The 46,570-nt window shown below is 36.8% G+C and carries 45 protein-coding genes and 1 pseudogene; 24 read left to right on the forward strand and 22 right to left on the reverse strand.

What is annotated here, in order from left to right; translation table 11 throughout:
• Nucleotides 1-13 precede the first annotated feature (13 nt).
• A complete protein-coding gene (locus ACT4_RS14535; protein WP_007483389.1) occupies nt 14-1,066 on the reverse strand; it encodes a 3-deoxy-7-phosphoheptulonate synthase in 1,053 nt (350 codons plus the stop codon).
• Between the two features lie 622 nt (nt 1,067-1,688).
• Between ACT4_RS14535 and ACT4_RS14540 the strand changes: the two are divergent.
• Nucleotides 1,689-3,262 (forward strand): annotated as a pseudogene (locus ACT4_RS14540) (ATP-binding cassette domain-containing protein).
• 56 nt (nt 3,263-3,318) lie between these two features.
• Here the strand turns inward: ACT4_RS14540 and ACT4_RS14545 are convergent.
• From ACT4_RS14545 to argC, 5 genes are all read right to left on the reverse strand, one after another.
• Complete coding sequence (locus ACT4_RS14545; protein WP_004879759.1) at nt 3,319-3,681, reverse strand: YnfA family protein; 363 nt, start codon at nt 3,679-3,681, stop codon at nt 3,319-3,321.
• On the reverse strand, nt 3,681-5,966 hold the full coding sequence (gene clpA, locus ACT4_RS14550) for an ATP-dependent Clp protease ATP-binding subunit ClpA (protein ID WP_007483394.1): 2,286 nt from the start codon (nt 5,964-5,966) through the stop codon (nt 3,681-3,683). The genes ACT4_RS14545 and clpA overlap by 1 nt, the downstream gene beginning before the upstream one ends.
• 454 nt (nt 5,967-6,420) lie before the next feature.
• Nucleotides 6,421-6,837 carry an ATP-dependent Clp protease adapter ClpS gene (clpS, locus tag ACT4_RS14555; RefSeq protein ID WP_017196608.1) on the reverse strand — a complete coding sequence of 139 codons (417 nt, stop codon included), beginning with the start codon at nt 6,835-6,837 and terminating at the stop codon, nt 6,421-6,423.
• Nucleotides 6,838-6,858: 21 nt separating this feature from the next.
• Nucleotides 6,859-7,608, reverse strand: coding sequence for a DUF6776 family protein (locus ACT4_RS14560; RefSeq protein ID WP_007483397.1), 750 nt, complete (start codon nt 7,606-7,608; stop codon nt 6,859-6,861).
• 81 nt (nt 7,609-7,689) lie between these two features.
• Entirely contained in the window at nt 7,690-8,739 is a 1,050-nt protein-coding gene (gene argC / locus ACT4_RS14565; protein WP_007483399.1) for an N-acetyl-gamma-glutamyl-phosphate reductase, read from the reverse strand.
• A gap of 333 nt (nt 8,740-9,072) precedes the next feature.
• Between argC and ACT4_RS14570 the strand changes: the two genes are divergently transcribed.
• The gene (locus ACT4_RS14570; protein WP_004879768.1) at nt 9,073-10,596 is read left to right on the forward strand and encodes a hypothetical protein; all 1,524 of its coding nucleotides are present in this window, start codon (nt 9,073-9,075) and stop codon (nt 10,594-10,596) included.
• Here the strand turns inward: ACT4_RS14570 and ACT4_RS14575 are convergent.
• Together ACT4_RS14575 and rpiA are read right to left on the reverse strand one after the other, a co-directional pair.
• On the reverse strand, nt 10,593-11,282 hold the full coding sequence (locus ACT4_RS14575) for a M48 family metallopeptidase (protein ID WP_007483402.1): 690 nt from the start codon (nt 11,280-11,282) through the stop codon (nt 10,593-10,595). The genes ACT4_RS14570 and ACT4_RS14575 overlap by 4 nt on opposite strands.
• A gap of 2 nt (nt 11,283-11,284) precedes the next feature.
• Nucleotides 11,285-11,953: a ribose-5-phosphate isomerase RpiA gene (gene rpiA / locus ACT4_RS14580; RefSeq protein ID WP_007483403.1), complete on the reverse strand. Its 669-nt coding sequence runs from the start codon at nt 11,951-11,953 to the stop codon at nt 11,285-11,287.
• A 98-nt stretch (nt 11,954-12,051) separates the two neighbouring features.
• Between rpiA and ilvA the strand changes: the two genes are divergently transcribed.
• From ilvA to ACT4_RS14595, 3 genes are all read left to right on the forward strand, one after another.
• Nucleotides 12,052-13,596: a threonine ammonia-lyase, biosynthetic gene (gene ilvA, locus ACT4_RS14585; protein ID WP_171054832.1), complete on the forward strand. Its 1,545-nt coding sequence runs from the start codon at nt 12,052-12,054 to the stop codon at nt 13,594-13,596.
• Between the two features lie 162 nt (nt 13,597-13,758).
• Nucleotides 13,759-14,409 carry a TrkA family potassium uptake protein gene (locus ACT4_RS14590; RefSeq protein WP_007483406.1) on the forward strand — a complete coding sequence of 217 codons (651 nt, stop codon included), beginning with the start codon at nt 13,759-13,761 and terminating at the stop codon, nt 14,407-14,409.
• Between the two features lies 1 nt (nt 14,410).
• Entirely contained in the window at nt 14,411-15,748 is a 1,338-nt protein-coding gene (locus ACT4_RS14595) for a TrkH family potassium uptake protein (RefSeq protein ID WP_007483408.1), read from the forward strand.
• Nucleotides 15,749-15,759: 11 nt separating this feature from the next.
• On the opposite strand, the gene ACT4_RS14600 is transcribed toward ACT4_RS14595, so the two are convergent.
• The 3 genes from ACT4_RS14600 to ACT4_RS14610 are packed head-to-tail and all read right to left on the reverse strand — an operon-like array spanning nt 15,760 to nt 20,393.
• Nucleotides 15,760-16,263 (reverse strand): cysteine peptidase family C39 domain-containing protein, encoded by a 504-nt coding sequence (locus ACT4_RS14600; protein ID WP_007483409.1) that lies wholly within the window; start codon nt 16,261-16,263, stop codon nt 15,760-15,762.
• Nucleotides 16,264-17,433, reverse strand: coding sequence for a phospholipase A (locus tag ACT4_RS14605; RefSeq protein WP_007483411.1), 1,170 nt, complete (start codon nt 17,431-17,433; stop codon nt 16,264-16,266).
• Nucleotides 17,434-17,453: 20 nt separating this feature from the next.
• The gene (locus ACT4_RS14610; RefSeq protein ID WP_007483413.1) at nt 17,454-20,393 is read right to left on the reverse strand and encodes an insulinase family protein; all 2,940 of its coding nucleotides are present in this window, start codon (nt 20,391-20,393) and stop codon (nt 17,454-17,456) included.
• A gap of 486 nt (nt 20,394-20,879) precedes the next feature.
• On the opposite strand from ACT4_RS14610, the gene ACT4_RS14615 reads away from it, so the two are divergent.
• The 8 genes from ACT4_RS14615 to ACT4_RS14650 all read left to right on the forward strand — a co-directional run bounded on the left by ACT4_RS14615 (nt 20,880) and on the right by ACT4_RS14650 (nt 26,740).
• Nucleotides 20,880-21,893: an adenosine kinase gene (locus ACT4_RS14615; protein WP_007483414.1), complete on the forward strand. Its 1,014-nt coding sequence runs from the start codon at nt 20,880-20,882 to the stop codon at nt 21,891-21,893.
• Nucleotides 21,894-21,909: 16 nt separating this feature from the next.
• Nucleotides 21,910-22,215 carry a Rieske (2Fe-2S) protein gene (locus ACT4_RS14620; RefSeq protein WP_139023488.1) on the forward strand — a complete coding sequence of 102 codons (306 nt, stop codon included), beginning with the start codon at nt 21,910-21,912 and terminating at the stop codon, nt 22,213-22,215.
• Nucleotides 22,216-22,237: 22 nt separating this feature from the next.
• Complete coding sequence (locus ACT4_RS14625; protein WP_019384515.1) at nt 22,238-22,849, forward strand: OB-fold-containig protein; 612 nt, start codon at nt 22,238-22,240, stop codon at nt 22,847-22,849.
• A 563-nt stretch (nt 22,850-23,412) separates the two neighbouring features.
• Nucleotides 23,413-23,604, forward strand: a complete 192-nt coding sequence (gene cydP, locus ACT4_RS14630; protein ID WP_007483420.1) for a cytochrome oxidase putative small subunit CydP — start codon at nt 23,413-23,415, stop codon at nt 23,602-23,604.
• Entirely contained in the window at nt 23,604-25,181 is a 1,578-nt protein-coding gene (locus ACT4_RS14635) for a cytochrome ubiquinol oxidase subunit I (protein ID WP_004879794.1), read from the forward strand. Before cydP ends, ACT4_RS14635 begins: the two co-directional genes overlap by 1 nt.
• Nucleotides 25,178-26,323 carry a cytochrome d ubiquinol oxidase subunit II gene (gene cydB, locus ACT4_RS14640; RefSeq protein ID WP_007483421.1) on the forward strand — a complete coding sequence of 382 codons (1,146 nt, stop codon included), beginning with the start codon at nt 25,178-25,180 and terminating at the stop codon, nt 26,321-26,323. Before ACT4_RS14635 ends, cydB begins: the two co-directional genes overlap by 4 nt.
• Before the next feature lie 14 nt (nt 26,324-26,337).
• The gene (gene cydX, locus ACT4_RS16995) at nt 26,338-26,439 is read left to right on the forward strand and encodes a cytochrome bd-I oxidase subunit CydX (RefSeq protein WP_000270276.1); all 102 of its coding nucleotides are present in this window, start codon (nt 26,338-26,340) and stop codon (nt 26,437-26,439) included.
• 4 nt (nt 26,440-26,443) lie between these two features.
• Nucleotides 26,444-26,740: a cyd operon YbgE family protein gene (locus ACT4_RS14650; RefSeq protein WP_007483423.1), complete on the forward strand. Its 297-nt coding sequence runs from the start codon at nt 26,444-26,446 to the stop codon at nt 26,738-26,740.
• Nucleotides 26,741-26,789: 49 nt separating this feature from the next.
• On the opposite strand, the gene ACT4_RS14655 is transcribed toward ACT4_RS14650, so the two are convergent.
• Nucleotides 26,790-29,003 carry a TonB-dependent siderophore receptor gene (locus tag ACT4_RS14655; RefSeq protein WP_007483425.1) on the reverse strand — a complete coding sequence of 738 codons (2,214 nt, stop codon included), beginning with the start codon at nt 29,001-29,003 and terminating at the stop codon, nt 26,790-26,792.
• Nucleotides 29,004-29,433: 430 nt separating this feature from the next.
• Between ACT4_RS14655 and ACT4_RS14660 the strand changes: the two genes are divergently transcribed.
• Both ACT4_RS14660 and ACT4_RS14665 read left to right on the forward strand, forming a co-directional pair.
• Nucleotides 29,434-29,721: a hypothetical protein gene (locus tag ACT4_RS14660; RefSeq protein ID WP_007483427.1), complete on the forward strand. Its 288-nt coding sequence runs from the start codon at nt 29,434-29,436 to the stop codon at nt 29,719-29,721.
• A gap of 1 nt (nt 29,722) precedes the next feature.
• Nucleotides 29,723-31,375, forward strand: coding sequence for a PepSY domain-containing protein (locus ACT4_RS14665; RefSeq protein WP_007483429.1), 1,653 nt, complete (start codon nt 29,723-29,725; stop codon nt 31,373-31,375).
• Nucleotides 31,376-31,426: 51 nt separating this feature from the next.
• Here the strand turns inward: ACT4_RS14665 and ACT4_RS14670 are convergent, their stop codons facing one another.
• The 6 genes from ACT4_RS14670 to ACT4_RS14695 all read right to left on the reverse strand — a co-directional run bounded on the left by ACT4_RS14670 (nt 31,427) and on the right by ACT4_RS14695 (nt 35,735).
• A complete protein-coding gene (locus tag ACT4_RS14670; protein ID WP_007483431.1) occupies nt 31,427-31,945 on the reverse strand; it encodes a GNAT family N-acetyltransferase in 519 nt (172 codons plus the stop codon).
• Nucleotides 31,946-32,026: 81 nt separating this feature from the next.
• A complete protein-coding gene (locus tag ACT4_RS14675) occupies nt 32,027-32,701 on the reverse strand; it encodes a DUF2057 family protein (RefSeq protein ID WP_004879808.1) in 675 nt (224 codons plus the stop codon).
• A 225-nt stretch (nt 32,702-32,926) separates the two neighbouring features.
• Nucleotides 32,927-33,523: a nitroreductase family protein gene (locus tag ACT4_RS14680; RefSeq protein WP_004879809.1), complete on the reverse strand. Its 597-nt coding sequence runs from the start codon at nt 33,521-33,523 to the stop codon at nt 32,927-32,929.
• A 177-nt stretch (nt 33,524-33,700) separates the two neighbouring features.
• A complete protein-coding gene (gene ftsY, locus ACT4_RS14685; protein WP_007483433.1) occupies nt 33,701-34,816 on the reverse strand; it encodes a signal recognition particle-docking protein FtsY in 1,116 nt (371 codons plus the stop codon).
• Between the two features lie 118 nt (nt 34,817-34,934).
• Nucleotides 34,935-35,264 (reverse strand): hypothetical protein, encoded by a 330-nt coding sequence (locus tag ACT4_RS14690; protein ID WP_007483435.1) that lies wholly within the window; start codon nt 35,262-35,264, stop codon nt 34,935-34,937.
• A 111-nt stretch (nt 35,265-35,375) separates the two neighbouring features.
• The gene (locus ACT4_RS14695; protein WP_004879816.1) at nt 35,376-35,735 is read right to left on the reverse strand and encodes a hypothetical protein; all 360 of its coding nucleotides are present in this window, start codon (nt 35,733-35,735) and stop codon (nt 35,376-35,378) included.
• 226 nt (nt 35,736-35,961) lie between these two features.
• On the opposite strand from ACT4_RS14695, the gene ACT4_RS14700 reads away from it, so the two are divergent.
• From ACT4_RS14700 to ACT4_RS14710, 3 genes are all read left to right on the forward strand, one after another.
• Complete coding sequence (locus tag ACT4_RS14700) at nt 35,962-36,195, forward strand: hypothetical protein (RefSeq protein WP_004879818.1); 234 nt, start codon at nt 35,962-35,964, stop codon at nt 36,193-36,195.
• Nucleotides 36,196-36,668: 473 nt separating this feature from the next.
• Complete coding sequence (locus ACT4_RS14705) at nt 36,669-37,046, forward strand: DUF2750 domain-containing protein (RefSeq protein WP_004879819.1); 378 nt, start codon at nt 36,669-36,671, stop codon at nt 37,044-37,046.
• 136 nt (nt 37,047-37,182) lie between these two features.
• Nucleotides 37,183-37,614 (forward strand): CBS domain-containing protein, encoded by a 432-nt coding sequence (locus ACT4_RS14710; protein ID WP_004879821.1) that lies wholly within the window; start codon nt 37,183-37,185, stop codon nt 37,612-37,614.
• 45 nt (nt 37,615-37,659) lie between these two features.
• Here ACT4_RS14710 and ACT4_RS14715 read toward each other — a convergent pair whose 3' ends face one another.
• Nucleotides 37,660-38,874 carry an aspartate aminotransferase family protein gene (locus tag ACT4_RS14715; RefSeq protein ID WP_007483439.1) on the reverse strand — a complete coding sequence of 405 codons (1,215 nt, stop codon included), beginning with the start codon at nt 38,872-38,874 and terminating at the stop codon, nt 37,660-37,662.
• 163 nt (nt 38,875-39,037) lie between these two features.
• On the opposite strand from ACT4_RS14715, the gene grxD reads away from it, so the two are divergent.
• The gene (gene grxD, locus ACT4_RS14720; protein WP_004772459.1) at nt 39,038-39,379 is read left to right on the forward strand and encodes a Grx4 family monothiol glutaredoxin; all 342 of its coding nucleotides are present in this window, start codon (nt 39,038-39,040) and stop codon (nt 39,377-39,379) included.
• A 53-nt stretch (nt 39,380-39,432) separates the two neighbouring features.
• Here the strand turns inward: grxD and ACT4_RS14725 are convergent, their stop codons facing one another.
• Entirely contained in the window at nt 39,433-39,756 is a 324-nt protein-coding gene (locus ACT4_RS14725; RefSeq protein WP_004879826.1) for a hypothetical protein, read from the reverse strand.
• Between the two features lie 128 nt (nt 39,757-39,884).
• Here ACT4_RS14725 and ACT4_RS14730 point away from each other — a divergent pair, with 128 nt between their 5' ends.
• Entirely contained in the window at nt 39,885-40,805 is a 921-nt protein-coding gene (locus ACT4_RS14730; protein ID WP_007483447.1) for a LysR family transcriptional regulator, read from the forward strand.
• A gap of 22 nt (nt 40,806-40,827) precedes the next feature.
• Here ACT4_RS14730 and map read toward each other — a convergent pair whose 3' ends face one another.
• Nucleotides 40,828-41,625, reverse strand: coding sequence for a type I methionyl aminopeptidase (gene map / locus ACT4_RS14735; RefSeq protein ID WP_007483448.1), 798 nt, complete (start codon nt 41,623-41,625; stop codon nt 40,828-40,830).
• Between the two features lie 359 nt (nt 41,626-41,984).
• Between map and brnQ the strand changes: the two genes are divergently transcribed.
• Nucleotides 41,985-43,301, forward strand: coding sequence for a branched-chain amino acid transport system II carrier protein (gene brnQ / locus ACT4_RS14740; RefSeq protein ID WP_007483451.1), 1,317 nt, complete (start codon nt 41,985-41,987; stop codon nt 43,299-43,301).
• 378 nt (nt 43,302-43,679) lie between these two features.
• Nucleotides 43,680-43,940 (forward strand): hypothetical protein, encoded by a 261-nt coding sequence (locus tag ACT4_RS14745; RefSeq protein ID WP_004879833.1) that lies wholly within the window; start codon nt 43,680-43,682, stop codon nt 43,938-43,940.
• An 11-nt stretch (nt 43,941-43,951) separates the two neighbouring features.
• On the opposite strand, the gene ACT4_RS14750 is transcribed toward ACT4_RS14745, so the two are convergent.
• A complete protein-coding gene (locus ACT4_RS14750) occupies nt 43,952-44,407 on the reverse strand; it encodes a hypothetical protein (RefSeq protein WP_007483453.1) in 456 nt (151 codons plus the stop codon).
• 131 nt (nt 44,408-44,538) lie between these two features.
• Between ACT4_RS14750 and ACT4_RS14755 the strand changes: the two genes are divergently transcribed.
• Together ACT4_RS14755 and ACT4_RS14760 are read left to right on the forward strand one after the other, a co-directional pair.
• On the forward strand, nt 44,539-45,396 hold the full coding sequence (locus ACT4_RS14755; RefSeq protein WP_007483455.1) for an alpha/beta fold hydrolase: 858 nt from the start codon (nt 44,539-44,541) through the stop codon (nt 45,394-45,396).
• A gap of 685 nt (nt 45,397-46,081) precedes the next feature.
• Nucleotides 46,082-46,546: a MarR family winged helix-turn-helix transcriptional regulator gene (locus ACT4_RS14760; RefSeq protein WP_004879839.1), complete on the forward strand. Its 465-nt coding sequence runs from the start codon at nt 46,082-46,084 to the stop codon at nt 46,544-46,546.
• The last annotated feature ends 24 nt before the right edge of the window (nt 46,547-46,570 follow it).

The following is a 46,570-nucleotide window of genomic DNA, read 5'->3' on the forward strand; positions in this document are numbered from 1 at the left end:
TGTATGCTTTTTTTTATACTTTTATACTTTTTGATCTCATCTGCTCAGCAATATCCAATAAAGCTTGTGCTGTTTTATCCCAGCCTAAGCAGCCATCAGTTACAGATTGACCATAGGTCATATCACATGAAATCTTTTGATTTCCATCTACTAAATGACTTTCTATCATTACACCACGAACTTTTGACTCCGCACGCTCGTCGATGATTTGTTGCAAAACTTGTGGTTGTAATAACGGATCTTTACCGCTATTTCCATGACTACAGTCAATCACCAAAGCAGGTAAATGTTTATGTTTGAAATGCATCGCCTGAATTGAGGCTAAATCATAATTTGTTCCGTGATTTGAGCCACGTAAAATTAAATGTGGTAATGGATTACCATTGCTATGAAGGATCGCAGGTAAACCTTGTTGTGTCATACCTAAAAATTGATGTCCATTTAATGCGGACTGAATCGCATCTAAAGCAATCTGAATAGAACCATCTGTACCATTTTTGAAGCCGATACTGTACGGCATATGGCTTGCAATCTCACGATGAATCTGAGACTCACTGGTTCTCGCTCCAATAGCGCCCCAAGCTAATAGATCATCGAAGTAGCCTGTTGCCATCGGACTAAGAATTTCACTCGCAATCGGCAAGCCTTTCTCAATAAGCTGTAAATAAAGCTGACGTGATTTTTCTAAACCAAGTTGTAAATCTGATGATCCATCTAAATTCGGATCGTATAAAAAACCTTTCCAACCTACCGTGGTACGTGGTTTTTCAATATATGCACGCATCACGAGGAAAATTTGATCTTTGACTTGTTCTTGTAATTTTTGTAGCCGATCTGCGTATTCAAGTACTGCAACTGGATCATGTATTGAACATGGTCCTGTTATCACCATTAAACGATGATCATGTCCAGATAAAATATTATGAATCGTCTGACGATGTTTTGAAATTTGCTGCGCTAAAGTGGCAGACAAGGGATACTGCGCTTTGAGTTGTGATGGCAAGCTAAGCATTGATTCTTTTGAATGAGTTTCTGGTTGTGTCAAAGCAGTATTTAAAGCGTTCATTATTCATTTCCTTTGGACTGACCTTTTTCGCAGTCCAGATCATTTATTTGAGCAATAGGGATCTAAGCAATAATTGATGTTGGCTAAAGTAGAACCAATAAAAGCTGCTAAAATATGACTTATTAAATTTATACATGGTATTTCTCCTAAAGTAATGATTGTTAGAGCATAAAAAAACCTGATCGGTGTTGCCGATCAGGTATTAACTGGTTGGGCAACCTTTCCGATGCCCGAAACGCGTCAGGCAACTAAATATATTGCCAAAAATAAAAATATGCGTTTGTGTTTACAGTATGCTTTAACATGTTTATTTCGAATATCTAAAAAACTGTTCCTAAGTATTAAATTACGCACTATTTCCTCGTTTGACAAGCACTTTTTATATTTTTTTAAACATAGCTTCAAAATAAGAAGAATTGACCTCAGAACATTAAGCTCATAAAATAGGGGAAAAATACACCAATTTGAGATTATACCAATGAAGTAAGTTCTATTTTTTAACATCAAATACCCTTTCTTTTTTGATGTGCAAAATAGGCTTATCTATCTTTTAGTAATTTCTATTCTAAAAACTAATTCTTATTATTCTATTTTGCATATCCTGTTTTTATGAGGTTTTCTTATGACCCAACAGGCATGTATTATTTCCAACTTAACGCTTGATTTTCCACAACAAAAAATTTTTGACAACATTTCTTTCCAATTACCTTTAAATTCATTTTCAAGCCTAGTTGGAAAAAATGGACAAGGTAAATCTTTACTCATGTCTATATTACATTTGCAGAAGAAAAATGGAGTTGCTTATTCTGGTCAAATCTTGTGGCAATGCCCTCATCAACATCTCACTCAACTACAGCAAATTAAAGAAAGCACAATTGCTCAAGCTTTAAATATTCATGAATTATATTTTTGTTTTGAACGTATAAAGCAAGGCATTGCTTCATTTGCAGATTATGATCAAGTTGAAAATCTCTGGCATTTACCTGCTCATTGGCAACAACTGCTAGAAAGCGCAAATTTACCTATTGACCTTGATACTCGTATTCAAGATTTGAGCGAAGGACAAAAAACCAAACTGGCACTATGCCGTTTATTTCTTCTTAAAGATCATTATTTACTTTTAGATGAACCAAGCAATCATTTAGATACTCAAGGGCGTAAATGGTTAATTGATCAAATGAGTCAGCACCCAACTGGCGGGCTAATTATTAGTCATGATCGACAACTTTTAGATCAGGTACAGGGTATTTTTGTTCTGAATCAGCTAGGGTTACATTACTACGGTGGGAACTATTCACATTATCAGCAACAACATCTAATACAAGTTGAAGCACTCTCAAAGGCTGTACATCAAGAAAAAAGAGAAATTAGAGCGCTTAAAGAACAGCAACATCAAAACCAAATGAAAGCACAAAAACGGAAAAAACAGGTGAAAAATTAAGGGCCTCAGGCTCTCAAGCGCCTATCTTATTAGATGCAAAAAAAGAACAAGCTGAGCAATCGCTTTCTCATTTACGCAACCAGCAAATCAAGCGACTAGCAGATGCAAAAGATAACTTAATGCAAAAACAATCTCAACTTGAACATTTAAAATCACAGTCTTTTGAGTTTAACCATATCACCGAAAAAACAGGAGAAATCTTACGTTGCCAAGATTTAACACTTGATTTTAATCTTTCTATATCAATCAATTTTGCAGTGAATGCTTCAGAAAAAATTCATATACAAGGTGAAAATGGAATCGGTAAATCTACCTTATTGAAGACAATTCAAGGTCTTATTAAGTCTCATGATGGCAAAATGTACTGTAATGTACAAACAGCTTATCTCGATCAAAACTTATCTTTTTTAGCTAGTGAAATTTCTGCAACAGAATATTTAAAGACTATCAATGCAAATCTAACAGAACAGCAAATACGAACATCGCTTGGCAACATGAAAATTCGTAGAGACAAAGCACTTATACCATTAAAAAATTTAAGTGGTGGAGAACGCTTAAAAGTCGCTTTACTGGCTTTAAAATTTCAGCATGTGGAGCTTCTGCTTTTAGATGAACCTGAAAATCATCTGGATATTGAATCTAGAGAGTTATTAGCACACGCAATTAAGCACTTTAATGGTTCTGTACTACTGGTATCACACGATGATTCATTTATTGACGCATGTGAAATCACGAATTCATATCATTTAAAATAGTTTTTAATTGAATAATGAAGTATTACGCTTAGCATTAAGTAGTCATGCTTCATAAACTAACGAACTAAGCCCTGAGGTTGCAGAATAATAAGACTTGCACCGACCAATACAATTAAACCACCTAAAATATCCCAACGTGTCAGAATCACCTGATCGACATAACGTAACCATAGCAGTGCAGTAAAAATATATATTCCACCATAAGCAGCATATATCCTTCCAGATGCCGCTGGATGCAATGTCAGCAACCAAACAAATACCGTTAAGCTAAGTGCTGTTGGTATCCACAACCAATGAGATTTTCCTTGATTCAAGATTAAGTAAGGAAAATAGCATCCCAAGATTTCTGCAATAGCCGTTAAAATAAATAACCCGAATACACTCAGTACTCGGGTTATAGAAAATGTAAACTCTAACATTAAGCTGGTTCAGCACTTGGATTTATATGATCCTCAAATACTTCAAGTTTCAATCCAACGTCTTTTCCATCTTCTTTCTTCACAGAAACAGCAACATTACCACCATGCTCTGCCAGTTCACCAAATAAGATCATTTCAGCAAGCGGTTTTTTCAAATGCTCTTGAATTAAACGCTGCATTGGACGAGCACCCATTAGGCGATCATATCCATTTGCAGACAACCAATCACGCGCACTTTGATCCACATCAAGCACAACTTGTTTTTCATCTAATTGTGCTTGTAACTCTGTTAAGAATTTATCAACTACTGATTCAATCACAGTAGTAGGAAGTGATTTAAATTGAATCACGCCATCCAAACGGTTACGGAACTCTGGAGCAAATGCTCGCTTCATCGCATCTTGATTATCAGCACTATGATCTTGTTCAGTAAAACCAATACTTGCACGAGAAATACTTTCTGCACCAATATTAGTTGTTAAAACAATAATCACATTTCTAAAATCAGACTTACGACCATTATTGTCTGTTAACGCACCATGATCCATGACTTGCAATAGAAGATTGAATACATCTGGATGCGCCTTTTCAATCTCATCAAGTAATAAAACACAATGTGGATTCTTATGAATTGCATCAGTGAGCAATCCACCTTGATCATATCCAACATAACCAGGAGGCGCACCGATCAAGCGAGAAACCGCGTGGCGCTCCATATATTCAGACATATCAAAACGGACAAACTCAACACCAAGTAACTTAGCAAGCTGTTTCGTCACCTCTGTTTTACCAACACCAGTTGGGCCTGCAAATACAAAACTACCCACAGGTTTATCAGGCGCTTTAAGCCCTGCACGAGATAATTTAATTGCTGACGCAAGTGCTGTAATTGCCTCATCTTGCCCAAAGACAACACGTTTCAAATCACGCTCTAAATTCTCAAGCACAGTCTTGTCATCTTTAGACACTGTTTTTGGAGGAATACGAGCAATCTTAGAAACAATATCTTCGATGTTTTCAACAGAAATGGTTGAGCCATCTACTTCTGCTTTTAAACGGCGTTGTGCACCAGCTTCATCAATAACATCGATTGCTTTGTCTGGTAAAAAGCGATCATGAATAAATTTAGCCGATAACTCTACAGCTGCAACTAAAGCTTTATCGTCGTATTCCACATGATGAAAATCTTCAAACTTACTTTTCAAGCCACGTAAAATTTCAATCGTTTCACCAATGCTTGGTTCATTTACATCAATTTTTTGAAAACGACGTGATAAAGCATGGTCTTTCTCAAATACCTGACGATATTCTTGGAAAGTAGTTGAACCAATACAACGTAAAGTACCATTTGCTAAGGCTGGTTTAATTAGATTCGATGCATCCATAGTACTACCCATGCTCGAACCAGCACCGATAATCATATGAATTTCATCAATGAATAAAATAGCATTCGGATTCTTTTTCAAAGCATTTAATAACTGTTTTAAACGCTTCTCAAAGTCACCACGATATTTTGTTCCAGCAACTAATGCACCGATATCCAAACTATATACTTCAGCATTTGCTAGAGGTTTTGGTGCTTTACCATTAACAATTAACCAAGCTAAACCTTCAGCGATAGATGTTTTACCTACACCAGGATCACCAACTAACAATGGGTTATTTTTACGGCGGCGACATAGGATCTGTGCTGCTCGCTCGATTTCTTTTTCACGACCAATTAAAGGATCTGTTTTACCCTTTTGCGCTTCGATATTTAAGTTCAGTGTATATTGCTCAAGTGGTCCAGCATTTGCTGAAGCTGCACTTTCACCTTCAATATCTTCTACTTCTTCTTCAACTTGAATCTCATCTTTACGTGTGCCGTGAGATAAATATTGAGTCAAAGTTAAGCGATTAATTTGATGACGTTTAAGTAAGTAAACCGCGAAAGAATCTCTTTCAGAATACATCGCAACAAGTACATCTGCACCTTCAACTGTACGATCACCACCACTCGATTGAACATGAAAAATTGCACGTTGCAAAATGCGATCAAAGCTCTCTGTTGGATGTGGAGCTTGTTCACTATTATCACCAAGTTTTGGGGTATGTTGCTCTACATATTCCTCTAATTCTTTACGCAAAGTAACGATATCAGCACCACACGCTTTTAGTGCATTTACGGCTGAATCATTATCAAGTAAGGCAAGCAACAAATGTTCAACTGTCAGAAACTCATGTCTCTTTTGACGAGCCATGCTAACAGCCAAACGTAACGATACTTCTAATTGACGACTGAGCATGTAACCCCCTTATATCTTGGGCTTTCTCAAAAAAGATGAATCTTTCTATCAAAAGCTAATTATTGACTTGATCCGCTTGAGCTTTTGTAATCGTTATAAATTACCCGTCTACAAGTCTCTTTGCTTCATATTCTACAGTTAGCATTAGTTGAGTATCTTGGTCAAGTTTCAAAACAAAGTATTGTTGTAAAAATTCAATTACAAAGGAAATAAAACTAGCAAATTGATTAAAAATAAAACAAATCTCTTATTTTTTGAATAAATGACTACTACCCATCCAAATGCTTTAAATATTGAATAATTATAGGCTCACCTATTATTCAATTTAATTACTTTTGCCTGACTCATCAAAACTAGATAAAAGGCTTGCCTTGCATGACTAAAAGTGTTTTTTTCTTGCGCTCGGACAAAGCGTTGCTTTCTTACGTTTCATATTCAAATTTCATTTGAATATTCACTCACCTCGTTCAGGTTCGATTTGACACAATAAAGGATGACCTTGTGCACGTGCATAATTATTTACTTGATTAGCTTTTGTCTCTGCAATATCTCTTGGATATATACCAGCTGTTCCTTTGCCTTCATAATGAACCGTTAACATCACTTGACTTGCTTGATCCAAATCCATTGAAAAATAACTTTGTAATACTTCAATAACGAAATCCATTGGTGTGTAGTCGTCATTTAATAGAACAACTGCATATAAAGGAGGTCGTTTTAATTCAGGAGGGGCTGTTTGGACAACCACCTCGCCCTCATGATCATCTTGCGAATCACTTAATCGTGGATTCAAGTGCCAATCTACATAACCTGATTGATGAAAAGAATTTTTCACTTCACTTAAATTCATTTGACGTTTGTATCTTCGCATATTCAATTCTTAATCTATATATTATTGAGCGTTAGCTTCGGCTTGTGGGATTTCAGACACGAATGCTGAACTTACATCAACAGGTTTACCACGCTGCCAACTGAAACGTTTAATCACTGGTGTTCCGTAACCAGTTAAACGAACTTCAATAAACTGAGGGGTAAAACCTTTAGGCATAGTCCAACGACCTGTTAAACGTTCAAAATCGTCAAAATTAAAATTCTTATCTTCCAATGGTACAACCAAAACTTCAGAATCTTTAATTAAACGTAATTCAACTGAACCTACAGCTCGACGTTTACTTGGGTTCACTTGAATCAGGTCAATTTGATATTCAAAAGCATTTTCAGGCAGTGATTTGATACCTAAATTCTGTACAGTTAGGCTGACACCACCACGCTGTCTTAACGTCTCACGATAAATGGCATTCATCGTCTCGAACTGAGCTTTATCAGCATTTGCTTGATTAATACCTTTGAATAATTCGTCAGCATTATCAACAGCCATATCACGTTCTTGCACAGCAGAATTCAGACTTTTAGTCATCGAATCTAATGCAGTTTTTTGTTTCTGAACGACATCAACCAATTGTTCAGCATCAGCATCATAACCAACAACAGTTAAACCTTGACGATGACCAACAGTATAACCTAATACAAAGCTACTACCGATTAGCAAAGTTGCAGCTATAACCAAAGGTAAATTCGCTTTTATGAATTTATTTTTTTTAACGGAACTGTCTGGTGAAACAGTCGGTTCATCGTTTTCCATCATCATCTCTATCGTTATGATCTACATCAAAGCACACATTTAAATCCAAATTTAAATGTGTGTGAAGTAAAAAAGCGTTTTTTATGGTAATAAACCAATACCATTTAACCCAGCAGCTTCATCAAAACCAAACATTAAGTTCATGTTTTGTACAGCTTGACCTGCAGCACCTTTAACTAAATTATCTTGAGCGACAAGTATGATGAGTTTATTTGGTTGTGGGCGATAAAGAGCTATCCGCAATTCATTTGCTCCACGTACACTCCGTGTTTCAGGAGAGCTATTAGCAGGCATAACATCAACAAAACGCTCAGATTTATAGAAATCTTCATAGAGTGCTTGTAGATCTTCTTGGCTGCCCTGTTCAGTTAAATCAATGTAAATTGTACTTAACATACCGCGAATCATCGGTACTAAGTGTGGAACAAAAATCAAATGATCAAATTGTCCCTTCAAGCCTGAAATATTTTCTAAAGCTTCAACAATTTCAGGGTGATGGCGATGACCTGCGACACCATACGCTTTGAAATTATCAGCATTTTCACTGTATATCATACCTAAACTTGCTTTTCGTCCAGCACCTGAAACACCAGATTTAGCATCAATAATAATGCTTTGAGTATTCACAAGCTTGCTAGAAGATTTTAATAAAGGTGCTAAACCCAATTGAACTGTTGTTGGATAACAACCAGGATTTCCAATCACTTGCGCTTGTTTTATTTTTTCACGATTTAACTCTGTTAAACCATAGACAGATTCTTTTAAAACAGTAGGACAATGATGTTGCATTCCATACCATTTTTCGAATTGGCTTAAATTCTGTAAACGAAAGTCCGCAGCAAGATCAATTACTTTAGTGCCAGCTGTAATTAACTCTTCAGCATGCTGCATCGCAACCCCATGCGGTGTTGCAAAAAATACAATATCACATTGCTTTAAATTTTCTAAGTTTAAATCAGAAAACTCAAGATCCGTATGTCCACGTAAGCTAGGAAACATATCAGCAACAGGTTTCCCTGCTTCTGTTCGAGATGTTAAAACACGTACTTGGGCTTGTGGATGTCTTAATAATAGACGCAATAACTCGACACCTGTATATCCAGTTCCGCCAACAATTCCAACAGAAATCACGTGTTCCACCTCAAACTTTGAATCGTGTAAATAGTATGGCAGTTTGATTGACTTTTAACAATGTATAAACCTATAAGTTATATCGCGTTTTTAACTATAAATTTCAAAGCTTATTGTTTGAATAAAATTTTAAAATTAAATTTTTTATCTCTTAAAATGGCTTATTTGATCATAAAAATAGCTATTCGAGCTAAAACAGTGTAAAAAGGCTTTGACTGTAAAGATTTTACCGCTGGTCAAGAAATACTATTGAATCAGCAATCTATTCGCATAAAATAAAAAGCGATGTGGTTATAATAAATTTCATGGATGTAGAATTTTTGGAGAGCTGGGATGCCTTCTTTGAAATCAAAACAAAGATTAAATCAATTTATCTGTTTAAGTGTCAGCACGCTTTTAGTTAGCACGGCTTTAGTTGGCTGTGGAAGTGGTGAAAGTAAGGCTAAAAATGATAGCACTCCAATTGTGACTGTTCCAAAACCAAAAAACTTTGATATTAAAACCTCACTTGAAATGCGAGATGTTGTAGTTAAAGTGTATGATAATTTCGACAATTCATTAGTTCTTGAACAACAAGTCAGCACAACTTCAAATCTTACTATGACACTTCCAAAGGTTTTAGATACAAGTCATCTATATAGAATCGAAATATCTACAAAACCAAGTTCACTTATTTATAATTTCCTTAAAGGGCAATATCAAAGTGTATCAATTAACTTACATAGTATTGTTAGTGTAGATGTCAGTAATCTTACACAGACAATTTATATCAACCCAAATTCTGAAGCAATTTATCAACGCGCATTAATTCGTTCAGGGCAACTTCCAAATGAGGTTGAAGATCCAACAGGAATTAATGATTTACATGTAAAACTCGCTACACAAGATGTAAATACAGCATTGCTAAATGCTTTCAACAGAATCAATATTCCTAACTTAAACCCTTCATATCAATTAAATATTTTCAGCCCTCAAGATGTAAGCACTGTTGCTGGTACAAACGTTTTTACCAGTGCCTTTTTCAGCTTTGGTTATATACAGCAATGGGCTAATAATTATCCTGACAATCCTTTCACTGAATTTACTAAGAATCTTGCAATTGACCTTAAAGACGGGCAATTAGATGCTAAAAAGGTACGTGGTGACGCTACATCATTTGAATCACTTATCCCTCCTACACCAGATAATGTAGATCCTGAAAAAAATAATTTAGTTGATATTGTTAAACTCCAAGAAAATACTCGCAATCTTTTTGCGAGTGCTCTTAAGGAAGCTACTCTTCAATTAGCGACAAACTTTCAACAAAAAGCCACCAATCCAGATGGTTATATGTTATTAGAACAGAAAGCGTATTCAGGTAATACTCCAACAATCACATCAACCCTAACTTTTAGAGTTCCTGGTGCAGGTGACTACAGAAGAGCAGTCGGCTTTGTAGACACCACGGCAACGTGTAATGGCTCTATATATCCATGTAAACAAGGCATTACTGGAATCAATATTGTCAATCCAAATTTACCTTCTATCGAATATCTGATTGGTCACTATGAAGATTCAGCAAATAATTGTCAGCTAAATATTCGTGCAAATGGTGTACTTGAATTGATCAAGGGGTCTCAAATTTATCGTTCTGTACTTGATGCTGATAGTACTGACAACCTATTACAAGTAGACAAAGCAAACCGTGAGTATTTACTTAATAGTAGCTCTACAGAACCAAATAATACTTCATTAGATTATTCTTTCGTACAGGTTAAAATCAAAGAAAATCAAGTGCAAAGTGCGAGTGCTGGTCTCGATAGCAGAAAAGCACCAGACCAATTACAAACGACTCAGCTTCAATGTAATTTTAGCTAGATATACCACCACGCAGGCAATTGAATATTTTTTAATTGCTTGCGGTTTTCTAAATAGTTCTCATCATATTGAGCAACCGTATTCCAAAAAGCAGCGCTATGATCAAAATGTTTCGTATGTGCTAGTTCGTGAATACATACAGACCGAACAATATGCTCAGGCATTAAAACCAAAGCGGCATTGAGCATGATGTCATGTTTAGCACTACAACTCCCCCAACGTGTCTTCGGTTTACGTATAGAGCATTTTTGAAAAGGTAGCCCAATACTTAAACTTATTTGTTTTAAATATTCAGGCAAAAAGTGTTTCGCATAAGCAATCACTGCTGCTTGTAAAGCTTTCTCAAATTGTTCATTTCTTACAAAAAGACAATGCTGCTCAAAATCAAATTTAAATATTTGTCTTTGTTTTTGTTGAATAAGCTTAAATGTTTCTACGTGATGAAATAATTTTAAATCTTCAGGTATAGCAACTGATTGGCTAAACTTATTTTGCTGATTATTCCATGTCTCAATTAACCATTGTTCAGATTGATTAAGAAATTGCTGAATTTGTCTAGTTGAAGCAAATAGCGGTACAGTTAACCGTATGCCCGATGGCTCAACACGCAAACGCAGATTTCTCGCCCTTGCATGTCGAACAATTTTAATCTCAGGTAACAATGCTTCAGATAAGACTGCTCGCATTACTACGCAGTACGCTCTTCAATACCATTATCTGTCGCAACAATCGCAATACTTGCCGCATTTAAAGCAAAAATTCCGTTTGTTACAACACCAGGAATGTTGTTAATCGTTTTCTCTAATTCAATTGCATTCAAAATGTTTAAATTAAAAACATCTAAAATAACGTTACCGTTATCTGTTACGACACCTTCACGGTAGACAGGATCACCACCTAAGGCAACAATCTTACGTGCAACCGCAGAGCGTGCCATTGGAATAACTTCTACAGGAAGTGGAAAGTCGCGACCCAATTGATCCACCCATTTTGAATCATCAACGATACAAACAAATTTCTTTGCGATTGAAGCAACAATTTTCTCACGGGTCAAAGCTGCGCCGCCACCTTTAATCATATGCATATGACGATCAATCTCATCAGCGCCATCAACATAAGCATCTAATCCACCAACAGAGTTCATGTCTACAACTTCAATACCCAGCTTTTTCAAACGATCAGCTGTTGCATTTGAACTTGCTACGGCAGCTTCTAATTGCAATTCAGGTAATAAATCGATTAGAAAGTTAACGGTACTTCCTGTTCCTACGCCCAAAATGCCGCCTTTCGGCAAATGTTTCAATGCTGCTTTTGCTGCAGCTTGTTTTTTTTCATCTTGGGTTGCATATAGACTCATGACTTCACTCAACTATTTTGACATTTGCTGTAAGAAAACAGCGCAAATGCACAGGGGTTTGCTACAATGTTCACCTATTTTAAACTGTTATAGGGAAGATGAACATGCTGTCTCGTGTGGTACGACAAATTTTACAAGCAACGGTTTATGATGTTGCGATTGAAACACCGCTTGAAGCAGCTCCACGAATTAGTCAAAAAATTAATAATAACATTCGATTTAAACGTGAAGATTTACAACCCGTGTTCTCTTTCAAACTACGTGGTGCCTATAACCGTATTAGTCAATTACCAAAAGACCAACTAGATCGTGGTGTTATTTGCGCCTCAGCAGGTAACCATGCTCAAGGTGTCGCATTATCTGGAAAAAAATTAGGTATTCCAGCCATTATCGTTATGCCAAGCACAACGCCTGACATTAAAGTTCAAGCAGTTAAAAGCCTTGGTGGTCAAGTTGTTCTTCATGGCGATAGCTTTGATGTTGCGAATAAATATGCTAAACAACGTGCCGAAACAGAAGGCTTAGTTTTCATTCCACCTTATGACGATGAACTTGTGATTGCTGGCCAAGGTACAATAGCCAATGAGTTATTGCGTCAATGGCGTGATGTAGAATACGTTTTCGTTGCTGTTGGTGGCGGTGGATTGATTGCTGGTGTCGCTGCTTACTTAGGTGAAGTTGCACCGCATGTAAAAGTTATTGGTGTTGAATATGAAGAGTCAGCATGTCTTAAAGCTGCTCTGGAAACAAATGAACGTGTGATTTTACCTCATGTTGGTTTATTTGCTGATGGCACTGCTGTTGCTCAAATCGGTGAATTACCTTTTGAAATGGTTCGCTTGCGCAAATCTGATAATTCTGGACCTATCGTTGAACCTGATATCATCACCGTAAATACCGATGAAATCTGTGCTGCGATCAAAGATACATTTGATGAAAACCGCAGTATTGTTGAACCGTCTGGTGCAATGGCTTTAGCTGGTATTAAAAAATATGTTGCTGAACATCAATTGACTGGCAAAAACATGGTGTCAATTGTTTGTGGTGCCAACATGAATTTTGATCGTCTCCGTTATATTGCTGAACGTACAGAGTTAGGAGAACGCAAAGAAGCGATCTATGCCGTCACTATCCCAGAGCAAAAAGGAGCATTCCTTCATTTTTGTCGCGCCTTACAAGGTCGAAACATTACTGAGTTTAACTACCGTGCAAGCGATAGTAATCAAGCACAAGTATTTGTTGGCATTAGCTTAAAAGGTGGCGAAACTGAACGCCATGAAATTCATGAAATGCTCAAACAGCAGTATGAAGTGGATGATCTATCTGATGATGAAGTTGCTAAACTTCACATCCGCTACTTAATTGGCGGACATGCAAATATTGAAAATGAACGTTTGTTCCGTGTGGAATTTCCTGAGCGACCTGGCGCACTCTTAACTTTCCTTGAGCGTTTAGGCCCGACACATAACATCACATTATTCCACTATCGCAATCACGGTGCTGCTGAAGGTCGTGTTCTTGTGGGATTACAAGCAACTGATGCAAAACAGAATCCAGATGGTCTTGTAGAGACTTTAGAGCAAATCACATATCCTTATGCTGAGATTAGCGATAACATTGGCTATAAGCGCTTCCTCAAATAAGCAAAAAAAGATAGTGATAAAGCCGACTTTATGTCGGCTTTATATATATTAAATGAGTGTAGAATCTCTTGAAGATTTGACACACAAAATCATTACAAATCGACAAGTTATTCCATTTAAAATAGATAAAAGTATATTTTTATCATTTAGTTAAGGATAGATATGGCACAGTTCGCAGTCATTGGTTTAGGTAGTTTTGGAGCAACTGTCGCATTAGAACTCACCAAACTTCATCATGATGTTATTGGTATTGATACACTAAAAAGAAATGTTGAGAATCTGGCAGATCAAATTACACACGCAGTTATTGCAGATGCGACTGACGAACATGTTTTGGAAGAACTAAATATTCAAAATTGTGATGCGGTCATTGTTGCAATTGGTGAGGATATTGAAGCGAGTATTTTATGTGTATTGAACCTAAAAAGTTTGGGTGTAGAAAAGATATTAGTAAAAGCAAAAACCAAAGCACATCATACAATTTTGTCTCACTTAGATATCACTAAGATTATTCATCCAGAAGAAGATATGGGGGTACGTGTTGCCCAAGCTTTAAATTACCCAATGGTCAGTCGCTATATGTCACTTGATCATGATCACTATATTATTAAAGTCCCTGTGAATGAAAAACTCAATAATGTAAATCTCTCAGGCATCCTTGCCCAAGAACCAAATATTAAATTACTGCTATTGAAACGGAATCAACAAATTCTTTATGAAACAGATACCAACTTTACCTTAAAAACAGGTGACGTCCTGATCTTAGAAGGCTTGCTCAACCATCTTAAAAAACTTTCAGGATGTTTCAGCTAGAATGTCGATGCAAATGAATTCCCAGAAAATTTTTAATCTAAGTCCCCCATCCTTACTTGCGATTGGTTTTTTGAGTTTTATTGTTATTGGAACAGTCTTGCTTAAACTCCCATTTATGCAAAAAGAAGAATTAAGCTGGATGGATGCATTGTTTACCGCTACGTCTGCGGTAACAATTACTGGACTTTCTGTCGTAAACATTAATGATTCGTTTAACCACCTTGGCCAATTTGTGATTTTGCTCCTGATTCAATCTGGTGGCTTGGGATTCATGACATTTGCGATTTTAGCTGCATTAAGTCTTTCACCTAAGGTCGGCTTAAAACAGCAAATGATGGCTCAAGATAGTTTAGGGCAAACCAGCTTATCGAAAGTTACCTTTGTTGCAAAAGGCGTTGTGGCGTATACACTGCTTTTTGAGTTAATTGGGGTCATCATTTTAACAACCGCTTTTACGCCTATTTATGGCTTTGCACGCGGTCTATACTATGCTGTATTTTATAGTGTTTCAGCTTTTAATAATGCTGGATTTTCATTATTTGACAATAGTTTAATGAATTTTCAACACAACTATTTAATCAGTATTACTATTAGCTCACTTTATATATTAGGGGGTATCGGCTTCCTTGTACTGATGGATATAAAACAGCATAAGCGCTGGAGCAAATTAAGTCCGAACAGCAAGTTAATTTTAAGTGCGATCGCAATTCTAAATTTGGTTGCCTTTATATTGGTTTGGATTTTAGAGTCAAATAATCCTTTAACGCTCGGCCCTATGAGCTTTAGTGAGCAAGCTGCAAATGCTTGGTTTCAAGCAACAGTCCCACGCTCATCAGGGTTTAATACAATTGATACTGGAGCGATGAATCACAGCACTGGGCTTCTCACCATGTTATTGATGTTTATTGGTGGTGGATCACTCAGTACAGCTGGGGGTATTAAAGTCGGCACATTCGTTGTTCTATTTTTATGCGTGATTTCTTTCTTGAGACGCAATGAAGAAATACGCATTTTCAACCACTCAATTTCACATGAAACGACATACAAAGCACTTGCCGTCACGGCGATCACAGGAATGTTGGTGTTCTTTGGTTATTTTATTTTATTAGTCTTAGAACCAGAACTCGATGTTTTTGATCTGATGTTTGAGGTCGTTTCAGCGGCATGTACCGTTGGTCTTTCACGTGGTCTTACAGGAGAGCTACATGATGGTAGTTTATTCGTGCTCAGCATATTAATGTTTACTGGACGATTAGGCCCTCTTACGCTTGCCTACTTAATTGCAACACCGAAGAAGAGCCGTTTAAAACATGCAAATGCCAATATTCAGATTGGATAATGCTCTACAGGCTACTCAATGACAATGACCTGCTGACATATACCGTCAGCTTGTCGTTGTCTTTCAAATACTGCTTTATTCATCACATCAAAATGATCACAGAAACTAATTTCATGCTCATCTATTGAGTAGATTAAAGATTGATTTCCTGTACCTTCCAATGTGTCATAAAACACAATAATAAACTTACCCTCTTCAAATGCTTGCTGAATTTCAGCATAAGTTAAGGCAGCTCCAATTGGAATCTGAAGTCGTTTCGCTTCAACAAAAATTTGCTTTTCTTTTTCATCAACATTAGGGTCTGGTGCAGTATAAAAAGAAACCTTAAACCCTAGTTTTTTCAATGCAACAGCCAAAGCAATCGTAAATGTTCCATCAATTTGATCATGACCAGATAATTTAATCAGGTCAGCAATATCAATATGGGTTTGATATTGCTTTAAAATCAACCAAATTGCGAACACGCCACAATTTGCTTCAAGCTGTAATAATGGCTCTGGAATATTTAAACTCATTTAATACCAATTCATTAAGGATACACCCAAGCCAACATAAGTTGCTCGATGATTATAATCAATTAGGCTCTCACCATATCCATCAAATAATTGCAGATGTCCACGTAATTTACCTTTGATTGGAAATGCCCAATCAAACTGTACAGCACCATGAGAACGATCACCGCCTTTAAGGGAATGGCGTAACATCAATGAAAAATCATTATCACCTTTACGATAAAAAGCAGTTAAATCACCACGACCAATATAATCTTTAATATCTGGATTATTATCATCTTTCGCATTTTCCTCAACGCGATACCATGGACGTAACATCAAAGCAAAATTGTCTTTTTCAAAACCTAAGTTGAAAATCACACGGTTCCAGCTACGTGATAACGGGTCAGAACGCCCATTTGATTGATGGTTGAGTGTCACGCCAAGCAAACGAGCATTTAGACCCAAAATTTCGTAATTTGTTCTAAACATCAAGCTTGCTTCAGGCTCGTAATTTGTCTCACGAAATGGGCGTGATTCTTCCGAGTTAAACACCTGCCATCGAGATGACTGAGTATAACCTAACCATAAGTCACCATTGTTTCCAAAAATATTTTCCCATGCTTTTGTCTTCAAGGAAATTTGGAACTTTGCTTCTGTTGACGTTAAATTCTGTTTGTCAGTAACTGTATTATTGGGATTTGGACTGCTAGGAAACTCATTTTTATCACTTGTCCAGAATGCAGGAAGCAAATAAACAGGCTGATAAGCACGAATATTCCATACACCAAGTTTACTTTCTTCTGATAACTCCCAACGGCGATCAAGTAAAGAAACATTAGGATCAAATTTAGGCGCTGCGCCTAATACATGTAAGTCGCTAACCTTTTGAACCACCTTATCTTTCAAAGAAACAGGCTTATTTGTCTCATTCGGCTCAACTACAGGTACAGCTACTGCGACCTCTGGTGCCGCATCTGTTTGCGCTTGTGTTGGAATAATGGTTGGTGCTTTAAAAAGACTGTCATAACACGCTAAACGCTCTGCATTAGAAGCTAAGGCAACACAGGCATCAACAGTTGCTGGACTAGAAGGCGTGGTTGCCTGAGCATTTGCACCAGCCGTAGCAAAAGAACTAAGTATAGTGACTATACTTAGTTCTAAATGACTACGTTCAAATGATTTGAACGCCATATATTTCTCCAGTTTTTCTTTTAATTTACTTGTTGAATATTAAAGCCAAGTTTCTGTAACTCTTCACGCTTCGCAAATGGTGCAACTACTGCCTTCACAGGTGTCTGCTCTAACAAATATTGTGTTGCTACACGTTTTACATCATCTAGGTTAACGTTTAACAAACGTTCACGTAACAATCTACGGAATTTAGGTGTACGTGCATGAAGCAAGGCATAGCAAGCTGTAATTGCCTCACCCGCTGGTGAACCTGGTTTATCCATACTTGCAACTAAACCAAGAATTGCTTCTTCTAGTTGATGAGGTTGCTGCTCAGTATTCAATAACCATTGAATACTTGCTTCAAAATCATTAAATGTTTCGACTAAACGTGGGTCGCGGTAACTATAGAAACGGAATGAACATGCATTTCCATCATAGCTTGCACCGCCGCCATATGCTCCACCTTTTTCACGAATTGCGCTATGTAAGAAGCCATTACGTAAATATGCTGCAAGTACCATTAAAGGTGCGGCGTCTGCATGCGCCACATCAACTGCTTGATATGCTGATGAGCAGAATTGAACATTAGCTTGAATCAACCAAGCTTCATCCTCTGAACTTTCTACACGTTCAACTTGAGTTAAGCTTACAGGTTCTTTGTTAACTTCTAATTTATCCCAAACATTTTGGATTTCTTCAACCAGACGATCAGATTGATGTTCTTCACACACCAGCAAGAACTGTTTAGGCGCTTGTAAAAGCTTTCGATGAATAGCCTGTAATTCGTTAATCAAGGATTGATATGCTGTTTCATCTTGATCAATTTTATTAACTAAATCGCTCAACCAGTTTAATGCACCAAGTCCTGTGTTGTGATAATCACGACGAGCTAAAGTACTCATTTGACGAGAAGCGGCTTGCATTGCATAGCTATGCCCAGAACCTGACAATCGAGACTGCCAACGAGTTTTACGTTGTTGCAATAATTCGATAATACGATCTTTCTCATCAAAGCGTAGTTTTTCAAATGCCAGTTTCAACAATTGAATCGCATCAAATTTTTGAGTAAGCGATTTCGTAGTCAAAGTTAACCAAGCACTGATGCGCTCTTTGTCATCAACTTTACTACGCAAAGATGCGCCCATACCGAGACCACCACTAACCGCAGTTTGGATTTGTTGGAATTCAAGATAATCATATTCGCCAGCACCCACTTCACCCATGAGGATTGAGAGTAAATTGAAATATGGTGATTGAACAATTTCATCAGGAATCTGAATCAAGACCTGTTGGTAATAAATCCCATTAGTACCTGCATGATAAAGATTGAGCGGTGTATCCAAACCGTTACAAATGATTTCTCGTAATTGCCCCTGTACGATCTGTAGATCAGCAGGCACGTCCTCAAGTCCAACTTTTGGCAACAGTTCCAAGTTATCTGGCGTATCTTGACGCTTTTTAAGCGCTTCAGTTTTTTCTTGGATTTCAACTTTTTGTGCATCAGTCAAATGAGCCGTAATTTCAGCCAAACGCGCTTGTTCCTCTTGCTGTTCTTTCACGGACTTGCTTGCATCTGGAACAAGCGTCATTTGTACACGATGTGGATTATCTAACAAATGCGTTTGAATCAAATTAGACAACCACATTGGGTCTTTGAGTTCTTCTTTGACTTGTTCAATTGCAGAATCAACATCCCATACGTGAATCGGGTCATTATGGTGAATTGCACTGCCCAAGCCGTTTAGAATTAGGCTTAGACCATAAGGTGTGCCATCACCATTGATTTCACGTTGATGCAACTCAATTTGGTGAAGAATTGCATCGACAAGATCTGTATCCACAGGTGCAGAAGCAACATCATTTAAAACTTGTAATACACCATTTTTGAAACTTTCAGCGTGTTCAGCATTTGAACCTTGAACACCACAATAGAAAGTCATTTCAAAGTTACTGTCATCAACACCCATGAGTGGGCCCGTTGATTGAGCATAACCACAGGTTTCTAAATAATGACGTAATGGAGAAGCCGAGTTTTCTAACAGAATCCCCTCAACTAAACGCATTCCTAAACGCAGCTTAATATCGCTAGTTTCAGGTAACAACCAAGACATTACATGATAAGTCTTGTCTGTTAAATCTTCGCTATCAACCGCATAGCTTTCAGTCACTTCAACTGGTGCAGTTAAACGTTTTTCAGGCGTTGAATATAAAGTCGTCCCTTTTGAGAATTTATGTAAAGCTAATTTTTCAAATTGCTCTTGAAGGTCATATGCACTTTCATTACCAAAGGTCATGAAAACTGCATTACTCGGGTGGTAATGTGTCTTATAGAACTCAACAAGCTGCTCATAGCTCAAGTCTGGAATATCCTTTGGATCACCACCAGAATTATAATGATAAGTTGTCTCTGGGAATAAATGATGTGCTAGCTGATGGTAAAGTTGATCTGTAGGAGAACTCATTGCTCCTTTCATTTCATTAAAGACCACACCTTTATAAACCGCTTGATCATTTTCCAACTCAATACGAATACCCTCTTGTGCAAAATCCAGCGGATTTAAATTAGCTGCAAATGCTGCATCTAAATACACAGAAAGTAAGTTTTGAAAATCTTTTTTGTTTTGTGTAGCAAATGGATATGCTGTCCAGTCCGCCGCTGTAAATGCATTCATAAATGTATTCAAAGAACGGCGAATCATCAAAAAGAATGGATCACGTACAGGAAATTTTTCAGAACCACAGAGTGCAGTATGCTCTAAAATATGTGCTGTGCCTTTAGAGTCCATAGGTTGTGTTCTGAATGCTACTAAAAATACATTTTCATCATGACTAGTAGCTAAATGATAGTGAACTGCACCAGTAACTTTGTGCTTATATTCTGAAACTTGGATATCAAGTGCTTCTACATGATGTTGACGTAATAGCTGAAACGCAGGATGAATAGTTTGAGTAATGCTTTCAGTAACATCTACAGTCATGTTATCTCCAATTTATCTACATTAAATGATTACAATTTACTTTAGAGAGTCTACCGAAGAATAGATAGAGATATCCATGTAAATTACTATGTTTTTGTAGAAAAATTCATCGACTAAGCAATATGCCAATGCAGAACAACTTCTTAAAATTTACATCACTAAAATTCAAGGTCTAATAATTAATTTTAAATAAAATTGTTGGCTCAACTTAATATCGATTGCCTTTCCGCCTACTTGCTTAAAGCGATTTTTTGACTTTAAACAGTTTCTTTTAAATTTATCAATAAAACCCAAGCCTTCATTTTGCAATAGATGGATAGCGAATCTAAATGAATTAGAACATCAACAATTTGTAATGGTTAATCAAAATCATCTATGTCTTTATCCTAAACTATGCACTTATTGGCTGAATTCTTTTCAACAAACTACTGTAATCTTAAGCATTAGTGTAAACTTTGCATTTTGAATTTTAATGTGATGACAAACATGGCAACTGTTGATCTTTTTGCAATTGGGAATGCACTCATTGACCAAGAATTTAAAGTCTCAAATGAGTTTTTAACACAGGAAGCTTTGCAAAAAGGCACAATGCAGTTGACTGATGGCGAAACTCAAGCGGCGTTATATCAACAGCTTCAAGATAGCCAAACCTATAAAGGTCAAGCAAGCGGTGGTTCAGCAGCAAATACAACGGTTGCGTTTAGTGCTCTAGGTGGTACTGCTTTTTATGGTTGCCGTGTTGGTAATGATGAACTAGGTTCAATTTATCTGAATGGTCTTAATGATGCAGGTATCAAGACAGCGAAACAATCAATCAGCGAAGGTGTTACAGGCACCTGCATGGTTCTAATCAGCCCTGACTCTGAACGTACCATGCATACCTTTCTTGGAATTACAGCTGAGTTATCTGCTGAACAAATTGATTTCGAACCACTAAAAACTGCGAAATGGATTTATATCGAAGGCTACCTGTCTACAAGTGATACTGCACGAGTTGCAGTTAAACAAGCTCGTGAATTAGCAAAGCAACACGGAGTGAAAATTGCACTCTCACTTTCAGATCCAGCAATGGTTCAATACGCTCGCTCAGGCTTAGAAGAATTATTAGATGACGGCGTTGATCTACTTTTCTGTAATGAACAAGAAGCATTGATGTTCACCAATACAGACAATCTTGATGCGGCTATCGAAGCATTAAAAGTGAATAACCAACACATTGTGATTACGCAAGGTGCAAATGGTGCGATGATTATCGATCCATCAAAACAATTCCATGTAGCTGGTCGTCAAGTAGAAGCTGTTGATACTAATGGTGCTGGTGATGCCTTTGCAGGTGCATTCCTTTATGCGATCAATGCAGGTCTCAGCTTGGAGGCTGCTGCGCAACTTGCTATTCTTATTTCAAGTGAAGTCGTAGCACAATTCGGCCCTCGTTTAAGCGTTGAAAACTACGCTAAACTCTTTGAACAATTTAAAGCGACTCAACAGGAATGTGCATAACATGGAAAAGATTTGCATGACTGAGGAAGTGCCTGAACGTGAATCACGCGCATTCGACACGATGAAAGGCTCAACAATCTTTATTACCCAAAAAGATGGTAGCTTTTATGCTTACCAAAATGTTTGTCCGCACTTACAAACGGAACTTGAATACTTAGAAAATCAGTTTCTAGATCAAGATCGTGAGTATATTCAATGTTCTACTCATGGTGCATTGTTCTCTGTTGAAACAGGTGAATGTATCTCAGGGCCTTGTTTGGGTGACTTCCTTGAAAAGGTAAATTTGGAAGTCCACTCTGATGGTGGTATTTATATTGACTAATACCTGAATTATGAATTCTGCTATGACTGAGTTTTTTCTAAATTACTACCTTATGCCATTTCACATGAGCGTAGTTGCTTTGATTTTTCTCAGCATCGCAGAAACAATCGGGATATTCATCGGTTTACGTCCAAGTCATTTAGTCAAAAAACTCACACCTGAATGGCTGCTGAACTCTCCTTTACTAGACGTAAAGTTTTCAAAGTATTTAATTTTTGTTTTCTTACTCATCAATTTTAGTTTTGCTGGATATTTTTTAGAGCTATCTTTCTTCGCATTACAGCACTACTTTATTTCACCTTATTATCTTTTTATTCCAGCATTAATCATTGATATCTTCTTTACCGTATTTATGATCCATTGTCTCGATCAGGTCATTAAGCCAAAGGTAACGCATACACACACTAGCTTAGTAGGTCGTTTAGCTACAATCTCTACAGGCAATGCTCGTCCTGGTTTTTCTGCACAGGCGCGTGTAAGAGATGAGTTTGGTCAACTTTATTATGTACAAGTTGAACCAGAGTTCGGTGAATTAGAGCTACAGTCACAAGTCTTATTGATTAGTCAAAAATCCAACTCTCATTATTTAGCAAAAAAGATTTCACTCTCAAATAAGCTTTTTACAGCAGATTAATTAAATAAGATTAGGCCTTATTAAAGTTCGACATATCCATAACAAGAAAAATTACAAAATGTTACAAATTTACCAGTGTTTTTATTCATTATTTTCCGTAATGCCCTACTTGCTTTCTTTTCAGAAGTTTGAAGCAATTTTCGATAGAGAAATGCATCACATTTTCAACAATAAACTCTAGTAATACACTTGGTTTTATAGTGTTTTCATTACAATTAGTGCTTATTTATGTAACCAAATAGCTAAGCTCATGTAAATATTAATTATTTTATATTCATACTATTTTACTAGGTTTTAATTATATTTAAATAATAATAAATCATAGCTTTTTAATCAGGTTTAAAATTATAAATACAATTGTTTTAATCGGATTTAAAATCTATACCCTATTGTTTTAGTTGGTTAATTATACTTATTTTATAAAAACCAATAAAAACAACATAACATATTGTTTTATATAAACTTAACATATATGAATTATTTTAAATATTCTAAAGGTTTATTTTTAATGAATTTTATTTAATAATGTTTTACATCTTTTTAAAATATGAGGCTAGGTTCCAATGAACACGAGTTCTCAAGATCCAAATCGGCGCTTAATCCGTGAAATAGCAATAATTCTTATTATTAAAGTTGCGATCCTTATGATGATTAAAAACGTCTGGTTTGATGCCCCAACGATTCCAAAAGATTTTAACAATGAAGTTGCCGAGCGTATTGCTGGTGACATGTCCAACAATCAGGAGACACGTTGATGATTTCTGAAAGCGTGGTCGATCTTTCGCGGTTCCAATTTGCAATGACCGCAATGTATCACTTTCTTTTCGTCCCTCTAACATTAGGTCTAGCTTTCATTCTTGCCATCATGGAAACCACATATGTGATTTCAGGCAAAGAAATCTATAAAGACATGACTAAGTTCTGGGGGAAACTCTTTGGGATTAACTTTGCTCTAGGTGTAACCACTGGTTTAACCATGGAATTCCAGTTCGGTACTAACTGGGCATATTATTCTCACTATGTCGGCGATATCTTTGGCGCACCACTTGCCATCGAAGGCCTGATGGCATTCTTCCTAGAATCAACATTTATTGGTTTATTCTTCTTTGGTTGGGATCGCCTTTCTAAAGTTCAACATTTAGGTGTAACGTGGCTCGTTGCAATTGGCTCGAACATGTCCGCTTTATGGATTTTGATCGCCAATGGTTGGATGCAAAACCCTGTCGGTGCAGCATTCAACTTTGAAACCATGCGTATGGAGCTAGTAGACTTTGGTGCGTTGATCTTTAACCCAGTTGCTCAAGTAAAATTCGTACACACGGTTTCAGCAGGTTATGTCACTGGTGCGATTTTCGTACTCGCGATTTCTAGCTACTACTTATTGAAAAAACGCGACTTACCTTTTGCTCGTCGCTCATTCGCAATTGCCGCGATTTTCGGTTTGGCATCTACTCTTTCAGTAATCTTACTGGGCGATGAATCTGGTTATGAATTAGGTGACGTTCAGAAAACTAAACTTGCTGCGATTGAAGCAGAATGGCATACAGAACCAGCCCCTGCTGCATTCACTCTATTTGGTGTTCCGAATCAAGCAGAAATGCGAACTGACTACGCAATTAAGATTCCTTATGTTATGGGTATTATTGCGACACGCTCTACTGACAAACAAGTAACAGGTCTAAAAGACCTTATGAAAGAGCATGAAGTGCGTATTCGCAACGGTATGGTGGCTTATAGCGAGTTAGAAAAGCTTCGTGCTGGCGACCGCTCTCCTGACTTACTTGCTTCATTTGAACAGAACCAAAAAGACTTAGGTTATGGTCTGTTATTGAAAAAATATACCCCGAATGTTGTTGATGCGACTGAAGAACACATCCAAGCTGCAACTAAAGATACTATTCCAAACGTTGCTGCACTATTCTTCTCTTTCCGTGCGATGGTTGCTTCAGGTTTCTTAATGCTATTACTGTTTGTTCTCGCTACATGGTCTGTCGCTAAACGTAATGCAGAAAACAAACCTTGGTTATTAAAGTTCGCTTTATTTGCTTTACCACTTCCATGGATTGCTGCACAAACAGGCTGGTACGTTGCTGAAGGTGGTCGTCAACCTTGGTCAATTGGTGAAATTTTACCAACACACTTATCTGCTTCAAGTGTAAGTACAGGTGATGTGTGGGGTTCGATTATTGCACTCGCTGCGTTCTATACCGTACTTCTCATTATCGAAATGTACTTAATGATCAAGTTCGCTCGTTTAGGACCAAGTTCATTGCATACAGGTAAATACCACTTTGAGAAATTAGAAGCTAAAGCTGGGGAGGCTCAGTCATGATCGAATATGAACTCCTAAAAATTATTTGGTGGGTTTTAGTAGGTGTACTACTGATTGGCTTCGCGCTCACCGATGGTTTCGATATGGGCTCTATGGCACTCATGCCATTTGTCGGTAAAACTGACTCAGAACGTCGTGCTGCAATCAATACGATTGCACCACACTGGGATGGTAACCAAGTTTGGTTCATTACTGCGGGTGGTGCTTTATTTGCCGCATGGCCAATGGTTTATGCCGTTGCCTTCTCTGGAATGTACTGGGCGCTGCTCTTAGTCTTGTTTGCCCTATTCTTACGGCCCGTCGGTTTCGACTACCGTTCCAAGTTAGAAAATACACAATGGCGTAATTCTTGGGACTGGGGGCTTTGCGTTGGTGGTGCTGTACCTGCATTAGTATTCGGCGTTGCTTTCGGTAATTTATTCTTAGGCGTGCCATTTACTTTAGATGAAACACTACGTTCACAATATACAGGTAGCTTTTTTGCCCTACTAAATCCATTTGCATTGATTTGCGGTATTGTGAGCTTATCGATGCTATGTGCTCATGGTGGCGCTTGGTTAATGCTCCGTACAGATGGTGATTTACATAATCGTTCTGCTAAAGCGACACAGATTATGGCAATTGTATTCCTCGTATGTTTCTTAGCTGCAGGTGCTTGGTTATTCTTCGGCAATATCAATGGTTATAGCTATGCAACTGCTGTAAATACCAATGCTGCGTTAAACCCACTTGCTAAAGATGTTGTGACAAATGCAAATCATGGTTGGATGAATAACTACTCAACTTATCCAATCACAATGGCTGCCCCAATCATTGCTATCTTCGGTGCATTATTAGTGATTATCAGTGCAGCTAAACACAAAGCTGCTATGAGCTTCACAGGTACGAGTTTAATGGTGGTTGGTGCAATCTTAACTGCTGGTTTTGCATTGTTCCCATTCCTATTACCTTCAAGCATTGATCCTACATCAAGCTTGACTATGTGGGATGCTGTTTCAAGTCACAAAACACTTGGTGTAATGGCTGTTGCTGCATGTATTTTCGTTCCTCTCATTTTGATCTATACCTCTTGGTCTTATTACAAAATGTGGGGTGTTATTACAAACAAACATATTCAAGAAAATTCACATAGTTTGTACTAATGAGGAGATGTGAAATGTGGTATTTTGCATGGATTCTAGGCATTTTGATGGCATGTTTTGCTGGTGTACTTAGTGCACTCTATATCGAACATCATCAAAATTTAGATGAGGAATAATAAAATGGCTGAAGCAATGACAACACCGAAGAATAGTAAAGCTCAAGTGCTTGCAATGACCGTTTCGTTTTTGTTGGCATTGCCACTTGCTGCTATTTTATTGGTACATCCTTCGTTAATGCTTGATGCTAATGGACACTATAATCACAGCCTGTTAATGCTTGTGATGATCGGTATCTCTGGTGGCTTCATTCACGGCGTTGGATTTATACCAAGATTCTGGTTATGGAAATGGTTATTTAGCCCTTATGTTGCATGGCCTTTAATGTTTTTAGGTTACTACATTTGGTTGGGTAATTAATTTTCAACTCCAAACAAAAGAGGAAGCAAATTGCTTCCTCTTTTTTATTTTAGTATTTAAAGGTAATAGAACCCATATAAGTTCTTGGATCACCATAGGTATTTGCCCAAGTATTGGTGCGATATTTTTTGTCCGTTAAATTATCAACATTGAACCCTAAAGCTACGTTCTCGTTTAAATTATATCGAGCCATTAGATCAACCAAAGCAAATGATTTCTGACGATAAGCCTCATAATTCAAACCTGTCTTCGATTTATCATAGAATTCACTTTGCCAGTTCACACCACCACCCACAGTCAACTTATTGTCCAAGATTGGAAGATTGTATGTCGTAAACAGCTTAAACTGTTGCTTTGGAATATCAGTGTTGATTCTTTCGCCTTTATTTTTAGTTTCAGCTAGCGTATACCCAGCTTGAATGCTCCAGTTTGGCAAAATTTGGCCAGCAATTTCGATTTCATAACCTTTTGTTGTCGCACCCTTATTACTTCTGTAATAGGTATCACCTACTTTTGCCCAGTTATTTTTAACAGCATTATCTTCAGCAACATATTTTCCTGCTGATTCAGCGACATTATCCATTTTGGCTTGGAAATAAGCTGCACTAATATTTAAGCGATTGTCATAAAAAGAGGATTTTAGACCCGCCTCATAATTATCTCCTTCTTGTGGATCTAAGAAGTTATATGAGTAGTCGCGGTTATCCTGAGGTAGAAAAATATTTGTATAACTTGCATAAGCAGTCAGATTTGGCGTTAAGTCAAAGGTTATACCTGCATATGGAGTAACCTTATTAGATTCATCAATTTTTGAATCCTGAACAGTGTTACGAACAGAATTGGTTGAATGTGTTTTTAAATCATAATTTGAAAGACGTGTACCCAAGATTACATGTAATGGATCAAGTGGATTTAATCGTGTAGCAAAATAAAAACCTGATTGCTCATAATCTTTATTGCTTACGCCTACGACTGTGCGTGCAGTCGCAGGTAATGCAACATTTCCATTCCATTGATTTAAATCTATTACTTTTTGTGCATTATATCCTTGGTAAGCATCATTATAACTTTTTATCTTTTGATAACTTGCGCCCATCATGAGCTCATGCTCACGACCGAAAAGTCGATATGGACCATCTATAGAAATATCTAAGCTATGTTCTTCAGGTGCAAAGTCATTTTGTGATGCTGCTAAAGAAGCGGTCATATTAGTATAATCAGCTTGGGCAACACCAATCACACCATACAGTGACTCAATATCTTGTTTGGTATAGTTATAATTTGCTTGTAGATTCCAACGATTTAAGAATTGATGCTTCAATTGCGTAAAGAAATTCAATGTATCTACTTGGCTATATGCCCATTTTGCACTCGCGTTAAATTCACGATCAAATGGCATAATTGTACCGTCTTGACCATACATATCTAGGCCATGTACACCTTGTCCATTTAATCTTGCACGACTGAGCATCGTACCAACAGCAATGGATGTATTCTCCGCTAAATCAGCATCTATGACACCATATAGAGTCGCATCACGCTGATCCCCCCAATCTCGCCATGAATCGCTCTGACCATAAGCAGCGATCAATCGCCCACGTACGTCGCCAGATTCATTCAGCGCCCCTTGTACATCAAAACTTGACCGAATGGTTTGATTTGAACCACCTGCAATGGACAGAGTTGCTTTTGGTTCAACACTCGTAGCATGTTTTCTATTGAGTGAAACACTCGCACTTGGATAACCAGCGCCATTTGTTAATCCTGTTGCACCTTTAACAACCGTAATATTGTCATAAATAATTGGATTTAAATTGCTTAAAGATGAGCCATTTTTCCCACTGGTAGCTGGTGATGTCATAACACCATCAATTTGATAATTAAGAATTTGGTTACCGCGAGAATAATAAAACGTATATTCCCCGCCATTGCCTACAGCACCCTGAGCCCCGAAACGTCGAACATACACCCCAGGCGTTTGATCCAATACTTCTTCGACTGTATTTAAATTTTGATCTTGGATTCGTTGTTCGGTGATCACACTAATCGTCTGTGGTGTTTCTTTGAGTGATAAATCTAATTTAGTTGCTGATTTTGATTTTGCTACCGTATATGAAGGTGACGCATGTTCAGCAGTTAAATGGATTGTTGGAAGTTCATTTGTATCAGGCTTATCCTCTATTTGTTCAACTGCATTCGCTACATTAGCTGCACTTCCTATGAGAACCATAATAATTGATATATACAAATTGCTATGTTTCATGAATACCCCTTCAGTATAAGCAACATTTGTTTACATTCTACACAAATGATAACGATTATCAATATTAATAGCATTTAAAAATACAGAATTTACTACTTATGTCTGATTAGGGCTTTAATTTATATTAATTTTAAATAATAATTATTATCATTATATTTTACAAATTTATTGCTATGCTATTAAAAAATATAGGTATCATTATTTCCGTTCTTTCTTGCTTGGGACTTTATCTCACCCATAGCAATCAAAAAATTTTGCAAAAACCACTATCGCGGACAACTCAGTTCTCCGCATTAGCAGGTATGATTTTTAGCTTAATTATTTTGGTTTATTCACTACCGTTGTTGGTAGCCATATTAATTTGGCTGTCTGTGGCAACTCTAGTTTGGTCATTTACCCCATTTATTCCCCTCATCATGAGGTTGAACAAATGAATATAGTTAAACAAAAAATTCAGCCAGATTGGTGGTTAAAAACATTTGCAGGTGCTGTGCTAGGTTTCATTTTCTCATTAGCCGCTGGTTCTCTTATTCTGATTTTGTCAAAAGCTTATATTGATTCCGCACTAGCTCCACAATTAGGAATGTGGTCAATTCCATGGATCTGGCTGTTTGTATTCTTCCTTGCGTATTTCATTCCTAAAGGCTGGCAAAGCCTGTTTATTTTTAGCATTGCGAACGTGGTCGCTTACACGTTGTTATTTAGTTTAAGGGGCTAAAATGAAAATCCGCGCAGATATTATTAAAACAGGCAAAAATCTACATACTTGGGTCGGCATCACAGCTGGGATTCTTTTGTTCATTTGCTTCTTCGCTGGTGGATTGACGATGTTTCAACATCAACTCAGTCAATGGGCGACACCACCTCAGCAAAAATTAGCTGCCATTGAGCCAAAGAATTACAACCTACTGATTGAACAAGTTCAAACCAAATACCCTGAAACATTAAAAGCATTTACCTTAAGTTTTAACTCACCTGAAGGCCATAATGCACCAATCCAATGGGAAGCAAAACATGATGAAGATGATCATCATGGAATCAATATTGCACAAACTAGAATGATGGCGACACTTGATTCACAAGGAAATCTGATTGCTAAAGAAGAAAATATTTCAAAATTAGGCTGGTTAATCGAACAATTGCATGAAACTGCTGGTATTCCCGGCATGATCGGACATCACACCGCAGGTGTCATGGTAATGGGTATTGTTGCCGTTTTATATTTTCTCGCAATTATGTCAGGATTAATTGTGCTCTTACCAACTCTGGTCAAAGATTATTTCGCCGTAAGAGAAGGTAAAAATAAAAAGCGCTTTTGGTTAGATACACACAATGTCGTAGGTATCACTAGCTTACCCTTTCATATCATAATTAGTGTCACAGTGGTTGTTTTTGCTTTCCATGATATTTTTTATGGTGCACTTACACAGCTTGTATCAAAGGACAAACCGTTATTTGAGCGACCTCCACTAGTCAAAATAGTTGAACCAATTGCACCACTAGACATAAATAAGATTTATCTAAATATTCAAAAAGCAGCACCTGATTATCGCATTGATGGCATTCGATTTAATCAGCTTGATCATCCTCAAAGAGCCTCAGCATTTGTCTCTTTGTACCATCCTGATCGTATGCTACGGGGCGATAACTTTGATTATATGTCTTTTAACCCATATCAAAATGCACCTTATCCAACTAAAACATTATCCACTGAAGAAAATGCTGCTACCTCTCTGATTCGTTCAATGTTTGCCTTACATTTTGGTAATTATGGTGGTGAGCCAATCCGTTGGATTTATCTAATTTTTGGTTTAGGTGGCGCTTATCTGTTCTATTCAGGCAATATTTTGTGGATTGAAACACGGTTACGTAAGCAGAAGAATCCAAACCTACCTGTACCTAGCCAGCGCAAGGATGTGATGTTTATTGCAAACCTTAGCATTGGCGCCTGTCTGGGATGTATGCTGGGTATCTTTGCCAGTATGCTTATAGGACGTTGGGGTTACATCATTCCAGTGCAATTACAAAGTCATAACCATGTGTTTATGTATAGCTACTACTCTGTCTTTATAGCTTGTATTTTATACAGTTTTATCATAGGTACAGCGAAGGTCCTACCAAGATTATTGTTATCAATTGCAATAATTTTGTTGTTACTTCCTACTACCTCATTGCTTGCTTATATCTTTCCTATTCAGAGTCTTTGGCATTCGACAGGCAATTTAATATGGATTGATGTGGTGGCAATTTTATTTGGACTAGTATTCCTACGTTTCTATCAACAAGCAAATCATCGAGCAAAAACAGCACCGATAGGTTCTATTTGGTCTACGCAAGTTTTGAAGAATGATTCGAAAATAGTTGAAAACTAATTTTTAGTTAACACCATGATCTATGTTGGAAGATCATGGTGTTTCTTATCATTAAATTGCTTTTCTCATTTCAATAAGCTGAATTGGCACTAATGGCTGCCCTACTTCTGCCTCTATCGGATAAGCTTCTATACGATCTGTTCTGCAATATCCACGGCGCTCATAAAATGAAATCAATTCAACTCTCACATCTAATACATACATAATGAATTGAGACGCATCAGGATGATGATTAGGAACATAATTTTCTACAAATCCAAGCATTTCACGCCCATAACCTGAATTTTGAACCTTTGGATCAATGGCAAAAGTTCCTATTTCAACCGTATCTTGATTAAAAGTTAAACCAATACACCCCACCATCAAACCTTGTTCATTCTCACCAATTAACAACTGAAAATTCTCTTGTTCCAAATCTCTTTCTAATTGCTGAATAGTAATTCTATTTCCTTGAACAAAAGATTTCTCAGTAGTCCAACTTCGACTCAATTGATCTCTATAGGCTGAATTGATCAGTTTGGTTAATTGCTCAATGTCGTCTGTAAGCGCTTTTCTAATATTTAAAGGCATTTTTAGAATTTTAAACACAATAAAAAACCGATGATAACATCGGTTCTTGTATAACTTTAAAAGAATTAGTTCTTAAATAAACTAGTTCGTTTGACCTGCCAACCAAGCCATAAACTTTTGACGCTCAGCTTTAGAAGCCTTCTGCCATAAATCTACCAGTTGTTGATCTGTTGTTTTAGCAGTACCAGCTACTGCTGCTGTTGTCACGACAACAGGTGCCGCAGCTTGCGCATTAGCAGCATAAACTGGCGCTGGTTGGTTGACTGTGTTGTTCTTATTTTTTTGCGTCAAATCAAGCGTACGGCTTAAGAAATTGCCACCAGAGAACCAAGGTTGTGCTTCATTATTCGCACCTGTTTGCTGAACTACGAGTTTATTATTTTGATCGTATAACCCAACCGTTGGTTGATCAGCATATTTTTTGGCAGCATCAAAGCTTTTTGGAGCGCCAACTAATGCTAAACGGTATGATGAATTGTCTTGTAAATTTGGTGCTTGAATTGTAACGACACCTGATTTTACGATGTCATGCTCACCATTCAAATGCTCAAAATATTCACGATAGCGAACATTTACAGTTAGATTACCTGGATCTACTTGGTAGTTATTCTTCTTAGATGGAATCAATCCATTATTTACTTCTTGACCATTTACAGCAAGAATCACGATCTCTTCAGGTGCAGTGATTGTAACTGCTGAAAAAACTGAACTACTTAATAATAACCCGAAAGCAGCAACACCAACTCTTAAAGACATTAGACTCTTCTCGATATAAACATTTATGAAATCGTATGCACTATGCAATGCGATTGTGACTATTTTATGACAATAAACCAAACTGTCTATTCTATCAATTCGGCTTTTTTAAGATATATACATTATTTTTAATGATATACACCATCATTCTTTAGGCGAATATTTCTATTTAATGACATAAAAAAAAGAGCACGTTAACGTGCTCTTTTTAGGTACATATAAAACTTAGTTAAAAGTTTTAAAGCGTGCAGCATCATCCATATAAGTTTTTTCACCAGCAGCGGCTTCAATAGAACCAAATACAAGCTGTGCACGTAATTTCCAGTTTGCTGGGATATCAAAAGTTTGTGCAACTTCTTCATCAATAATTGGATTGTAGTGTTGTAATGAAGCACCCACACCAATTTCAGATAAAGCTGTCCAAGTCGCAAACTGAGCGATTGCACTTGAATGTTCAGACCATACTGGGAAATTGTCAGCATAAAGAGCAAACTGTTCTTGTAAGCCTTTTACAACATCTTGATCTTCATAAAATAATGCTGTACCAAAGCCAGCTGCAAAGCTATCAATTTTTGCATTTGTACCTTCAAAAGCTTCAGCTGGTACGATTTTACGTAGAGTTTCGCGGACAATATTCCAGAATGTTGTATGAGACTCACCATATAACGTCACAACGCGTGAAGTTTGTGAGTTAAATGAAGACGGGCTTTGCTTAACAGCTTCACGAATCGTCTCTTCAATTGTAGTTTGATCAACTGAAAGATTTTTACCAATTGCATAGATAGTACGACGTGATTTAATGCTATTTAAGAAGTTACTCATGTTGTTATGCCTCTTGTACCCTTCGGGTGTTATCTTGGATTGAATGTAGTGTATAACGGTACATTTTTTTGTTATAGCCTAAAAAACATGACAGATCGTTTTATTTTTGCAACGGTGAAATTTTATTATTAATAAAAAAACTCCACACGAGGTGGAGTCTATCCTAACCACAAATAATTACTTATCTGTTTCAAATAATGCTGCGACAAATGATTTTGCTGAGAAAGGACGTAAATCATCAATTTTCTCACCTACACCAATATAGCGAATTGGCACGTGAGTACGACTTGCGATATTAAATAGCACGCCACCTTTTGCCGTACCATCTAATTTAGTAATGGTAATACCAGTTAAACCAACCGCTTCATCAAACAGTTGAACTTGGTTAATTGCATTTTGACCTGTACCAGCATCAACGATTAACATAATTTCATGCGGTGCAGTTGCATCAATTTTTTGCATCACACGTTTAACTTTTTTCAACTCTTCCATCAAGTTAGACTTGTTTTGCAAACGCCCTGCAGTATCTGCAATTAAGACATCAATGCCTTTGGCACGCGCACTTTCAAAAGCATCAAAAATGACTGATGCGCTATCTGCACCATGACCTTGTGCAACTACTGGGATGTCATTTCGCTCGCCCCAAATTTGCAATTGCTCAGTTGCTGCTGCACGGAAAGTATCACCCGCAGCCAACATGACTTTCTTACCTTCACCTTGTAAACGCTTTGCAAGCTTACCAATGGTTGTCGTTTTACCAACACCATTTACGCCAACCATAAGAATCACATAAGGTGATTTATTTGGATCAATATGCAAAGGTTTTACACGTGGAGCTAGTAAAGCCACAAGCTCTTCCTGCAATGCTTTATACAGTGCATGTGAATAGATCAAGTCACCACGTGCCGTTCTTTCTGTAAGATTTGCAATGATTGTTTTGGTTGCATCTACACCAATGTCAGCAACAAGAAGTTGTTCTTCAACTTCCTCTAACAACTCATCATCAATCTCTTTGCCGCCAATTAAGATATTGACCATACCATCCGTAAAACTACGACGTGTTTTGGTCAAGCCATCTTTCATACGACCAAAGAAGCCTGATTTTGCTTCTTCTTGAACTGCTGGACTAGAAACATCTTCAACAGCAGCAATTGGTGCTTCTACTGGAGTTTGCTGCTGTACAGGTTCAACAATCGGCACATCAACAGCAGGTAAACTTGGTAACGTAACATCATCATCACCGATGTCAGCATCTATCAAGAATTTGTTTTGCATATTCGATTGCTGTTGCATGTCGATTCCTTGAGAAAAAAGCAGCTTTTTAAATGTGGGCGAGTTTAGCACAAATTGATTTCTTTTACCCGATACGGGCAACCCATTCATTTCTAAATAAAAATGAATTGATTAAAACTCATTCATCATCTTGTGCCATTGCAGGATATTGCTTAATTCGATTTGATTCGAACTGATAAGCATTTAAAAGTTTCAAATATTCTACACGGCGAATTTGATCATGTTTCAGTATTGATTCTGCCATATCTTGAGTTTTCGGATGGCTCGCTTGTTGAGAATATTGAATGACTTTTTGATATTGAAGTTGGTTAATCGGACGTAAAAGTGCACTGTATGCAAGTATGAAAATCGCAGCAATAACAATAGATACCAAAATATTATTAAATTGATCTATTTTGGTTCCAAATTTTGACTGTAAAAGTTTATGTTTAGAAAGTATCGACAGCATAACCTACCTCAGAATTATCTGTAGTTTATGTGTCATACGCATTTTCAACAAGCCCTACATTCAACAAGTCACGATTTCGCAACTCATTGAACGTAGTAAAGTTCAGATAGGCTAGCTCATTAAACTGCGAACAAATGCAAAATAGAGAATGAAGGCAATGATCACCAGACTGATAAAAATAGCAAACATTCCTACCCCACTTTCTGCATCAGCAGGATGTAAATCATCATCATCGGCAATACTTCTTAGTTCACCATCATAGATTTGATAAAAGCGATCTTTTTCAGCAGGACTTAAATGACTTGCAAAATCATAAACACGTTTACGCTGAGCTAAGCAGTAATCACCTAAATGAATTTCCTGATGAAATATAGCTTCATCAAGCAGTTTTCGATGATGATCTGCAAGTTCGATAATTTGGCTTTCTAATGGCGGCACATCCAAGTTTACACCATCAATTACATTTGACATGTTATTCTCCTTTTCTATTATTCTCATATTGATTCTACTTAAAATTATTTCCCGCAAATGTTTAATCGTGTAAGCTTTTATTTACGAAATGACACCCAAAATATTTGACAATTCAATCATTATTGTCATAATACTTTAACAATTCAAAGTTAAAGTAGCTTAAATTCAAAGTAAAGTATCTTTGAATAGAAATTGCGGTAATCATAATTAAAATAAGGAGTTATATATGATTCAACATTTTACTAACCATGAATTAGAGCATGTATATGCTAATGCGGTAAATACAATTCAGTCGCAAAAAAACTTCCAAGATGCAGTGAAAGAGCTTGAAGAAGTAGCAAAAGCAGGTCACGGTAAAGCGGCATTATTTTTAGCAGAGTTGTATTATCAAGGCTTCCGTGTAGAACGTGATTCCCTGAAAGCACAGTATTGGCAGAAGATGGCAACCTTACAAGCATAAAGAAACGTCACTTAGGTGGCGTTTTTTAATACCTTCTTTCATCCCCTATCATCTTACTCGCACTGCGCCAAAGCTTAGTTGCTTTGACTTGCTCAGGTGGCATTTTTAATATCTTACATTTTATAAATATAATTCTTCTTAGCATCGGTTTAATGCTACAGAGCTTATTAGAGTTCTAAATGCCAAGGCATCCTTAGATGCAGATTTATTCACTAATTATACAAAGTAGCTAGAAGCCCTTGCACGATGGAGAGTTTTAACAATTTTCTATGTATTAGTTTTTTGATTTCCTTGATCAACAAAACACCCCCTTTTAAATCAAAGTCGCAATTTATGTTATTAATGGTGATGCAAGTCTTAATTTTCTTATAAACAAGAATATTTGCTTACGATTTACATGAACTGTTTAAACATAAATGCCATCTAGATTTCTTATAATAAAACATAAGTTTGAATACTATTAGTTTAATAACATGTATCGGTTTAACCATTTTCAACCAGTCTCTAAAGAGTTGATGATTAAAATTTCAATTCTAAAAACAATGATGTATTGCGGTGTTCTTTGGGGATTATATCATCAGGGTTGGGCAATCAAGTCTGATCAAGATGGTCCAGTTTTCCCATTTTGGCTAAATGGCGTTCAAGCACATCGTTATGCAAAATCGCATTGGAAGCATTACAAACCACGGAAAATCACCCCGAAAGATTTCCATGAATCTCTTTTACCGACACTTACTCGTTTGCAAGTAGAGCCTGCTCTTTTCAATTCATCACATCGTAAATTTAAGCTTTCAACCCAACAAATGCAGCATTTCTTTTTTATGCATGATGCAGCAGTTATGCCTGCCTAAGTGCGACAACGTACAATGATGACTTTTTAAGCATTTATGAGAAAAAGTTATCATTGTAAGTAAATTAGGGCTTTGCAATTAAAAAAAATACCGTTAAGTTAAATGAAAATGACAATACAACACAGGTGGATAAACAATGACAATCGTTGCTCAAGTCATCAAGAATAAAGCAGTACAATCAATTTTTACAATCTCACCAAATGCGACTGTACTTGAAGCAATTAAAATTATGGCAGAGAAAGGTGTTGGTGCATTAGTCGTTGCAGAAGATGAAAAAGTCATCGGAATTTTTTCAGAACGTGACTATACACGTAAGATCGCATTGATGGAGCGTTCATCAAACAACACCCCTGTTTCAGACATTATGACTTCTAAAGTTATTTCAGTTGGGCTGAATCATACTGTAGAAGAATGTTTACAACTTATGACTGATCGTCATTTACGTCATTTACCTGTTTTAGAACAAGAGAAACTTGTAGGCTTTATTTCGATTGGCGATCTCGTTAAAGCAGCAATGGATGATCAACGCATTTTAATTGAGCAACTTCAGCAGTACATCTCAGGATAATAAACAATAAAAAAGGGCAATTAATTGCCCTTTTTATTTGTCGAATTAAGCTTCTAAAAAATTCTTAATTGCAGGAACAAGACGTTTCAACAATTCATCTGCTTGATCTTGAGTCATATTTAATGGTGGAAGCAAACGCACTACAGAACCTGCTGTAACATTCACAATTAACTGATACTCATCACGTGCGATCGCTACAAGCTCAGGGCAATCTTTCGGTAATTGAATACCGATCATCATGCCGAAACCACGTACTTGTACATTATGCTCTGCTAATTCTGCCTTGAGCTGCTCAACAATATAAGTACCAACTGTAGCTGCATTTTCAACAGCATTTTCTTTCTGTAGCGTATCAATCACTGTATAGACTACGCGAGAGCCCAATACTGTACCGCCATATGTTGAACCATGGCTTCCAGCGCCTAGTAAACCAACAGCTTTACCTTGAGTCATCACCGCACCAATTGGAAAGCCATTCCCTAGACCTTTTGCTGTTGTCATTACATCAGGCACAATATTGGTATGTTGGTAAGCAAAGTATTTACCTGTACGACCATTCCCAGTTTGAATTTCATCGAGCATCATCAACCAATTATGTTGATTACATAAGGCACGCACGTCTTCCAAATAGCTAAAGCCTTGTGGTGCTGTATTCACACCACCTTCACCTTGAATCGGTTCGATCAGAATAGCAACGATATCTGGATGGTGGATTGCAGCTTCTTGAATCGCTTCCACATCACCAAATGGAACACGAATAAAACCTTCAACTAATGGTGCAAAACCTTCTTGAACTTTCTTATTCCCAGTCGCAGATAAAGTCGCTAAAGTACGACCATGAAATGATTGCTCAGCAACTAGAATTTTAGGATTGCTAATCCCTTGCTTAGCACCAAACTTACGTGCAATTTTAATCGCACCCTCATTTGATTCTGCACCACTATTTGAGAAGAAAATTTCTTCCATACCAGAAACTTCAGCAAGTTTTTGAGCCGCAGCGGTTTGCCAAGGGATTTCAAATAAATTACTAGTATGAATTAATGTTGCAGCTTGCTCAGCAATTGCTTCCGCAATCACTGGGTGAGCATGACCTAAACCACATACAGCAATACCTGTTAAAGCATCTAAGTACTCAGTTCCATCTGCTGTATATAAGTAAGCCCCTCGTCCTCGTACAAAGCTGATCGCTTGGCGACCATAAGTAGCCATAAGATGTGATGGTTGATCAGGTAGTACAGGAGCAAGAGTGATATTAGTCATAACAAACTCAATCTATCGTTAGTTGTAGTGGAAAAAGTTATATAAGCAAAAACTTGACTAGATTGAAAGCTTAAACTCACATTTATACAAGAAAAATCTTTATCAATAGCCCCAAGTGATTTTTTCGGTATATAATTTACGGAGATTAGTTGAGGATCTATCTATGACGGAACAAGCGCGTGATACAGTAGCGTTAATTCGTGATCAAATTGCGAAACACCCTGTTTTACTTTACATGAAAGGCACTCCACAATTCCCGCAATGTGGTTTTTCTGCTCGTGCAGTAGAAGCACTTAGCCAAATTGGTCGCCCATTTGCCTATGTAAATATCTTGGAAAATCAAGATATTCGTGCAACTTTACCTCAAATTGCGAACTGGCCTACTTTCCCACAATTATGGGTAAACGGTGAGTTAATTGGTGGTAGCGATATCATGCTCGAAATGTTCCAAAATGGTGAGTTAAAACCATTAGTTGAACAATACAGCCCTGCACCTGAAGCATAAGCTGTAAACATAGAAAGCCAATCAAATGATTGGCTTTTTTTATTTTTGGCTTTCTAGTTTTTACTAAATCCAACATATCTGTACATTCCCTCTACCCCCAAATCAGCTTTGAAAATTTGCATATCAGGATAGTTTGCTTGGCTAACACAAGCAAAAACATTCATATTAGGATCTTCATGTATCTCATCGACAGATTGAGATAAAACCTCTTCAAAACGATCTGCAATAAATTCAAAACCCAAATCCATTGCCATAAACAAAGTATGCTCACATGGCTGAATGTATTGTTCTTGGTTCCAGTCTAATACAGCATGATGACAATATGGACATAGAATATTTACAGTTGCATCTGCAACCTCAATGAGTTGGAAAGACATAGCATTTCATCAAAAAAATTTCTGCCATTATAGAAGTATTTTACCAATACAAAAAATATCGAATAAGCTCTTATTTTTGCAACGATAAATATATAAAATAGATAATGTTGCAGAAATGGAATTGAATAATGTTGACGGATTTAGATGATTTTTATTGTTTTGCGCTCGTTGTTGAGCATGGTGGTTTCAGTGCAGCTGAACGAGCAACAGATATTCCAAAATCTAAATTAAGCCGCAGAGTTTATAATCTTGAAGAACAACTCGGTGTTCGTCTGATCCAACGAAGTTCACGTCATTTTGCTGTGACTGATATTGGTATGGATGTTTATCGTCATGCGCAAGTGATGATGAATGCAGCTCAGGCAGCCCATGACGTAGTCAACCACTTAAGTAGTGAACCTCGCGGTGTGATCAAAGTTAGCGTACCCGTCGATATTGCTCAAAACCAAATGGCAAAAATATTGCCAGCATTCCTTAAAAAATATCCTGAAGTTCGCGTTCAGATGATGGTCAGTAATCGTCGTGTTGATGTCATCAACGAAGGAATTGATCTCGCTTTACGCGTTCGATCGAAATTAGACGACGATCCAAATCTTGTTTTAAGACAATTTGAAGCAATCGAACAGCGCCTCTTCGCAAGTCAAGCGTATTTAAATGAGTTTGGTCATTTGTCTACACCAGAACAACTAAGTGAACATCGCATCATTAGCATGGCAGAAGAGCATTTAGATCAAAACTTCTTACTCACAGGTCCTGATCATCAACAAAAGAAAATTAAAGTTAATCCCGTTATCATGGGGTCAAACTTATTAATGCTTGCAGAATTGGCCAGTCAAAATTGTGGTATTGCCCTACTTCCAGACAGTATTGCTCAAGACTTCATTAAAACAGGTCAACTGGTTAAGGTTCTACCTGAATGGACTGCGCCACATGGTATTTTCCATGCTGTCTATCCATCACGACGTGGCTTATTACCTGCAGTTCGTGTATTTATTGATTATCTTGTCGAACAACTGACATTGTGCTCTACCAAAAAAAGGCCCGATTGATATCGAGCCTTTCGTTTTTTCATCAAGAAATAGCTGGGTAATCGCCAGTTCCCTCAGGCCATGGCGTTAATAATTCAAAGCCATCATCTGTCACCGCAACCATATGCTCCCATTGAGCTGATAGGGACTTATCTTGTGTAACAACAGTCCATCCATCATTTAGCTCTTTTACGTATGGTTTACCTGCATTCACCATAGGTTCAATCGTAAAGACCATGCCTTTTTTCAAAACCATGCCTTGACCTTTTTGGCCATAATGCAGAATATTCGGTTGCTCGTGATAAACACGGCCAATTCCATGCCCACAGTATTCACGAACAATACTATAACCTTCACGATGTGCAACGGATTGAATGGCAAATCCAATATCACCCAATGTCGCGCCTGGCTTTACTGTACGAATCCCTGCTAGCATTGCTGTATAAGTTGTATTCACAAGTTTTTTAGCCTCAGGGCTAACTTGACCTACAAAATACATTCGACTTGTATCACCGAAATAGCCATCTTTAATAACGGCAACGTCAATATTTAAAATGTCACCCTCTTGCAAAATCTTTTTTGCTGAAGGAATGGCATGACAAACTTCTTCATTTACAGAAATGCAGGTCGTTTTGGTAAAGCCGTGATATCCAACATTTGCAGGAATAACTTGCAATGTATTTACAATATAATCATTACAAATGTCGTCTAAATACTCCGTACTGACGCCCGGCTTTATATAAGGTCCTATCATTTCTAAAACTTGTGCCGCTAAACGCCCTGAGATACGAAGTTTCTCAATGTCTTGTTCCGTTTTGATGGTCACAGTAGAAGCTCTCATTCGAGATATTCCTTATTAAAAAAATCAAAAATAAAAATACAGATCATATATCTATATCTGTTCTATTTAGCGTTTATCAATAGTTGTACGCTTTAGCTATAAATTGTTCAATCCTTTCAGAATTGAATCTAATCACTATTTTACATTTAATTCCGACTATGGGGATAGGAAAAAAGTATAAAAACTCCCATTTTTTTAGTTTTAAAACCTTTTCAACAAATTAAGTTTACCAATGCTAATCCTATGATTTTAATAATTTCTTTTTAGTCAAAAATAAACCAATTTTCACATAAAATTAGTTTCAAATGACTACATTTATGTTCTAGAATTCGCACTTTTATTTTATTCCTCCCTGTTTTATGAACCATCTTCGTACAGGAGATATTATTGCTTTAGGTTTTATGACCTTCGCACTTTTTATTGGTGCGGGTAATATTATTTTTCCTCCCATTGTTGCTCAACAAGCTGGTGAGCACGTATGGCTAGCTGCATTTGGATTTTTGATCACCGCAGTAGGTCTACCAGTCATTACGATTATGGCTTTGTCGAGAATGCAAGGCTCTATTGAAATTATCAGCTCCCCCTTAGGTCGTTTCGCAAGTTTATTGCTCACTATCGTTTGTTATTTGTCTGTTGGTCCACTCTTTGCCACACCTCGAACAGCAACGGTTTCTTATGAAATTGGTTTTGCACCCTATTTCGGAACATCTAGTAGCAGTTTATTTATCTATAGCGTTATTTATTTTGCTTTAGTAACAGCTGTTTCTTTATATCCAAACAAACTTTTAGATACAGTCGGTCACGTACTTGCCCCTTTAAAAATATTTGCACTTGCAATACTTGGTATTGCTGCAATTGTGATTCCAACGGGCTACATCTCACCGCCAATTAACAAATATGTTTCAAGTCCAGTTTCAGAAGGCTTCGTAAATGGTTATCTAACCATGGATACTTTGGGCGCATTGGTATTTGGTATTGTCATTATTCAAGCTATTCAATCACGCGGTGTCACTGACTCGAAACTGATCACGAAGTACGCAATTATCGCCAGTTTGATTGCAGGCGTTGGTTTAACACTTGTTTATATCAGTTTATTTAAACTTGGCTTAGGAAGTCATGAATTTGCAGCAAATGCTGACAACGGTGCAATCATCCTACATGCTTATGTACAACATGCATTTGGTGATTTAGGTTCGCTATTCCTCACAGGTCTAATCTTTCTTGCATGTATGGTTACAGCAATTGGTTTAACTTGCGCATGTGCTGAATATTTTACTGAGCTTACAGGCTTACCTTATAAACTTCTCGTTTTCATTCTAATCGGCTTCTCTTTAGTAATCTCAAACTTAGGTTTGACTAAATTGATTGCAGTTTCAGTACCTGTCCTTAGTGCAATCTATCCTCCAGCGATTGTCGTGATCATGTTGAGCTTTTTCTGGAAACGTTGGAATAAACCATCATTAGTTGTTGGTTCAGTTACTGCTGTCGCTTTTCTATTCGGTATCATCGAGGCGATTAAAGCAGCTGGTTTCACTGAGCAATTACCACAATTTATTGCCCATTTACCATTGAATGAACAAAACCTCGCTTGGTTATTACCTTCACTGGCTGTTTTGTTTATTTCGATTGTGATTGATCGAGCGATTAAACAAAAAGTTAAAACGATTTGTCGTTAAAATAATGTTTTACCCAAACATGATTTTAGCTATACAAAAGATGTTCTTTTACCCAATGTTCATTTTTTGTTTACGACAAATCTTTTTTTAATTTTAGTCTTTTAAGCACAATTTAAGTTTTTAAGCAGAAATTAGCTAGAATCCGATCTTTACTAAACTTTTCAAAATGTAAAATTTCTGCATTATATTTAAAATAAAAATAGCATAAATTCACTAAAAAAATAGTTAAACACTATAGAAATCAATACATTCATAAATTTATTTAAAAAATAGTCAGTATACCTATTGAAATACTTAGAAATTAGCAGTACAACTTTAAGAATAATTCTGACAAAAATGATTTGGTTTTTTGTCATCACGACACAAGGAGGGATGGAGATGTTATCATTACATTTCAACAAGCAAGTCTTCATTAACACTCTGAAGGCTAACGATTCAATCGTATATGCAATAACACCGCTAGCACTGATGGCCACGTTGTTATTTCAAGGCACAATTAAAGGTAATCTCAAACCTGAATATTTTGCTTATGCGCTGATTGTTTCTGTTGCCTTTTGTACGTGGGGGATTGTCGATCGTAAGTTTCGACAGATGAGCGCCCAGCGCCAAAAAGTTTCTGTAGGGAAAATGGATGAGTAATCATCCATTTTTTAATTCCAAAAACTAAAAATAGTTCCAAACAATAAAAGCCCTGTAGCACCCAGCTCTACTACAATTAAACCTAACATCATAATTGTCATACACCAGCCCGGAAGCGTCCATTTTCCTAATTGATGTGGCTGTTTAAATTGGTTAGTTGTATCTTTTAAACACCCATGAACGATATAAATTAAAATCGACATTGAGAAAAAGAAAAGATTTGCAACCACACAGAACAGACTTAATTCATTTGATAGAATCGTAAAAGAGCTCAGTACAGCTAAAATCAAACTTGCTGCTGCGTATAAAAGACTACTGCGATGAGCAATGTCAACATAGTAATGTGCTCGTGCCAGATCAGAATTTCGAATTTGATAGTATTTCCAGACGCCAGTAATCATTCCAACCCAAAGAAAGATCCCACTAAAAACAATTGCCAATTCGGTTGCAGTTGTTAAAACCAACATCTCGTATCCTACATGTTTCTTTTTTTAAAACGGTATATTACATAATTTTTGACTTTTTAGTCATTAAATAATCAAGTTTCTTTTTGGAACTAATGTACAGTAGAAAAATACAAACACAAGAGTATTACTTGATGAATACCTTTGAATCTCTATGGATTAGCTGTAAAGATGGCTACCAACTTGCTGCACAGTATTATCCAACGGAAAAATCTACCAAAGAATTTCCTATTTTGATTTGCCCTGCAACTGGAATCACAAAAAACTTTTATCATGCTTTTGCCGAATGGTTAAATCAGCAAGGCTACAATGTATTAAGTTTTGACTTTCGTGGTATTGGACAGTCCCTACATGGAAAATTAAAAGACTCGAATGCAAGTATTAATGATTGGGGGCAATTAGACATCCCTGCTGCGATTGAAGTACTTTTAAATCGAACACAATCGGAAAAGGTCATTATCATTGGACATAGTGCGGGTGGACAATTACTTGGAATCAATCCACATTACAATAAAGTAGCCAAAGTTCTCGCAATCGCTGGATCAACTGGACATGTCAAAGGGCTAAAAGGCAAAACAAAGCTCCTTGCACCACTGATGTTTAACGTGATCTTTCCTATTTCAAGTTTTGTAAAAGGATATGGTGCAACCCAATTCATCGGAATGGGTGAAAACCTACCTAAAAATGTTGCAAAACAATGGGCTGAATTTTGTAGTAAACCTGGTTATATAATGAATGCGATTGGAAAAACTATTTTTGATGACTATCATCAAGAAATTCAAATTCCAATCACATCTTTCTGGGCAACAGATGACGAGATTGCAACAGAAACCAATGTACAAGATCTTTTGCGCTTATATCCGAATGCCCAGACAAAATTTATTGAACTCAACCCTCACAAATATGGATATAAGCAAATCGGACACATGGCGATGTTCAAAAAGTCTCATCATAAGCTATGGGCACTATTAGAAAAGGAATTATCGATTTAGTTTTGATTCACCATAAAGTTTTACGCTTTGCGCATCTAAACCTGTAATCCTGTTTAGATGCGCTTTTTTATTGAAGAAATTGAGGCATGAAATTTCTTGTTTAAGCAAATTTATGATTTATAAGATATTCATTAAAATAACTAAAGATTGGTTAATAAAACTACACTCGTATAATTTTGAAACTTTTAATTGTTAAAAAAACTCCTAAAAATGTGATAAAGAATGTATTTATTCATCTTATAAATGAAGTTTAACAAGCCACTTTTTAACCAACCGTTTAAACCAAAGTGCTGTATTAACAGTCATTTATTTTATGAATGAATTTATTTAATTATTTTATGACATTTGAGACAGAATTTTTTTATAAAAAAGTCACGTCATAATTTGTATTTATTTTCTACAATACACTTGTTCCGAACAGTAGCTAAGATGCAAAACTTAAGGTACATCATTGGGGGCAAATGCATAGGTAAAATCATCATAAATAACATTTTTATATGTTTTTTCGATAATTTACTTATACATAATAAAGATAGCAATAGAGCTTCTTTAAGGAAGATTTGTTATAAATGGAATGGTAGAAAATTCAAGTTTTATTGTCTTTTCTAACAGGTATTATAGACATTTCATGGAATCTAAGAGCTAGGTTTTCTAACTCACCGTAACAAGCATAGGAAATATGTAGATGCCTAAAAAATATGCGCGTTTTTTACCTACAGCCGAATCATTTAACTTAGAAGACTTCCCTTTTTACTGGATTTCTCAAGTAAATGCTCAGTACGTGCAAAACATCGATAACGTACTTAAGAAGTATGGTTTAGACAATTCTCGCCGCCGTATTTTACTTGCATTGAACGTAAAACCTCATGCAAGCGTTTCTGAACTTTCAGATATGGTAATTTCCAAAATGTCGACAACGACAAAAATCGTTTATCGTTTGAAAGATGAAGGCTATATCGAGACTTATTCGTGTAAGGAAGATGGGCGTATTACCCGTGTTCATTTAACAGAAAAAGGTCAAGAAATGATAGTTAAGATCAATGATTTGACGTCTGTAATTCTAGAACAGTCTTTTGATGGTTTAACACCATTACAAATTGAAAAAACAATGGAAATTTTACGTCATATGTTTAAAAATCTTGCTCGCTAAGTCATTTAAACATAATAAAAAANA

This window comes from Acinetobacter sp. NBRC 100985, from assembly GCF_000241225.1.
GTDB classification, from domain to species: domain Bacteria; phylum Pseudomonadota; class Gammaproteobacteria; order Pseudomonadales; family Moraxellaceae; genus Acinetobacter; species Acinetobacter venetianus.

What these genes read in the sequence shown, in the direction of transcription:
- ACT4_RS14675 (WP_004879808.1), bottom strand. Translation starts at nt 32,701, where the DNA reads ATGTCTTTAAGAGTTGGTGTTGCTGCTTTCGGGTTATTATTAAGTAGT.
- ACT4_RS14750 (WP_007483453.1), bottom strand. Translation starts at nt 44,407, where the DNA reads ATGTTGGTTTTAACAACTGCAACCGAATTGGCAATTGTTTTTAGTGGG.
- ACT4_RS14615 (WP_007483414.1), top strand. Translation starts at nt 20,880, where the DNA reads ATGGCAACTGTTGATCTTTTTGCAATTGGGAATGCACTCATTGACCAA.
- ACT4_RS14575 (WP_007483402.1), bottom strand. Translation starts at nt 11,282, where the DNA reads ATGCGAGCAGTCTTATCTGAAGCATTGTTACCTGAGATTAAAATTGTT.
- map (WP_007483448.1), bottom strand. Translation starts at nt 41,625, where the DNA reads ATGAGAGCTTCTACTGTGACCATCAAAACGGAACAAGACATTGAGAAA.
- ilvA (WP_171054832.1), top strand. Translation starts at nt 12,052, where the DNA reads ATGAACATGCTGTCTCGTGTGGTACGACAAATTTTACAAGCAACGGTT.
- ACT4_RS14650 (WP_007483423.1), top strand. Translation starts at nt 26,444, where the DNA reads ATGGCTGAAGCAATGACAACACCGAAGAATAGTAAAGCTCAAGTGCTT.
- ACT4_RS14670 (WP_007483431.1), bottom strand. Translation starts at nt 31,945, where the DNA reads ATGCCTTTAAATATTAGAAAAGCGCTTACAGACGACATTGAGCAATTA.
- clpA (WP_007483394.1), bottom strand. Translation starts at nt 5,966, where the DNA reads ATGCTCAGTCGTCAATTAGAAGTATCGTTACGTTTGGCTGTTAGCATG.
- grxD (WP_004772459.1), top strand. Translation starts at nt 39,038, where the DNA reads ATGACGGAACAAGCGCGTGATACAGTAGCGTTAATTCGTGATCAAATT.
- brnQ (WP_007483451.1), top strand. Translation starts at nt 41,985, where the DNA reads ATGAACCATCTTCGTACAGGAGATATTATTGCTTTAGGTTTTATGACC.
- ACT4_RS14730 (WP_007483447.1), top strand. Translation starts at nt 39,885, where the DNA reads ATGTTGACGGATTTAGATGATTTTTATTGTTTTGCGCTCGTTGTTGAG.
- ACT4_RS14535 (WP_007483389.1), bottom strand. Translation starts at nt 1,066, where the DNA reads ATGAACGCTTTAAATACTGCTTTGACACAACCAGAAACTCATTCAAAA.
- ACT4_RS14660 (WP_007483427.1), top strand. Translation starts at nt 29,434, where the DNA reads ATGAATATAGTTAAACAAAAAATTCAGCCAGATTGGTGGTTAAAAACA.
- ACT4_RS14710 (WP_004879821.1), top strand. Translation starts at nt 37,183, where the DNA reads ATGACAATCGTTGCTCAAGTCATCAAGAATAAAGCAGTACAATCAATT.
- ACT4_RS14610 (WP_007483413.1), bottom strand. Translation starts at nt 20,393, where the DNA reads ATGACTGTAGATGTTACTGAAAGCATTACTCAAACTATTCATCCTGCG.
- ACT4_RS14705 (WP_004879819.1), top strand. Translation starts at nt 36,669, where the DNA reads ATGTATCGGTTTAACCATTTTCAACCAGTCTCTAAAGAGTTGATGATT.
- ACT4_RS14595 (WP_007483408.1), top strand. Translation starts at nt 14,411, where the DNA reads ATGTCGATGCAAATGAATTCCCAGAAAATTTTTAATCTAAGTCCCCCA.
- cydB (WP_007483421.1), top strand. Translation starts at nt 25,178, where the DNA reads ATGATCGAATATGAACTCCTAAAAATTATTTGGTGGGTTTTAGTAGGT.
- ACT4_RS14600 (WP_007483409.1), bottom strand. Translation starts at nt 16,263, where the DNA reads ATGAGTTTAAATATTCCAGAGCCATTATTACAGCTTGAAGCAAATTGT.
- ACT4_RS14655 (WP_007483425.1), bottom strand. Translation starts at nt 29,003, where the DNA reads ATGAAACATAGCAATTTGTATATATCAATTATTATGGTTCTCATAGGA.
- ACT4_RS14745 (WP_004879833.1), top strand. Translation starts at nt 43,680, where the DNA reads ATGTTATCATTACATTTCAACAAGCAAGTCTTCATTAACACTCTGAAG.
- ftsY (WP_007483433.1), bottom strand. Translation starts at nt 34,816, where the DNA reads ATGCAACAGCAATCGAATATGCAAAACAAATTCTTGATAGATGCTGAC.
- ACT4_RS14760 (WP_004879839.1), top strand. Translation starts at nt 46,082, where the DNA reads ATGCCTAAAAAATATGCGCGTTTTTTACCTACAGCCGAATCATTTAAC.
- rpiA (WP_007483403.1), bottom strand. Translation starts at nt 11,953, where the DNA reads ATGAGTCTATATGCAACCCAAGATGAAAAAAAACAAGCTGCAGCAAAA.
- ACT4_RS14620 (WP_139023488.1), top strand. Translation starts at nt 21,910, where the DNA reads ATGACTGAGGAAGTGCCTGAACGTGAATCACGCGCATTCGACACGATG.
- ACT4_RS14700 (WP_004879818.1), top strand. Translation starts at nt 35,962, where the DNA reads ATGATTCAACATTTTACTAACCATGAATTAGAGCATGTATATGCTAAT.
- ACT4_RS14755 (WP_007483455.1), top strand. Translation starts at nt 44,539, where the DNA reads ATGAATACCTTTGAATCTCTATGGATTAGCTGTAAAGATGGCTACCAA.
- ACT4_RS14665 (WP_007483429.1), top strand. Translation starts at nt 29,723, where the DNA reads ATGAAAATCCGCGCAGATATTATTAAAACAGGCAAAAATCTACATACT.
- ACT4_RS14570 (WP_004879768.1), top strand. Translation starts at nt 9,073, where the DNA reads ATGCCTTCTTTGAAATCAAAACAAAGATTAAATCAATTTATCTGTTTA.
- ACT4_RS14695 (WP_004879816.1), bottom strand. Translation starts at nt 35,735, where the DNA reads ATGTCAAATGTAATTGATGGTGTAAACTTGGATGTGCCGCCATTAGAA.
- ACT4_RS14725 (WP_004879826.1), bottom strand. Translation starts at nt 39,756, where the DNA reads ATGTCTTTCCAACTCATTGAGGTTGCAGATGCAACTGTAAATATTCTA.
- ACT4_RS14635 (WP_004879794.1), top strand. Translation starts at nt 23,604, where the DNA reads ATGATTTCTGAAAGCGTGGTCGATCTTTCGCGGTTCCAATTTGCAATG.
- cydP (WP_007483420.1), top strand. Translation starts at nt 23,413, where the DNA reads ATGAACACGAGTTCTCAAGATCCAAATCGGCGCTTAATCCGTGAAATA.
- cydX (WP_000270276.1), top strand. Translation starts at nt 26,338, where the DNA reads ATGTGGTATTTTGCATGGATTCTAGGCATTTTGATGGCATGTTTTGCT.
- ACT4_RS14680 (WP_004879809.1), bottom strand. Translation starts at nt 33,523, where the DNA reads ATGAGTAACTTCTTAAATAGCATTAAATCACGTCGTACTATCTATGCA.
- ACT4_RS14605 (WP_007483411.1), bottom strand. Translation starts at nt 17,433, where the DNA reads ATGGCGTTCAAATCATTTGAACGTAGTCATTTAGAACTAAGTATAGTC.
- ACT4_RS14715 (WP_007483439.1), bottom strand. Translation starts at nt 38,874, where the DNA reads ATGACTAATATCACTCTTGCTCCTGTACTACCTGATCAACCATCACAT.
- ACT4_RS14625 (WP_019384515.1), top strand. Translation starts at nt 22,238, where the DNA reads ATGACTGAGTTTTTTCTAAATTACTACCTTATGCCATTTCACATGAGC.
- ACT4_RS14690 (WP_007483435.1), bottom strand. Translation starts at nt 35,264, where the DNA reads ATGCTGTCGATACTTTCTAAACATAAACTTTTACAGTCAAAATTTGGA.
- ACT4_RS14545 (WP_004879759.1), bottom strand. Translation starts at nt 3,681, where the DNA reads ATGTTAGAGTTTACATTTTCTATAACCCGAGTACTGAGTGTATTCGGG.
- ACT4_RS14560 (WP_007483397.1), bottom strand. Translation starts at nt 7,608, where the DNA reads ATGGAAAACGATGAACCGACTGTTTCACCAGACAGTTCCGTTAAAAAA.
- ACT4_RS14590 (WP_007483406.1), top strand. Translation starts at nt 13,759, where the DNA reads ATGGCACAGTTCGCAGTCATTGGTTTAGGTAGTTTTGGAGCAACTGTC.
- clpS (WP_017196608.1), bottom strand. Translation starts at nt 6,837, where the DNA reads ATGCGAAGATACAAACGTCAAATGAATTTAAGTGAAGTGAAAAATTCT.